The organism is Bradyrhizobium sp. MI1.10, from assembly GCF_055811035.1.
The window spans coordinates 157,289-210,917 of sequence record NZ_JBVVPN010000010.1 but is presented as its reverse complement, the minus strand read 5'-3'; the positions used below and the strand labels follow the sequence as shown (position 1 = coordinate 210,917).

36 protein-coding genes, 1 tRNA gene and 4 pseudogenes are annotated in these 53,629 nt (G+C 58.9%); 19 read left to right on the top strand and 22 right to left on the bottom strand.

Annotated features, from left to right (window positions below):
* Positions 1–688: 688 nt before the first annotated feature.
* Positions 689–765, top strand: a tRNA-Met gene (locus tag AC0L3K_RS13445).
* 264 nt (positions 766–1,029) lie between these two features.
* On the opposite strand, the gene AC0L3K_RS13440 is transcribed toward AC0L3K_RS13445, so the two are convergent.
* Complete coding sequence (locus AC0L3K_RS13440) at positions 1,030–5,436, bottom strand: NACHT domain-containing protein (protein ID WP_473366224.1); 4,407 nt, start codon at positions 5,434–5,436, stop codon at positions 1,030–1,032.
* Positions 5,437–5,569: 133 nt separating this feature from the next.
* On the opposite strand from AC0L3K_RS13440, the gene AC0L3K_RS13435 reads away from it, so the two are divergent.
* On the top strand, positions 5,570–6,310 hold the full coding sequence (locus AC0L3K_RS13435) for a hypothetical protein (RefSeq protein ID WP_473366223.1): 741 nt from the start codon (positions 5,570–5,572) through the stop codon (positions 6,308–6,310).
* Positions 6,311–6,366: 56 nt separating this feature from the next.
* Positions 6,367–7,689, top strand: coding sequence for a hypothetical protein (locus tag AC0L3K_RS13430; RefSeq protein WP_473366222.1), 1,323 nt, complete (start codon positions 6,367–6,369; stop codon positions 7,687–7,689).
* On the opposite strand, the gene AC0L3K_RS13425 is transcribed toward AC0L3K_RS13430, so the two are convergent.
* The 4 genes and pseudogenes from AC0L3K_RS13425 to AC0L3K_RS13410 all read right to left on the bottom strand — a co-directional run bounded on the left by AC0L3K_RS13425 (position 7,578) and on the right by AC0L3K_RS13410 (position 13,090).
* On the bottom strand, positions 7,578–8,249 hold the full coding sequence (locus AC0L3K_RS13425; RefSeq protein ID WP_473366221.1) for a hypothetical protein: 672 nt from the start codon (positions 8,247–8,249) through the stop codon (positions 7,578–7,580). The two genes, AC0L3K_RS13430 and AC0L3K_RS13425, sit on opposite strands and share 112 nt — an antisense overlap.
* A gap of 101 nt (positions 8,250–8,350) precedes the next feature.
* Positions 8,351–8,566: pseudogene (locus AC0L3K_RS13420) on the bottom strand (hypothetical protein); the annotation flags it as partial.
* Positions 8,567–8,744: 178 nt separating this feature from the next.
* On the bottom strand, positions 8,745–9,359 hold the full coding sequence (locus tag AC0L3K_RS13415) for a hypothetical protein (RefSeq protein WP_473366220.1): 615 nt from the start codon (positions 9,357–9,359) through the stop codon (positions 8,745–8,747).
* A 35-nt stretch (positions 9,360–9,394) separates the two neighbouring features.
* Positions 9,395–13,090 (bottom strand): SIR2 family NAD-dependent protein deacylase, encoded by a 3,696-nt coding sequence (locus AC0L3K_RS13410; RefSeq protein WP_473366219.1) that lies wholly within the window; start codon positions 13,088–13,090, stop codon positions 9,395–9,397.
* A 115-nt stretch (positions 13,091–13,205) separates the two neighbouring features.
* Between AC0L3K_RS13410 and AC0L3K_RS13405 the strand changes: the two are divergent.
* Positions 13,206–13,946, top strand: a pseudogene (locus AC0L3K_RS13405) (DUF4238 domain-containing protein); the annotation flags it as partial.
* Between the two features lie 115 nt (positions 13,947–14,061).
* Here the strand turns inward: AC0L3K_RS13405 and AC0L3K_RS13400 are convergent.
* Together AC0L3K_RS13400 and AC0L3K_RS13395 are read right to left on the bottom strand one after the other, a co-directional pair.
* Positions 14,062–14,595, bottom strand: coding sequence for a hypothetical protein (locus AC0L3K_RS13400; protein ID WP_473366218.1), 534 nt, complete (start codon positions 14,593–14,595; stop codon positions 14,062–14,064).
* A gap of 249 nt (positions 14,596–14,844) precedes the next feature.
* Positions 14,845–16,365, bottom strand: coding sequence for a DUF2235 domain-containing protein (locus AC0L3K_RS13395; protein ID WP_473366217.1), 1,521 nt, complete (start codon positions 16,363–16,365; stop codon positions 14,845–14,847).
* Between the two features lie 396 nt (positions 16,366–16,761).
* On the opposite strand from AC0L3K_RS13395, the gene AC0L3K_RS13390 reads away from it, so the two are divergent.
* Positions 16,762–17,010 carry a hypothetical protein gene (locus AC0L3K_RS13390; RefSeq protein ID WP_473366216.1) on the top strand — a complete coding sequence of 83 codons (249 nt, stop codon included), beginning with the start codon at positions 16,762–16,764 and terminating at the stop codon, positions 17,008–17,010.
* An 8-nt stretch (positions 17,011–17,018) separates the two neighbouring features.
* Positions 17,019–19,313, top strand: coding sequence for a hypothetical protein (locus AC0L3K_RS13385; RefSeq protein ID WP_473366215.1), 2,295 nt, complete (start codon positions 17,019–17,021; stop codon positions 19,311–19,313).
* Here AC0L3K_RS13385 and AC0L3K_RS13380 read toward each other — a convergent pair.
* Entirely contained in the window at positions 19,310–20,488 is a 1,179-nt protein-coding gene (locus AC0L3K_RS13380) for a CpXC domain-containing protein (RefSeq protein ID WP_473366214.1), read from the bottom strand. The genes AC0L3K_RS13385 and AC0L3K_RS13380 overlap by 4 nt on opposite strands.
* 1 nt (position 20,489) lies before the next feature.
* Positions 20,490–21,518: a hypothetical protein gene (locus tag AC0L3K_RS13375; RefSeq protein WP_473366213.1), complete on the bottom strand. Its 1,029-nt coding sequence runs from the start codon at positions 21,516–21,518 to the stop codon at positions 20,490–20,492.
* A gap of 465 nt (positions 21,519–21,983) precedes the next feature.
* Here AC0L3K_RS13375 and AC0L3K_RS13370 point away from each other — a divergent pair.
* Positions 21,984–22,319 (top strand): annotated as a pseudogene (locus AC0L3K_RS13370) (ParB/Srx family N-terminal domain-containing protein); the annotation flags it as partial.
* Positions 22,320–22,466: 147 nt separating this feature from the next.
* Here AC0L3K_RS13370 and AC0L3K_RS13365 read toward each other — a convergent pair.
* From AC0L3K_RS13365 to AC0L3K_RS13350, 4 genes and pseudogenes are all read right to left on the bottom strand, one after another.
* Positions 22,467–22,571 (bottom strand): annotated as a pseudogene (locus tag AC0L3K_RS13365) (sodium:solute symporter family transporter); the annotation flags it as partial.
* Between the two features lie 363 nt (positions 22,572–22,934).
* The gene (locus AC0L3K_RS13360) at positions 22,935–24,827 is read right to left on the bottom strand and encodes a hypothetical protein (protein ID WP_473366212.1); all 1,893 of its coding nucleotides are present in this window, start codon (positions 24,825–24,827) and stop codon (positions 22,935–22,937) included.
* Between the two features lie 708 nt (positions 24,828–25,535).
* The gene (locus AC0L3K_RS13355) at positions 25,536–26,912 is read right to left on the bottom strand and encodes a hypothetical protein (protein ID WP_473366211.1); all 1,377 of its coding nucleotides are present in this window, start codon (positions 26,910–26,912) and stop codon (positions 25,536–25,538) included.
* Between the two features lie 68 nt (positions 26,913–26,980).
* Positions 26,981–27,514, bottom strand: coding sequence for a molybdopterin-dependent oxidoreductase (locus AC0L3K_RS13350; protein ID WP_473366210.1), 534 nt, complete (start codon positions 27,512–27,514; stop codon positions 26,981–26,983).
* A 158-nt stretch (positions 27,515–27,672) separates the two neighbouring features.
* Here AC0L3K_RS13350 and AC0L3K_RS13345 point away from each other — a divergent pair, with 158 nt between their 5' ends.
* Positions 27,673–28,632: a Kelch repeat-containing protein gene (locus tag AC0L3K_RS13345; RefSeq protein ID WP_473366209.1), complete on the top strand. Its 960-nt coding sequence runs from the start codon at positions 27,673–27,675 to the stop codon at positions 28,630–28,632.
* Positions 28,633–28,884: 252 nt separating this feature from the next.
* Here the strand turns inward: AC0L3K_RS13345 and AC0L3K_RS13340 are convergent, their stop codons facing one another.
* Positions 28,885–29,100 (bottom strand): hypothetical protein, encoded by a 216-nt coding sequence (locus AC0L3K_RS13340; protein WP_473366208.1) that lies wholly within the window; start codon positions 29,098–29,100, stop codon positions 28,885–28,887.
* A 188-nt stretch (positions 29,101–29,288) separates the two neighbouring features.
* Here AC0L3K_RS13340 and AC0L3K_RS13335 point away from each other — a divergent pair, with 188 nt between their 5' ends.
* Positions 29,289–30,635 carry a hypothetical protein gene (locus tag AC0L3K_RS13335; RefSeq protein ID WP_473366207.1) on the top strand — a complete coding sequence of 449 codons (1,347 nt, stop codon included), beginning with the start codon at positions 29,289–29,291 and terminating at the stop codon, positions 30,633–30,635.
* Between the two features lie 398 nt (positions 30,636–31,033).
* Positions 31,034–31,837, top strand: a complete 804-nt coding sequence (locus tag AC0L3K_RS13330; RefSeq protein ID WP_473366206.1) for a hypothetical protein — start codon at positions 31,034–31,036, stop codon at positions 31,835–31,837.
* Between the two features lie 225 nt (positions 31,838–32,062).
* Here AC0L3K_RS13330 and AC0L3K_RS13325 read toward each other — a convergent pair whose 3' ends face one another.
* The 3 genes from AC0L3K_RS13325 to AC0L3K_RS13315 all read right to left on the bottom strand — a co-directional run bounded on the left by AC0L3K_RS13325 (position 32,063) and on the right by AC0L3K_RS13315 (position 38,195).
* Positions 32,063–33,448, bottom strand: coding sequence for a tyrosine-type recombinase/integrase (locus AC0L3K_RS13325; protein ID WP_473366205.1), 1,386 nt, complete (start codon positions 33,446–33,448; stop codon positions 32,063–32,065).
* Positions 33,449–33,913: 465 nt separating this feature from the next.
* A complete protein-coding gene (locus tag AC0L3K_RS13320) occupies positions 33,914–35,413 on the bottom strand; it encodes an argonaute/piwi family protein (protein ID WP_473366204.1) in 1,500 nt (499 codons plus the stop codon).
* Entirely contained in the window at positions 35,403–38,195 is a 2,793-nt protein-coding gene (locus AC0L3K_RS13315) for an SIR2 family protein (protein WP_473366203.1), read from the bottom strand. Before AC0L3K_RS13315 ends, AC0L3K_RS13320 begins: the two co-directional genes overlap by 11 nt.
* 316 nt (positions 38,196–38,511) lie before the next feature.
* Here AC0L3K_RS13315 and darT point away from each other — a divergent pair, with 316 nt between their 5' ends.
* The 8 genes from darT (at position 38,512) to AC0L3K_RS13275 (ending at position 49,786) form a co-directional block, all read left to right on the top strand.
* Positions 38,512–39,153 carry a type II toxin-antitoxin system toxin DNA ADP-ribosyl transferase DarT gene (gene darT, locus AC0L3K_RS13310; RefSeq protein ID WP_473366202.1) on the top strand — a complete coding sequence of 214 codons (642 nt, stop codon included), beginning with the start codon at positions 38,512–38,514 and terminating at the stop codon, positions 39,151–39,153.
* Complete coding sequence (darG, locus tag AC0L3K_RS13305; protein ID WP_473357594.1) at positions 39,141–40,220, top strand: type II toxin-antitoxin system antitoxin DNA ADP-ribosyl glycohydrolase DarG; 1,080 nt, start codon at positions 39,141–39,143, stop codon at positions 40,218–40,220. The genes darT and darG overlap by 13 nt, the downstream gene beginning before the upstream one ends.
* Before the next feature lie 809 nt (positions 40,221–41,029).
* Positions 41,030–44,482 (top strand): hypothetical protein, encoded by a 3,453-nt coding sequence (locus AC0L3K_RS13300; RefSeq protein WP_473357593.1) that lies wholly within the window; start codon positions 41,030–41,032, stop codon positions 44,480–44,482.
* Positions 44,483–44,664: 182 nt separating this feature from the next.
* A complete protein-coding gene (locus AC0L3K_RS13295) occupies positions 44,665–45,414 on the top strand; it encodes a 2OG-Fe dioxygenase family protein (protein ID WP_473357592.1) in 750 nt (249 codons plus the stop codon).
* A 261-nt stretch (positions 45,415–45,675) separates the two neighbouring features.
* Positions 45,676–47,094: a threonine synthase gene (gene thrC, locus AC0L3K_RS13290; protein WP_473366201.1), complete on the top strand. Its 1,419-nt coding sequence runs from the start codon at positions 45,676–45,678 to the stop codon at positions 47,092–47,094.
* On the top strand, positions 47,091–48,380 hold the full coding sequence (locus AC0L3K_RS13285; protein WP_007599446.1) for a M16 family metallopeptidase: 1,290 nt from the start codon (positions 47,091–47,093) through the stop codon (positions 48,378–48,380). The genes thrC and AC0L3K_RS13285 overlap by 4 nt, the downstream gene beginning before the upstream one ends.
* A gap of 40 nt (positions 48,381–48,420) precedes the next feature.
* Positions 48,421–49,008 carry a GNAT family N-acetyltransferase gene (locus tag AC0L3K_RS13280; RefSeq protein ID WP_007599447.1) on the top strand — a complete coding sequence of 196 codons (588 nt, stop codon included), beginning with the start codon at positions 48,421–48,423 and terminating at the stop codon, positions 49,006–49,008.
* 121 nt (positions 49,009–49,129) lie between these two features.
* Positions 49,130–49,786 (top strand): hypothetical protein, encoded by a 657-nt coding sequence (locus AC0L3K_RS13275; RefSeq protein WP_219684773.1) that lies wholly within the window; start codon positions 49,130–49,132, stop codon positions 49,784–49,786.
* Positions 49,787–50,001: 215 nt separating this feature from the next.
* Here the strand turns inward: AC0L3K_RS13275 and AC0L3K_RS13270 are convergent, their stop codons facing one another.
* The 5 genes from AC0L3K_RS13270 to AC0L3K_RS13250 form a co-directional block, all read right to left on the bottom strand.
* The gene (locus AC0L3K_RS13270; RefSeq protein WP_219684750.1) at positions 50,002–50,487 is read right to left on the bottom strand and encodes a F0F1 ATP synthase subunit B family protein; all 486 of its coding nucleotides are present in this window, start codon (positions 50,485–50,487) and stop codon (positions 50,002–50,004) included.
* Positions 50,488–50,492: 5 nt separating this feature from the next.
* Positions 50,493–51,059, bottom strand: a complete 567-nt coding sequence (locus tag AC0L3K_RS13265; protein WP_007599450.1) for a F0F1 ATP synthase subunit B family protein — start codon at positions 51,057–51,059, stop codon at positions 50,493–50,495.
* Between the two features lie 59 nt (positions 51,060–51,118).
* Complete coding sequence (locus tag AC0L3K_RS13260) at positions 51,119–51,349, bottom strand: F0F1 ATP synthase subunit C (RefSeq protein WP_007599451.1); 231 nt, start codon at positions 51,347–51,349, stop codon at positions 51,119–51,121.
* A gap of 53 nt (positions 51,350–51,402) precedes the next feature.
* The gene (locus AC0L3K_RS13255; protein WP_007599455.1) at positions 51,403–52,152 is read right to left on the bottom strand and encodes a F0F1 ATP synthase subunit A; all 750 of its coding nucleotides are present in this window, start codon (positions 52,150–52,152) and stop codon (positions 51,403–51,405) included.
* Positions 52,153–52,266: 114 nt separating this feature from the next.
* A complete protein-coding gene (locus AC0L3K_RS13250) occupies positions 52,267–52,641 on the bottom strand; it encodes an AtpZ/AtpI family protein (RefSeq protein WP_007599457.1) in 375 nt (124 codons plus the stop codon).
* 391 nt (positions 52,642–53,032) lie between these two features.
* On the opposite strand from AC0L3K_RS13250, the gene AC0L3K_RS13245 reads away from it, so the two are divergent.
* Positions 53,033–53,569: a hypothetical protein gene (locus tag AC0L3K_RS13245; protein ID WP_007599459.1), complete on the top strand. Its 537-nt coding sequence runs from the start codon at positions 53,033–53,035 to the stop codon at positions 53,567–53,569.
* The last annotated feature ends 60 nt before the right edge of the window (positions 53,570–53,629 follow it).

Here is a 53,629-nt window from a genome sequence, read left to right as displayed (position 1 = left end):
CCGCATGGCGGCCTAACCCCGGCAGAGGCTCCACTTATCGACGCGGAGATTCTGTTCAGACAACCGGGACCAGCTCTGTGTCCAAGCGGATAGCGTCGTAGAGACGGTCGTAGAGGCCCCAGCGGCGTCGGCCTTGCCGGGAGCTGTCATTAATATTCGTCTATCCCCGGCCAAATGAAGTGTCTCAGCTTCGTCTCTGGGAGTCACGAACGTCAAACGGCCCACACCGAAAATGACCGATCCGAAGAATTTCGTGGCGGCTGGCTTCGCGCGATTACAGCGCTTCTAGTTCCTCGCGCGTGGCTAAAGGCCCAAAGAGCTAAACTCTATCAACGCGAATGGTTTGAATTTCAAGCAATAGACAACAACTTATTGATTGTTATGAAAAGTTCAAACTGGACAGCGGTTGGCCCGCCGCCGTTTGAGCAGATTTAGGGCTGTTCCATTCTGTCAGGGGAATCGGCTATGGCCATTGAAACGTTGTGTGGCAACAGTGCCCAGCCGTGCTTACGCGCATCGCGAACCCTTCACAACTAACTCTCTCGTGCGATCAACTTCGCCCTGCAACCCCAGCGTCTCTGGAATTCAATCTGGCCATGTGAAGCCAGTAAAATGTATGCAGGTTACAATTATAAATTTCTATATTACAACTTTAGGATGTTGCGAGCATACCGGTGCCTCTTCAGGCCGCGGGATGGAGCAGCCTGGTAGCTCGCAAGGCTCATAACCTTGAGGTCGCTGGTTCAAATCCGGCTCCCGCAACCAACACGTCCGATAGCGTCGAAGCTCGTAACGACGCCGGATTTTGATTCCATCGAAAGCGGCCGCGCCTGCCGTTACCAGCTACTCCAAAACTTCCCGTATTTGTTGCACTTAGTACTACACGCTCCGGTAGATTCCGCGCGATGCGCTATCCCAAAAATTTCCTTTGTTTTCAAGCACTACAAAGCGGTCCCGGCGACTCCGCGCGACATGGGCGCGACATGGAACGGGACACGACGCTACCCTGCGTCGCGAGTCCTTTGGAGCCTACGTCGCCTCTGGCGGCCAAGGACGCTCGGACATGACATCTGGGTGCCGAGCATCGTTAGCCGCGATGCCGTGTTCATCTCGGAGCCTGTCGATCGCTTCCAGGCATTTCTTCGCGACGGCCACTATCATCCCCGGCCCGTTAAGCAGATCAAAAAGTGCCTTGCGCAAACGTCCGACCGGCGCCGGATAGATGCTGTAGGAATTGGAGCCTTCGGCGACCGGCACCTTGTCGACTGCCACGGCTTCGACGGCTTGCGCCATCTGACTATCATAGGCCTGATTGTTCGCCGCGTACTTCTCGACCATGGCAAGAAGGTCTTGTTCGCTTGCCACCTCACAAAAGAACTGTTCCAGCATCGATCGGCCTGGACCGCTGCCGACCGTCTCGTATCGCTTCCTCAGTTCGGATTTCAGTTCAGGAAGTTTCTGTGCGTGCTCGGCGAGCTGGCGGCCCACATACCACGCGTCGGCGCCGTGCGGATCAGTCCCTAAAATACGCTCGATAAACAGATCAACGTACAAGAGCACGGACTCGAGAGTGCCCCTGTTGAGAATTGCCTGCGTCCACGCATGCTCATCGGCAATATTCTTGTGCGCGCGAGCCAAGCTCTCCAACAGGCCGAGCCCCTCTGCCCCCGGCACGGCCGCGACCGCAGTCAGCACACGTTCCCACCGTTGTGCCCAATCGCGACCGTAGAATTCCCGGACCTTCGCCAAGCCATCGAGCACGGCTTCCGGACGTGTTGTGAACGGCAGCAACTCCAGCCAAGGCTCAATTTCCCAAGTGTTTTGCCGCTTGTGCCACGCAGTTGTTTCATTGGCCACTGCGGTGGTGAGCCATTCATCAATGGCCCGCATGACAAGATCGACGTCAATGACCTGTCCATCGAGCACCATAGCGGCGAGGAGCGTCTGTTTTGCCGTCAAGGGCTGTGGCAAGGCCAGGACACGAGCGATCATCTCATCGTGATCTTTGTGCGGCATGCTCAACGCGATGCGCGCCAAGCTGATTGCGAGCAACTCGTCCTCTTTCTCCGCCTCCGGCTTCGCCAATCGATCGATCGCCGCGAAGATCGGTGAGGCGAGCGCATTCGATGGTTCGGGCCGCGGTGATACCGCGCGGGCCTTGCGCGCCGCATCCACTTCATCGAACCATGGCCATCGATGTTGCCAGCCCGGCTCAGGCAGATTGAGCTGCCGGTCCGATATCGATTTCAATATGACGGCGGCCGAAAAACCAAAATCCCTGTCTTCGAGGTACTCGACGGCGACGTTGATGACCTGATCACCACCAATGCGAATGAAAGACGCTCTGTACTGATTGTCGTAGAGCATGCTTGCGTCTGACGACGCAACGATATCACCGCGCCGCAAAGCGTCGGCGCGACCTTGTCGAGCCCTCTTTAGGCGTAAGAGGTCTTCGTCAAGCAGCCGCTTTAGATCGGGTACGAGTTCCTGGAGACCCGACCGCCCGATCGCGTTCGACACCTCATTCAGATCATGCCTTCTTCCCGCTGGTGCCGCAATGACGGCATCGACCCAGCGCCGCAGATGCCCAATCCATGCGTCTTTCGTTGCCAGATCGATTGCCAGTGGCAACTTGCGATCTTCGTGATCGGCCCCATGACCGGCGACCAGCGACGCCAGAGACGAGATAATGTCGAGATCGACTGAATCTGCCTTCCGCAGGATGGCGGCAGCGAAAATAGAGGCACGCGTGCCACGAATTCTATCGCCGAGACGACGGTGCTCCTCACCCAGCGCGCGATCATTCCGTGCCGCGCGCAAAGCCTGCGCGCACGCAAGATATTTCTCGATCAGCGCGTCGACCGTCCTTGGACCTGCCATAACCGCCGCAGCATTGAGGTCGCGGTTCTCGCGGCTCACATCGAGAATGGAGTCTACGATCGGCCCTTCGTCCGTCACATCCAGATCCAGAAGGAGCTCGTTCGCGTGGTACGGCAGCTCAAGGCCTGTCTCCAGACGTTGATGGAGACCCTGCAAGACGGCCTGCGGCGCTCGCTGTTGCGCGACATATAGCGAGCCACTCTGCCGGTCGTTGACCCGAAACCGAGGGTCAGCAATGGCGGCGGCGATCGCCACGTCGCGGCCAGGTTCATCAGGGGATTGTTGAAGAAGGAGGCCGAGGCGCTCGGATGGCTCGGTTGCCCTCCCCAGGGCCTCCGCCCGAATGGTGCGTAGTCTCTCAGCGATCCCGGCAGTCTGGATGTCGTCCGCGTAGGCGCGCCTTGCGACCAGCTCCCAAGTCTCATCGTGCGCAACAGCCAGCAAGGCCACGACATGGCGCTCGGCCAGCCGAAATTGAAGATGCTGTACGACGTCTGCCTGAACCTTGGGGCTCGGATCTGTCTTCGCAAGTTCGACCGCCAGGTCCATTCCGTCCGGGCCACTCTCACCAGCGATTAGCCCGAGCAGGTCCTTCCGCGTTTCCTGGGGAAGCCCGGTGATCTTCGCCGCTAGATCCGGCCCGAGAACGGCCGGACGAAAGCGCGGCGCTACACGCAAGGTCGGGATCAGCACTTGCCGGTTACTGCTCGACGCGAGCGGCCAAATCTGCGGAGCAAATTCGGGCCGGCCGGTTACGATCATAAAACGTACCGCGCGATCCACCGTGCCCGGTCTGTGCCAGCGCTGTGCAAACGCCATCATATCAGCGCCCACAAGGTCCCACACGTCGGATGCCGCACGATAGATCATCTCGGCCGCCAGCATAGGATCGATAGGCAACGCGAGCCGCACAGCTTGCGCAACAACCCCGGCGCCACCCTTCTCGCGTGAAAGCCGCTCCGTTGCGAACAACACGGATTCTTCCCATCCGGGTTGGTCTAGAACAGTAGCGCGCAATTGCACCCGGGAGCCGGAGTCGCCGTTCGCTGCCGCTCGCATCAAGGCAGTGACTTTGTGGCTGGCATACCATTCCTGGAATTGCTGGTGCTGGAAGGCTATGCCGTCACCGGAGCGCATCAGGGTATGATGACTCGTCAGCGCTTCAAGAACTGCAACCGGCTCCAGTTGACCAGTAATCTGACCCAGCTCGCGCAGTCCCGCGGCTGTTGCCGTGATGATACGTCGCGCGTACGCTTCGGACATGGTGGTCGCGCCGATGATATTCAGATGACTCCCTAAGTCCGTCAAAATCTCAGCGTGGCATCCAAGCAACGCCGCATGCAAGGCTTCAGCATGTTCACCTGCCTTCTCGTGCTGCTCGACGAACAGGCGCAACACGCCTTCCTTGGTATCCGGCATGGCGCCTTGCGCGCCGCCGCTAAGAAGGGTGGACAGGTACAAAGGCGTCGCGATCAAGGCGCGAACGCCCGGTGTCCGCCAGGCATTGTCGACAATCTTCGCGCCAGCCGCGCCATAGAGTGCGTCCGCGATCGAAATCTGCTGATCCTCGGACAGAGGCTCGATTTCAACGCGTGGCCCTGATATCGGCACGTCAAGCGCCCGCTGGCGCGTCGTGACAACGATGCGTAGATCGGGCCAATCGCGGCGGATTTGCCCGATCTCGGCGCGCAATCGCTTGTGAGCATCCGGCGCAAGCTCGTTCCAACCATCGAGCAACAGCAGAAGCCGTGCGCGCTGGGCAAGCGCGCCGATCTCGTCGGCGCTTATCGACCGGAACGCGGCGCGTTGATGCAGGCTCGCAAGCAGCCCTGTTGATCCCGCAGACCAATCACCCAACCTGAAATACAGCGGTACGATCGAATGCCCGGTTAGCGCATGCCCGGCCAATTGCAGGAGCGTCGTGGTCTTGCCCGTACCTGGGGGCGCGACGATCGTGACATCCGGTGCGACTTCAATAGCCAACGGCAATTTGCCGATGCTGAACGATGGCGCCGCGCCGTCACCCGCTATCCTTAGGGTGAGCTCAACTGTGGCAGCCGACCAGATAGGCTCGCGCTTCTGCGTCGCGAGGTCCATGACGGCGGCGGCATGAACCTTCTCGAATACCGTGTCGAACGCCGCATCGGCGGGGCGATCGTCCGCCGCAATCGCAGCACCGACACGCGCAGCTTCTTCAGCACGGGCAGCATCTGGCGCGACAAGCTCGCGGAAAGCACGTGCTTGTGCGTCATGCTTCCATTTGGCCAATTGCTCGACGGTAAAGTTGTTGGGGTCGGCATCGACCAGCCTTCCGCAATTCTGGCAAAGCCACAGTCCATTTTCCTTGCTGCGCCGCACCTCCGGCGTTTGGGCAGCATTGTAGCGCGGGCCACCAGGGGAGGCGGCGCAGATGTGGGCGGCCACGCCTATGATGATCGTGCCATCTTGCGCCCCATTGGCGCCGACCGTCGGCCGCCGGCACTCGGGATTCGAGCAGCGGTAAGCAACCCCCTTGGCAATCTCCGTCACGGTTCGCTTGGTGAAATCGTCGCGCACGTATCGTCCACAAATGCCTAGTCGCTGCCCTAACGCGGCTGCCAAGTACTGGCGAATCTTCTATGAAACCAATAGCATACAATGGGTGCTGGCGCATGCCTGCAAGCTCGTCGCTGTTTAACAACCGGAAACAATGGCAAAAGTCCTTCCTAGTCAGATCGTAAGCGCCATTGACGGCATGTTCGGTCCGAACCGAACCGAGATCGATGGTGGCGCGGTTACCATTGCCTATCGCGCCGAGGTTCACGCGCTGCTCAATGTGATCGATGAAGTCCCGGGGGAACTCATCGATCTCGCATCGATGGACTATCTTGATTTTTCGCGTTGCCGCGCGGTGCTCACGACGTCGCTTGCGCTCTGGAACCTTGGCGATACGCGGCCAGCACGAGACGTTGGCGGCAAGGACGCGGTCGAGCGTATCCGGCGGCTCATGAAGCAATGTCATGATGAGCTGCCCCCACCAGAGCCCGAACTGCCCTTCATCGCGGATACCGACGTTCGGCTCGGCATTGAGGATCGCATTCGTGCCGCATGGACAGATTTCCACTCCCGCGAATGGATGGGGGCCACGGTCTTTGCGGGTGCGGTACTGGAGGCCCTTCTTCTCTGGGCATTGAAGCAGGTGACGCTCGCCAGCGCGCCCAAACGGCCGCTCGACCAGCTCCAGCTCACTGACCTCATCAGCCTTGCTGCATCAAACAAAGTGATCGACGCCGCTACAGAACAACAGGCAGGGCTGGCCAAAGACGCGCGGAACCTCGTTCATCCCGGTCGGGCATTGCGTTCGGGTGAAGCCTGCAACAAAGCCACGGCGCTGGCTGCGCTAGCTGCGGTTTGCCGTCTGATTGACCAGCTAAAGAAATTGGTGCCGTAAGGACTCTTGAACGGAAGCGCCCGCATGTCTCGAACCGCATAACTAAGTGTGCCGCTATGGCCATATTCACTCGCCGGCGCATTCAAGCCATGTTGAACGATCTGCGGCCCCTGCTCGACAGCAATAAGCGGGCCGATCTGGTCGCGCGATTAAACAATAAGCGCGTCGAGCAAGCGTTGCCGGCGGAGATGGAATTGGCCCTGGTTTGGGCGATGAAGGATTTCGATTGTTTGGAGATCGAACCGGAGTGGTGGGTGAACGGCAAGAAGCCGGATGCCTATGTCGAGGGCCTGTTGCCGGATAGACCTGCGATCGTTGAGATCGCATCGACCAACGACAATTCCATCTCCGGCGAACAGCTCATGGATCGATGTTCGCAGACCATCGTTAACCACGCCAATACGATCAAAAAAGGATTCGGTGACTATCTGTACTTCCAATTTGCCGAGACGACCGAGATTGAGCGCGGAGTCAGAGTGCGCGGAATCGCTGCGCCAAAACATTACGTGCCGTCCGTTACGGCGAAGGCGCTTATCAAGGAATGGGTGCTGTCGAACAATGAGCCACGTCAGCGTTTGAGGATTGAAGAGAGCGGCATATGTGTCGAAATCGAAAAAAGAACCTACAAGCAGATACGGTATCATAACTTCTGGACCACGCGGCCACCGCGGGTCTATTCCGAGAAGGACAATCCGATCTATAACGTCCTTAGCCAGAAGTTGTCTCAAATCGAAGCGGCTCCCGAAGGGACATATCGGATCATCTTTCTCTCAGAAATCGGATCAAGGACCCTCGATGAATTGGGCGCGCCATTCCCGAACGTTGTTGAGCGAAATGCCACAGCGCAAAAGATCATTCGCCGATTTCTCTCCGACAAGAAAGGGCGCGTAGATGCTGTCGTGGTCTTCGTACCCCAAAAGGACTATCGATCATTTTCTCAAGAGCCGAAGCGAGGCTGGAAAACCGTCGTCTTTTGGGATGATGAGACCCCGGGCCTTCTGGACAGCCTGCGCAAGATCGAAGCAGCCCTGCCGCTTCCGCGGTTCACTGGCTCTCAGGCGCGGTCCCTCTTCAGGCAGGGCTCCTTCGCTCCGGAGGGGCGAGGATGGTATGGGGGTGTAAGCATGACATCGACCGGGAGCGACATCACCTATCGTATGTCCAGTCGTGCCCTCCAGGATTTTCTGGCGGGCCGTATCACCGAGGAGCAGTTCCGTCATTTCGTTGGCGACGCTGACAATGGTCCGACCGTAGGCAAATTCTTGGATCAGGGCTTTATGATTAGCGAGATTTCGTTCGAGAAGGGAAACGTGGACGAGGATGATGACATGTTGGTTCTTCGCTTCTCAAAGGACCCGGCCGCACATTCTTTCGAATAGCGCTTCGAATGTCTGCTGTGGCTCAGCGAAAGATCGGTGTGAACGAGCCGGCTGACGTCTGCGGATTGAAATTCAGAACCACTGCCTCGACCGGTTGCGGTTCGCTTTCGGTCGAACTCCAATTGAGATGAACCGGGCTTTTCGTAGCGAAACGCAATCGTCGCGGATCCGCCAGGATCATATATGACGTTAGACCATTCTATGCTGATTGAACCGACGGGAACGGGCGGCAGGTGGTCCTCCAGATGGTCAGACATGAGGTCTATTTGCAGACAGATAGAACCGGCGCTGAAGATGAAGAGGATGTGCGGAACAACGTCGGCAGGATTTGTCCGACGGAGCAGCGCTCCTACGACAATCGGTGCGTTACCGACGGAAGCGAATGACATGCCCACACCAAGATTGGGAAAATCGACCTTGTCGTCGAGATCGAGCAGCCAGGCACGTAGCTTAGTGTAGTGATCCAGTTCCTCGTTCGGCAGCAACGCGAGCCCCATCTTTGCGAGAGCCTTGTACGACCGGCGTGGTCGAAAGGGCACCCCGGCGACCGGCATGGTCATGCGAAGCAGACCTTGCGCAGTTACGGAAACGTTCTGAGCAGGGTCTGCATTGGTTGAGTACACGTTTATTCCTTGTCCATCGGCTCCGCCACGCCGCGATATCACGGCATCGCCTTCCGAGCGTCCGTTTGTCGGACCTTATTGGACTTTCCTTTCACTCCACCCAACGTCAGGAATGGGCTAACAGCTTTCGCGATGGCGTCGTCATATTTCGAGAATGCCTGATTGCAGGCATCGCATTCATCTCGCGAGATAACCCATTTGTTGCCGAGAGCTTCGGGAAAGGTGTGGGCTACCATTCGGAAACGGTCAGGATTTGTTTCGCCGCACTAGCGACATCGCCCTGCTGCGCCAACAAATATCGTGCCTCCGCCGACCGATACTTTCACCTGAGCGAGCAACACATAGCGTCCGCCCAGGACTGCGTCGCCTATCCTTGGTCCCTTATCCATCATGTCCTGCAAATCGGCCTGATTCGTCTGTTGCCTGAGACTTCTATTTCCCGGGTCCGGATTTTCGAACTGCTTCGAAGAACGTGTCCAAGACTTGATCGGTGATCAAAAGATATTCATGTCCTGGCTTGTCATTCCACTTAGCAATCTCCTTTGTGTCAAAGAGATCCGGCCGCACTTTATGGAGGTCATCCGCCGATCTACCCCCACTGTGCTTCGCCACGTTCGCCGCCAGCCGTAGTGCCGTGAGGTTTGGCTCATCCGGCGTAAGCCCAATATTTTTGAGGAATGCAAAAGCATCTTGGTCATTATATTGGGGCTTTTTCATCGTCTTGAGCAACTCCCGCTCCCAGAAATGGTAGAGCGAAATTAGAAAAGCTTCGCGGTAGATGCGCTGGACGCCTTCGATTTCAGAGAAAGCTTCTCCCGCCTGCTCACCCCAGTCGATAACAACGTTTCCGTCTTCGTCCTCCTCTAAGAGTTGCGCAGTGCCTGCCTCGACACGGCTCTCGAGGTCTTTCCATTTCTTTTCCAATTCTTTGAGCTCAAGGTCCGAAGCCTCTCGCGCCCCTCGGTACGCGCGACGCAGTTCTCCGAGCCGGTATCTGAATAGCCAACCCCACACGCCAAATGTGCCCTGGTTAGAAGGAAGGTTCATCGGCGGCTCCGGAGAATATTTGCACCCTCGTGCGTCTATGTCTTCATCAACGCAAAGCGCACTTCAGGCAGGGGATCCGATTTTGCATCATCAATCCAACCTTGAAGGGTACCGTCGTCAGCGACGCGCCCGATCAGGGCGGAAGCGAGTTTCACACTTGCGGCCCGCACAAGCGATACCGTTACGGCCCTCATCGTGTCCAACTCGACATTCTGATAGCGAAACTCACTGCGAATAACCGCGAGCGTTTCCACAAGCCGCCTGAGATCTTCGTCGTGCAGGAATTCCTTCCCGAGCAACTTCCGCGCAGCATCCAGCAAGGCTGGAAGCCCGATATCTCCGCATGCTTCGATGGTTGCCATGAGCTGGTCGATAAGAGGGCGGGGTAGCGCTGCGATCGCCCCGCTGCGTACCAGCTTTGCCCAGGTGCTAATTGCCAGTGCGGCAGCGCCCACACGCTGGCCTTCCGAGCCTATCAAACCCCGCCGGACGACCGATGTGAGATCAGCTCTTGCTCCTTCGGCCGACGCCCAAAATAGCGGAACAGCTCCAAGACTTGTCCAAGAGCGTGTTCGTGCGATGAATGCCAAAAGATCACAAGCCCGTTGTTCCGTGCGCTCCTCAGCATTCAGTGCCGGCACGACCGCCGCGGTCAGCAAGTATCCGGAAGAACGCCGTATGTTGTCATTGAAACCCTTCACGAAGGACGTGGCGAAGGGATCGTGCCGATCGACCGTTTGCAATTCCCAGACGACGATCTCGTCAAACATTCGCAGCGCAACATCGGCCGGCAATACCAACCCCAGCATGACGGCGTGAGCGATTGCATCAAGATGGTTTACCCTTTGCCCGATCTCAATTGTGCCCAACGGCTTCTGCAGTTTCATCATCCCGGTCAGGTCGACATCGAACAGCCGCGCACGAAGGCGGGCCTTGACGTCGATATTATCGGGCGCCGGCAGTTCGAGCACGCCGCTTTTGTTCAACGATGTATTCTGCGGAAGCGCATTCTGGTTGGTATCGACATCCGACCAGAGGACGTTTCCAAAGGCCGTTGCCTCATCAGGCTTCAACACGTTCCGAAGGAAGAGGTAGGAAAGGCGCACGATTGCATGCGCTCTGTCTGGTTGCCCCTTCTGCGCAACCGCAAGAAGTTGTGCAATCCGGTGGTCCCAGCGCGTGTCGCCAGCACCTCGGTCGGGCCGCGCATCCCAGATATCAGTAATCAGGCGCGGCCAAGATGGCATGTCCGCGCCCTTCTCGGAAGGCAGCGGAAACTCGAGAAGCGAGAGAGCAAGGGAGCCCTGCTCACCCACTGGAACAGTCCCTGCCGCGTACTTCGCCAGTTCCCCCATCGCCTCGATCAACCAGAAATGCGAAAGCAGCGGCTCCTTTGCCATCTCGCACGCCCGACGCACCGTATCGGCCGCGTGTCCGGGCGACATCCACACTGTCAGTCGCGAGAGTGTTGCGAGCGATAGTCGCAAGGCATCAATGGCGCAGTGCAAATCTCCCTGTCGGTCATCGCCGCGTGCCTCCTTCACCCGCTGCGACCAGTATGAAACAGCCGCTTCGACCGCCTCTGTTAAGGCTAAATTGACGGCGGGGCTGAGCCGAGCGACAGCGACGCGGCTCAGATGGTACTCAAATGGCCTGTCCAAGTGACTATGGAGCGAGCGAAGCAGCCAGGCGTGCCATTCGACAGTAGGTTGCAGTGCCTCCTCGACGACAGCAGTGGCCGCATTCGCACAGATATTGACGTGATTGATGCGGATCGGGAGACCAACCTGTTCAATAAGCAAGTCGAATTCATACAGCAGGACGACACCTGAATTGCCAGAGCCGAGCCGGATCGTGGCCGAACCATCGCGATAATGGCCGGCCTCGAAAGCTGGACGCACTGCCACCTCGTCCTTTCTGCGTTTCTTGTCAATTTCGGCGGCGCGGGTCTCGAAATGCTCGATCTCGCCCTCCGGATCGATGTCGAGTTCCCTGAAATCGCGCAAGCGCGGCAAATCGCTCCACCGCGTGGACAGCATATCTGTCGCCCTGCTGATCCAGGCAGCCCAGGCGAGTTGGGATTTTATCGGGAGCGAATTTCGATCAAGCCTATATCGTCGTTCGAGATCGGCCGTCGCCTCCTTGATGAGTTTTGTGGCCGCCGCGTATTCGCCAATCTCGGTATGCAGCGCGGCACGGCGCAATTTCCAGATCGGCTCTTCCGATGTGATACTGGCCAGCCGGCTCTGAAGGATCGACAGCTCCATTCGATCACGTGCCCGAAGAGCCCACTGATAGGCGACTTCCAGTCGCATGGCCGCGCTTGCCGCAGGCTCTGCTTCGATGACATCGGACCACCGTTTCATGGCATCTGCGTCGCAGGACAGCCGGGCATCACGCAAGAGTGCCAACGCCAGCTCCAGACATATTCCGGGCTCTACTTCCGGTGGCTTCGCCTCTACGAATTCAGCTAGCGCGGCCGCAAGCGCCTGATCTATTGGCGACAGGCCTATCGTGCGCCGCCAGACGATCTCAAACAGAGCTTGACCCCGAATCTTTGGCTTCAAGAGATCCAGCACCGGCTTGCGCAGAAGCCAATGCGCATCGCCAGCATGCAGGAGTGACTGCCGATGCCGGTTCGGACAAACGAACCAGCCGGGATAGCTCTCCCGGTCGGCCTTGAAGAGCGGAATAGTTTTCTCGAGGAGCTCAGCCGCGAAGGGATGATCCTTATGAACGCGCTCGTAAGCATCGCCACCAGCACGAAAAAGCGGAAACTGTTCGTTTGGCGTTAGTTTCCATTCATGCTGCGGCGTAGGTTTGGCCTTGCGCAACTCATCGAGAAAAATTCGAGTTGCCTCTGCGTGCTGGCGATCCCGTGGCAAATCCTTGACAAGCGGCGCGAAATCGATTGGCGCAATGTTGTGCGCCTCCAGATATCGTCGCGTTGCTCGCTCCAGCCGCAAATTGCCGACCAGATAAATGCGGCGAGCACTGCCGCCAAGATGATCGCGGACCCAGCCGGCCCACTGCAAAAAGTTGGGATCGTCGCCTGAGAAGCCAACTAGACAGAGTTCGTTCTCGATAAACACCTGGCGAGCAAAATTGACGAACGCGGCGTACTTCGTCGGGTAGGTGCGATAATCCTCCTCGGCAAAGATGAGCGGACCTGGGTCTCCGAGAGTGCCATGCAACTTCACGATCCGTGGAGATTTTGCGTGGGTAAGATCGGCCTCTGTTCGCACAACCTCGTAGGCATAGTCAGCCGAATTCTCGGCTGCACGCTCCAGCAGCGTGTCCCAGTTGGTCGTCAGGATATCGGTCCATGGCAGCTCCAGGAGATCCGCATGCAATTGGCCCGGCATCCAGGACTTATCAGGAAAGTTACTCCTTATGAATTCATCAAGGCCGGCTTGACCAAAGTAGGTCCGATATTCCTCGGCGATACGTAGGGCATTCGTTGGCGCCAACTTCGGATCGTGTGGATAGAGACGTTCGACCATCCGGTCGAGCAACTCGTACCATAAGGGCGGTGCCAGCGATTCCTCGGAAGGACGCTTTGCGTTCTTGCTCAGCCCGGCCCCGACCAGAACCGACGCGCCGCGAACGGAGCCGTTGCGCCATAGGGCACGTGCGAATTGTTGCAGAGCAGCGTAATCGGGGAGACTCTTAATATCGTATTCCAAATTGACCATGCCGGATGAGAGAAAGACTTTGGCGTCCAATGCCATTACGAACTGACGTTAGGAGATATGTACCGATCGTCAACCTTGAAGTGCATCTTTATATGTCCATCTAAGGTAGGCCCTCAATCCAGGTGCACGACCGAATTCGTGGACGGTTGACGGCCAAATCTATTGCTTGAGAGACGGGGCCATATTTGCCACCGGCACGAACAGCGTTGCCGTCGATCGCGACTTCTACAAGCTGCATAAGCTGACTGACGACGACTTCGCCTTGATCAAGATGCTGGCAATTGATCCGGGGCATCCTCTGGCGAAACGTCATCACGAGGACCTGCTCGTAAATCTTGCGGGCCCCGCTCGCTTTCTGGAGGAAAACAGGCATCGGCTGAACAACGTCGAAAAGATCGAGGAAGTGCTCGATATCCACCAGACCAATGCCCTGGAGGACTATCACGCGGGCGTCGAAAATCGGTTTTTGCCGCTCCTCGACATGATACTGGCGGGGGACCTCTCGTTCTACGAAAGGGACGCTCAATGCATTACGTTTCTTCACTTTATCTCCATGCAGACTATGCGGACGAAGGGCGTGAAGGAGAGAACGATCGACCGCGTCAAGCTTCACGATGGAAAAGATCTAACGCGGATATGGGACATTATGAGTGCCATGTTCGCGTTCAATATCGGCATGAGTCTCTTCCTTGAAAGCAAGCAACGGAAGCTGATCCTGCTCGACAACAATACGGACGTGCCCTTTATCACCGGCGATCAACCCATCATTAATCTGCACGGCGACGGATACGGCCTCCGACCGAACTCTGCTTTTACTATCCGGTTTCTCCCCGTTCGGCCCTCCTGCTGCCGGAAGCCAACGAGCAGCCTGCCTTCTCGTCCGCGAGCCTGACCGCGTCACAGGTTGGCGAGTTGAATCAGGAAATGCGTCGAGCCAGTCACAGCCAGCTCTTTGGGCAGATCAGGGATTCGTTGCTTCTGTTGAAGGTCTAACGTATCGAGGGCTTTTAAGGCGCTACGGCCTTTTGGCCTGAACTTTCACCAAGGTCTTTCACGATCTCTTCGAGCGACTGAACAATCTTGTCCATGTTGTGCTTTCCGATATGGACCGCAGCAACTTTCGGCCTGAGAATCTCCCAGGGTTTTCGTTCTGGCTTGTCTGGCTCCTTAAATCGTTTGTAGGCCTCATAGGCCAGGATATCCGCCGCCTGCAGTGGCATCTGCTCACGCTTGCCGCCAAACAGCAGTCTCATCGGCACCTTGTTCGGGTTCGCTTCCTTGCTGATGAATTCGAACGACGCTTTGGCCTCTTTCTCATAGCTGTTCTTTTCGTGCACAAATTTGATGGTCTCTTTCTTGTTTGGCCTCAGGAGTTCGAGCAAGGACTGCACCAGCCAGTGAAAACAGCTCGTGTATGGATTGCCAAGAGCCTTCAAAAGTTCTTCCTTGCCCTCGGTCACCTTGCGAAACTCCTTCTTGTTGAGAGCAATCACCACTCCGGCAATTTTATTGCCCATGATGACCGGTAGAAGCTTCTTCACGACTTCGTCGCGCTTCTCGCGCGACCAGCCTTCGAATTCGCCCTCGCGGTTTGCTGCATCAACAGCGTGAAAAACCTTGATGGGACGTTTCGCATTCCCGCGACCACTCCCGCCAGGCTTTCGGTCGACCGGCGTAGGCGGCGACTGTTACGACATCCGCATCATCGTGGGTTCCGGACTCGTCGACATAGACCTTGATCATGGCGGTGCCCCCTGACTTGTCGAATTGAACGGACGAGTACACCACGCTCAAAGGCGGCCCACGTAACCGCTATTCGTCCACTTCATTTCAATATCGTCGGCGACGCATTGCGGCAGTTGTGGTGTGCTCTGGTCGAAGTAGTGCCTGAAATCGACATGTGCCCGCATGTTGTCCGGCCGATAGGGGGACATGTGATCATAGAGCAGAACCGGGCCAGCCTCAAAACGCCGATAGACTGATTTGTGCATCGGTGAAGTCGAAAGGCCCGTGTTCGGGTCAAAGGGAATCTCACGGAGGCCAAGTTTCAGAAAACCGCCCGCCTGCTCATCATGCTGTGGCCCGGCGGGGTCTGGCGACAGGCGCAACACGCCGCCGTCATGCTTAAGCCCGTCCGGAACGAGCGAGGCACCCGCCACCATCCAGTTGAGCGCCACGTCCGACAGTCGCGCCTCATTTTCGAGATAGCCGCCGCCTATGTCGGCATGGACGCCCGGAAACCAGACCTGCTCGAAGAAGATGTTGCCATGATCATCGCGCGTGTAGGTCCGCGAGCTATCGAGTGGATTCCACTTTACGCGCGCGAAATCCGCACGGTTCTCATCGATCGAGATCGCATGCTTGGCGTAAGGAACGTTTGGATTCAGCGTCGTGTCGTAGAATTTGTGCTTGGGTGGTGCGAAATGCAGCGTGGCCAGCCGTTTAAAAAAGCAGTAACCGGCCAGCGGCGGCGCAATCTTCAGGTAGTTCCTGAGGAACAAGGCGGCGGCCGTGACGATACCAAGATAGCTTAGGTCACGCGTCAGATGTCCTGCCCACGGATACGTCGGCTCGAGCCAGCTCCCAAGATAGTGAAGGCCGATCACTATCGCGGCGCCCAGGGCAAACAGCGCCGGACCAAGATACTTGTGGCCAAGTGCGGCGACGGTGTCGAAGACGCCGATGAAATAGGGAACGACGTTCGCCTGCTCGACATCGTCGACTGTCTTCGAACACCCGTGCTGTTGCCGGAACTGGGCGGCGATCGCAGCGCGGGTCTCCATCAGAAACTTCCAGTATCCGTGAGCATCCTTTCGGCTATAGGAAGGGCAGAATTGATATACGTCCTTGACCGCGTGCTCGGCCAGATCATGGATGCTTTTCGGATCGCGGCGCAGCGCGGAGCCGTCGGGCATTTGGCGGGGGATGCCACACTGTGAGAGGACACCCGCGACGGACCGGACCGTATAGGCGCCGCGGCTGAAGCCGATCAGGAAGATGCGATCGTCCTTCTCGTAAAGGCTGATGATCGCGGCATAGCAATCGACGATGTTGCGCGTGATGCCAAGGCCGGACGCCATGCTGGCCAGATTGTAGAGCCAGCGCATCCAGCCGATCTTGAAATGCCCACCATCAGACGCCGATCCGAGGCCCGGATCATAGAATACCACCTGCTCCGACGGCTCGATCTTCGTGTCTGGTCCTACGCGACAGGCGCGGTAGAGCTTGTAAACATTGGTCCGCGCTTCATCGAAATTGATTCCCCCGGCCTGTCCCGTGCCGTCGGAAAAGATCACAATATTCTTCGGCATCGCACACTATTCCCCAAACGTGCGCTGAATGGCGGTCTATATCACAGATTGCGCGACCGCGGCTTCTGTTGTCGGGCATGCTTGCGTTTAGAAAGCTTGCTCTTCTCAAGGTTTGACTTGATTGTTTGTTCCTTTTTTGTTCTCACGCATCTTTCCAGGTTTGAGAGGCGGGACATGCCGGACTGTCATCCGGGGTGAAATTGAGCGCATGCGCGGGCAGGTCGGACGACAGCGCCGGGAAATCCTTCTGCTTCAGCGGGCGGGCATAGCAACGGCGTCGGCCGAGGCTCTGCTCGGGCGGATGCAGGCCAAGATCGAAGGGTTGTGCGCTCAGCGGGATGATCTGAAGCGAGCCCAGCCGAGACCCGTCAAGGGCAAGGTGCTTGGTGGCCGGAGATGGTGATGCGTGAACTTGAGTATTTCACGGACAGCCCGGATCAGCCGCGGTTCCTCAAGGCGCTCGCGGAAGTGCGGCGCATCGGCGTGCACGAAGGGTGGTGTTATCACCATGTCCAGGCGATCATCGTAGCGATCGATCAATATGCCGAAGCCGCTACTGGCAATCGCGAATTCTTCTGGAACAGGCGCAATCCATCGGCGGAAATCGCAAGAGCGGCGATATTCCCTGAGATCGCTTGTTGCTAAGGTAGCGCATGAGCAAACGAAATCGGCGACACAAAGCAGGCAAAGGCAAAGACCAGCAATCGAAAATCAGGTTCGATACTTTTTCCATCAGCGAGGAATATCATCCGAAATACAAGGTCGCTATGACGGAGGCGGCTCTCGCCGCGGTGGCCGCGTTTCCCAAAACACTCGAACTCGTCAAAGACCAGCTTCGTCATCATGACCCGGTCGGAATCCTGGCCTGCTATGCCGGATACGGGCTCCTGTCGTTCGGATCTGATGACGGCAAGCCTGTCGGGGATGTCCTGCAACATCATGCCGAGCTGCTTCAGGCGATCGTCCTGTCCATTCCGCCGGACCAGTGGGGTCCGGCCCCCGTGCAGCCGCACATCATGCAGACCGTCTTCGACAACATGCCGAAGCTGTCGGACGCGTTCTTTTTGCAGAGATCGCTCGACGGCCTGAAAGTATCCGATCCGCAAGAGCTCGCTGTCCTCGAATTGCAGGAGCGCATTCGCCTTCACACGATGGCTGTCCGCAATTGGGCGCACTTCTTGTCCGTCGTCCAGATTTCGAAAGAGCTCTATGGGCCGCTCGATGATTCTTTTGTGGCGCATCACGGATTCAGTTGCACGGACCTGATCGAGGTCATGCATTGCGTCGTGCGCGAGTACGAGCGGCGGCAAACGGTACATTGGAGTAGGTTTCGGCGAGTTCTTCATGGACGCAATCCCCGGCAGATTTTCCGGCTCTATTTTCAGAATGTGCCAGGTCTGGTCGGAGACGCGGATAAAATGCTTGCGGCCATGCCGGGCATTGACCTCGACAGCGCCAAAGCGTTCGTGATGTCGCATTACGATCTGCGGATCGCCGAATTCGGCACATTCACGCCGGACGAACTCGCTCAATTGTCCGGCCGGTCCGCGCAAGTGGTCGAAAACATCTTCCGGACCATTTCGCTCAAGCCCGGTGCGCTTTCGGAAGCGAAGACCGAGCATCTCTTCCTTGGCAATCCTGTCTGGGAAACCCCGGCTATCGATCTCGAAGATCGCTTCTTCCTTCCGATTCCCGTCGCCGTCTTCAGCCATATCCACCGCATCATGGAGCGGCTTGCACGCGCTGCCGGGCTTAAGGAGGCTGTAGAAAAAACGCGCTCCACTTATCTGCAACATAAGCTCGAGACGACGTTGCAGGCCGCGCTTCCGGGCGCGAAGATTACGCCCGGCGCTAAGTGGAGGCTAGGCGATCAGGGGTTTGAGACAGACGCCCTGATTGTTATCGATCGGACGGTGATTGCCGTAGAGGCAAAGGCGAACCGGCTAACACCTGAAGGCCTGCGCGGAGCACCCGCCCGTGTCAAACGCCACATCCAGGACATGGTTCTCGATCCTTCGATACAGTCGGAGCGGCTCGCCAAAGTGATTGCCAGGGCGCAAGCGGGGGAAGAAGAGTCAGTCAACATTACAGCAGGATTGGGGATTGATGCGGCGTCGATCGATCGAGTCATCCGGCTATCGGTGACGCTCGATGACCTTTCGGTGCTTAGTTCCGCCGAAGCCGAATTCAAAAAGGTCGGCTGGGTGCCGCAGGATCACGAGTTGGCACCGACGCTGCTGATCGCCGATCTTCTCTGCATCACCGACATACTCGATAAGCCGCTCCTGCTGCTGCATTACCTGAGCGAGCGCAATTATTTCCAGAAGGCCCATCATCTGCTGGGTGACGAGCTGGACTATCTCGGCCTCTACCTTGATAACGGTTTCAACTTCGTTCTTCCGGACAAGGATCTGCTCTTCAACGTCGCCGGTCTGTCCGGCCCCATTGACCGCTACTACAACGCCCTGAATGCCGGGATCACCGTACCGAAACCAAAGGCAATCCTGAGCCCTCTCTTCACGCAGATCATCGACCGGCTGAATGAAAAGCGGCCTGCGGGCTGGACAACCGTCGGCATTCACCTGCTCGGGTCGTCAAGCCCTTCGGAGCAGCGACGCATAGAGCATTCACTCGAAAAATTGCGCAAGCTGGTCCGGAAGAACTATCGCGATCCGGAACATGTCAGCTCGATGCAGATCCAGCCCTCACAAAAGCACAAGGCGCGTGTCGGGTTTTACCTTTTTCCTGAGCAGCTCCGGCCTCAGCTCAAGCGGTCCCTGGAGCAACTTGCAAATCAAGCCCTCGATGCAAGTGAAGGCCAGCCCGTTGTGCTTTTCGCGCGAAGTACGGAAAGGTGGGACCTCCCTTACGAGGCGGTTCTTGTTGCCAACAGGAGCAAACCCTTGCTGTCGAAGCAGACGTCCAACGATCCAGAAGAGGTGACCTAGTTGCCCCGACTGATCTCGCGGACGAGATCGAGAAGCGCGGAAAACCCCCAGTCCGAAGGCAGGCCCTGTTGGAGAATCATGAGCTGCTTATTGAAATCTCCGGACCAGTGGATGCTTGGACGCCCAATTCTCACGATGACATGTTCCGTCACCAGCCGCTCGCGCAGTCTCGCAGACTCGTCCTCAATCAACTTCGCATCGTCATGCCGGCCCAAACTCTTGAGGCAGCCCGATAGCATTTCAAGCCTGTTGACGCCGCCTTGATTCAGCAAAAACGCTTTGGCGAAACCTCCTGCCGCTGCCTTCCAGTCTTTCCGCTGGGTCGCGGACTTTCCATCGAAGTAGGCCTGCATATCCGCCAGATCGTAGTGTTCTACATACAAATTGACTGGCTCACTAACAGTAGAAACGAACTGATCCTTGTCGCGGACGACAGTCACGGCACCGACAAAATTCTCGACATAGAGCGCCACTGGCATACCCAGAACGATGCCGAACTCCGTCTTGCCTCCTTTGAAGGCGGGCGGCAGTTCCTCGATATATTCAAGCGATCTTTCAGCCCACGGCTCCGCGTCCGCATCATCACGCGGCCAATAGGCGATGAATTCCTCGCGTCCAGGATTACAATAAAAGAAGGGCATGGCTTCGAAAGCCTCGTCACACATGACGCATCTGGGCCCCTCGCAGAGAGCGCCGCTCATGGCGAGTTCTTCGAGGTCCGGCCGTAGAGTGGTATTGACGAAATGCCAGAACCTGTGCGGGCCGACATAGCCGCAGGAATTGCAGGTCAGATTCTTGACGTTAAATTTGCAGTGGCTTGGCTCTGGAGGTTCTTCCATGCGATCGGCCATCACAGCAAGGGACATCTTAAAAAGGCTTGCCAGGTCACGAAGGCCTGCCTGCTGAAGCTGCTCGGCAGCCTTCGCGATGACGTCGCGCTCCTGATCGACCGCTGCGGTGCCTTCAAGGAACGGGCGGACATCAGCTTTTGTTATGAGCTGACAAGCCTTCTTCACAGAATCAAGATGACCCGCGGGATGCGTGTCGCGTTCGAGAGTGGCGAGCGGACCCCTATAGACCCAGAAGGCGGATACCACCTCGTTCGTTTCATAGGATGAAGTGATCGCGGTTTCAAAGAGCGCGCGCACTCTGTCACGGGCTTCCTTTGCGTCCACATCACACTCCAGCGAAGGTCAGGCAGAGTTCAGGCGTCTTGATGACAGTACGCTGATTGCTTCGAAGATTTGTTTCGTTCGCGACGAGTCTGACAAAGTAATCGTAACCGGGATCGCCGCTCACCGTCACCGAGAAGAGGTCGCTTCCACCACGGGCGGTAAGACGAAATTCCCGGTGACCGCTCCCCATCGGGATAAGCTGGGAAGTCGGGCTGCTTGCGGTCAGGTGCGCAACGAAACTGTAGCGCGTCCCCGGGTGTCCCGGCGTAACGATACGATGCAGATCGATTTTGCGTGCCTCTTGCACTTCGATGCGCAAACGATTGATCAGCACTTCATCCGGGGTCGGATTGTGCGCGTGAAAGTCAATTTCGTACGACTGCTTATAGTTAGGCGGCTCGATGACCTCATTGATAAAAAGGCGGGTGTTGGGTTGGTCCGAGGCGTTTCGATAGTCTTCAAGCTGCCGCCATTCGGCAGCTCTTACAAAGACGCCAAGACACATCTGTTTGTCGGTTTGGCAGACATCGTTGAGACGCGCCGCCAAGTCCCGAAGGTGGGGCAGAACATCTGAATCCGATAGCCGAAAGAAGGGCTGCATGTCGGCGCCTTTGTCGGCAGCGTTCCACCATTCCGTGACGGCATCCAGCCACTCGTCCCGCGTGGGTAACCGGCCATCCGTCATACGTTGGGATATCAGTTTGCGCGCGGGACCGGCGCTGATGTCGCGCAGGCGCAGAACTGCGTCTGGCTCGATATCGAAGCCCGGGGGTAGCGATTCGACCCAGCTTTTGATCGTTGATTTCAGCCGAGATGATAGCTCGCTTGGCGTCAACGACTTCAGGACACCCTCGAGTCCCTTCTTCGCACCCCATTCCAAAACCGTTTCGAGGAGACCGAATGTCATCGCGCCAACCGGAAAACGTTTGTCGGCGAAAGTGTAACAAGGCAGCCTGACAGTCGCCAGTTGAATCTTCCTGTTTTGCCGACCGCGTCCGCTTTGCGGACCGGGCTCTATGAGCCAGCTCACCGAGTCATCCTGTCTCGGCCCTGCGGGTAACGATCCCTCGCGGAAGGCACAAGGTGCTCCTCGCCGGGGGCACTCGGAAAAGGGGCTCGCCTGCGGCGACCGCTGTCACTGCCCCATTCCCGGGTGCCGCAAGGGACCGGTCTCGTCGCTACACTCGTCCCGCGTGCCGGCTTCGCCGTCGCTATGCTCACGCGGCCCGGGTGACATGTCTCCCGGACGATGCGCATGCGCGCACGCCGTTTGCGTCATTCGCCGCTGCTGCGGCCTGAGACCTTAGGGCTCTGCCCTCGGCGCGCTTCGGGGTGACCTTCCGCCCAGCTTCAGTCCTCCCGCCTCCGCGGGAGTCCTTGCAGCCGGTTCCCCGCGAGGCACCCACTCCGCTTGCACACCCGCTGCTCGCCGCGAGGCAGGGGTTATGGCGGCCTTTTGCCGCGCACAACCCCTGCCCAACAAAGGAGAGCAGTAATGAGCAACAGAACCAAGACATCAGCCGAAACCTATAACATCGTCATGGTGCCGCTCGGCAAACTCAAGAAGTCGCCGAAGAATGTACGCAAGGTGCCGCACACGAAAGCCGAGATCGAAGCGCTGGCCGCCAGCATCGCTTCCCTCGGCATGCTGCAATTCCCTGTCGTCGAGCCCGAACTTGGACCGAAGGGCAAGCCGACCGGCTATTATCTGGTCAATGCAGGCGAGGGACGCCGTCTCGCGCAATTGCTTCGTGTGAAGTGCAAGGAGATCAAGAAGGACGAGCCGATCCCCTGCATCTGCGACGTCAAGCACAATGCCACCGAGATCAGCCTCGCCGAAAACGCGATCCGCTCCAACATGCATCCCGCCGATGAATATGAAGCGTTCGCAGAGCTTCACACCAAGGAGGGCATGACCATCGAGGATACGGCTTCAAACGTATTGGCCCGTGCGATCCGCGCATTTCGGCGCTCTTCCGGCGCCGCGCGTGGTCATGCCGCGCCAAAAGATCGCCATCGTGAGGACCGGAAAGTTGCAGCTTGCGGCGACGGACAATGCAAGACCCGCCATGAACGCAACTTTCCGGTGGCGGCGGACATTGCATCCGAGCTCGGCCTTTCAGGGCGAGCACAACGAGGAGATCCTCAAGGAGCTTCGCCTGCCTGAAGACCGCATTCGCGACATGCAGCAGCGAGACGTTCTTTTGAGCCGACGCTAGCGCAGAAGCGGAGCGCGAAGGTTAGCGTTTTTGACGGATCGCCCCTCGCGCCGCTGTCTCAAATAGCAATTTGAGATGGTTGCATGTCCCCTCAACCAAACAACGCCGTCAGGTCAATGACTTGGCGGCGTCTCAATTTGCAACGATGCCGACGAGTGCGCCGGAATCGGCGGCACGCTCTGCAAGGGTTGCGTGCAAGATGGGTGCTCAATGAGAAGGTCCTGCGCTTACTTGTCCATCCGCGACTGGAGCCCCTCAAGTAATCTGATGGAACCCTTACCTTCATCGTCCGCCGACTCCGGTGACGGCACTCGTCCGCGCGCGAGAATGACGCTGAAATCTCCCCCTACCGACTGCCCCTGAGGGCCATGGCATCCAACACATCCGCCCGTATTCAACTTGCGCCATGCTTGGCCCGCCGGCGCGCCCGGTCGCAGATAGGTATTGATCACAGGCTCCCCGACAACTCGCTCCGTCCGTATCGGCGCGTCCTTTTTGTATTGACCGGCAATTGGATACAAACCGAAATCATAGTTGCCGGCGTGCTCAAAGTGATGATCCCCTTCGCTATCGCCCGGACTCAATGTGCCGCTGAACTGCTGCAGCGGGACGTTGGTTTCGACGACCTCGTTGGCCATGAAGAAGCTCGCCTTGTCATCGAGGCTAAGGTTGTCAGCAACCGAGCGATCTACAAAGCTCGGCAGCGTTGCGGCCTGAACATTGACCAGCTTGTAGTATTGCCAGACCGCGCTCTTGTCGTAGGCGCGGATGGCATCGTGCGCCGCCCTGTTGGCTGCCCGAACCTCGCTCGAGATTTCATAAAGGCGGCGCTGCACGGCGACCGGAACGGTGACGCCATGCTTGAACATCCCGATGTTCTGGAAAAACAGCTGCTTCGATCCGGCGGCAATCCCGGGACTACCCGCCACAACGAAGACCTCCTGGCCATGCGTCTTGTCCGACTTATTGATCCGGAGTTCCGGCGCGAATGGCGGAATATTCCGATATTCCGATTTTACCAGTCCGTCCGGCTCTTCGATGACGGTGCCGTCGACGGCCCGGATGTTGTCGATCTGACTGAATGACGTGTAGATGAACACAGGGGAAGATTCGGTCTTGTGGATGATATGCAGCGCGACCAGCCCCCACTCCTCCTCGCGGTATCTTTTCTGCGGCATGCCATCGACGATTTCAGTTACATAGAATCGCACACGGTTGGTATAAAATCGCGAGCGATCCTCATTCGCGTCCAGTTTACGCCAGGCTGATTTCGCCTCGATCGTTCCGAGGGCTTTTTTTGCGGGATTGCTTGAAGGAAGCACCAGATATGGAAGCATGAATTTCTTTTCGTCGCTCTGGTGCAAATTGAACGCCGCATTTGCCCTCATCTCGCCGGGAACGGTGGCATCTTCCTCGAACAAACGATGCTGCGCGCTGTATTTGTATAGTACTCTGTTGGCTTTGGCCTGATACAATATGCGCGTTCCAGAAATCCCGGCGCTCATATCGCACAGGAGTATCTCATTGACCTCATCCAGGTTGTCGAACGGTGCATTGCTGGCCTGTTGATTGCTGGCGGGCAGTATCGGTCCGTCGTGATAAACATAGGCCGGCAAGGCGTCGTAACCATAATCCTTGCTTGGATCGTTGACATATCCGTTTGGATCGCCTTTACCGGGAAACAGCTCGACCTTGTGGCGGAAGGTCTCCCATACGACCTGTCCGGTTGGACCCTTCTGACCGTAGCGAAGCGCGACATCAGGCTGATCGCGTGAATTCAGCGCTCCGTTCTGGGCCTTCGCCGGCCAAGTATGTGCAATGAATTGCTGCCAGGCAAAGACTGCCGCCTCGGTTAACGTATGTTGCTTTCGATCATGTAGCGGAGGAAGATCAGTCGGCTTTTCCGGCGAGATTTTTATCTTTACCGCTGCGATCTTGTCGGCATCGACAAGTTGTGCGGCGACGGGCGCCGACCAGAGGCCCAATCCGATTAACGCAATTGCTGTCCAGCGCAAATCCTGTCCGCACCACTGCATATTGTTCTCCGTCCGCTCGACCTTGAATGCTTTCTCACTTTTGCGCAGGAGACTCGAACTCTCGCATGAATTCGGGATCAGCATCGGGAGCTCCGTCGGCAATCCAGTGCATGATAAAATCCCAGTCCGTATCCGAAATGTAAGGCCCTCCCGCTGGCATTCGTGAGAATCCGTCCGCCGGTCCATGGAGGATCTTTACAAGGAATGATTGATCAGGATGGCCGGGAACGATTGGCACTTTCCCGTAGATCGGCCCCGCAACAAATTGGTCGCGGGACAAATTCCAAAAGCGTCCCTTTCCGGAGTGTCGAGGCGCTCCTCCGTTTTGATCCACCAAGTGGTTCAGAATAGCCCGGACCTGTACAATTCTCGATTCCATGACGTGGGCCTCATGATAATTTTAGGCACAAGAGCCGACTATGCGTGACGCAAGTTTTAAAACGATCATCCGCTATGCTGCTGACGGTTCGAAATGGCCGCCGGAGAACTTCAGCGTTCGCGTTATACAGGAGTAAGTTCACAAATACAATCACAGCGTAATGTAGAAAGAGTTCCACTCATTGTGGGATAGCCGGTCGCATACCGCAATTCTAGTTCCGGTGACTTTGTGGACGGGCGGCTCGCGACGTTGGTGTTGCTCGAAGGGCTTGCGTCCATTTGATCAATTGAAAGCAATCTGCTGGCGGCTGCTAACGCAAGATGTCGTTATGGCGACGCCAACCACGCCGGCTGACGAGTGGAGCATCGCCGCCGAGTTGAAGCGATCAATAGCAAGATGGCATGCGCGCTGATTTAGTCTTCACCTCGTATGAACTGCTCATTCCCGCCTGCGCGTGGTGTGCGTTCTGAATCGCGCTGCGCCGTCACGTTCGGCACCGGTGGCATCGGACCGTCCGACTTAAATTTGTAGGGCGGCACGTCCGTCGTGTTGGCAGCTTCCTCGGGAAACGTCATGGCGACCCAGGCGCGGAAGTTGGCGACGCCGCCTGCAACCTGCAGAGAGAAGTCGAGCGGCTGTGTACTGGCGACGAAGGGAGTGTTCGGCTTCAAATTACGAAAATAGTTTCGAACTCCCGCTTCGTCATAAGGACTTGGGGCGAGTGGGAGTAGTTGATTGGCCTCGTCGTTCGCAGGCGTTCCGCGCAGCACGCCCCTGCCCCAGTCGAGCGCCCGACCGTGACACCCAAGACAGGCGGCCTTTGAATTGTCCACCGGCCCATTTACGCGGCCGTGGAGGCCAAGGTTGTGACGTGGCAGGGAGTAAAACTTTTGTGCCACCGCGGGATTGAACCATGCCTCCTTCGGCACTCCGCCGTGCTCCTCGTATTCGATCGAGGTCAAGTTGGGGTCGTTACCCCACATCAATCCGACGGGGACGAGCTTTTCCCACGCCGTCTCGCCGGGCGCATAGGCGTCGTAAATGAAGGTGCCGAACAGCCAACCGGAATAGTTGTCGGCGTTGGTATCGCGCACTGCGACATCGACCTGCAGCAGTCTCATCACCGCGGCCGTATTGTCGGAATTGATTGCTGCGTTCCATTGTTTCGATCCGGTGAGGTAGGGCACCTCGCGCACCGACGCCGTGGTATAGAGCAACTTGATTGAATAGGCCCCGTCGGGGAACGAGAAGTCTTTTGTCTTGGGGAACGACTTGTCCGTCCATATCTTTCCGAGCGCGAAGCAGCCAATGTCGTTGTAGAAGCCGATCGCCCAGTTGCGGGCCGGAGTTAGTTGCCCTTCATGCAACTCCTTCACGCGTGACCCGCGTTCCAATGTCATGCCATGAAGGCGCTCCCGCTGATTATGAAACCAGGGCGCGTGGCACCAGCGGCTCCGAGTATTGTCCTCAATGCGCCAGTCGATCGCCGCGTCGCTATTATCCTTGATCCCGTAGGCCAGCAACGCGCGAAGATACGCTTCCGGCTGTTGCTGAAAATTAATTGCTTTCCAAGGCAGATTGGCGGCGGACGGCTGATTGGCGGGGAAATCTAGTTGGATTCGGAATTGCCGCTCTTCTGCTGAGCCGGACAATTCGCGGCCACTTGAGCAATTGAACTGCGCGAGGGCGGCCGCTGCGTAACCGGGGCCGCTCGGATCGGGGCATTTTGCGAAAGCCGCGGAACCGGTTATGGCGAGCGCGAGCGCCGCCACGAAAAGTGCTTCGATCAAACATACGGCGCGAAAACAACTGCGCAAAACCACAGTGGGATTCCTCCTGCCGGCGTGCTGACTGGCGTTTATTTCTCGGTTTTCTTGATACGAAGGAGCGTGAGGTGCTTGACCCACCGACTGTGGCGCGATTCGTTGGGGGAGATGATCTGCAAAGGTCCGTTGGCTGCGTTCAGTGGTGCGCCGTTGAGAGTGTCGGCCACTAGAAAAGCTTGTTGATCGAATTCAGGAAGCGAAAATACGGCGGCGAAGCCGTCGCTGCCTTCCGAATGCAGGTATTTGGCGACATCCGCGCCCTTGAGGTCAGCGCGTAGCGGCACCCCGACGCGGAGAAGGAGCGCTGCGAGATCGACACCTTCATAGATTTCGTCGCGACCTTTGTCGTCCTTTACCGTCAGGGACGTGCGAGCAAGGGCTTTGAAGTCCGCCTCGGACAGGCTGAGCGGTGTCGTCACGTCGCCGTCGACGATCAGGTATGCTGCGATCGCTGCCCGTGGCTGGGTCAGAAACAGGACCGAGCTGACGAGTGCGGCCGCAAGCCAAAACCCCCATGACCTACGGACCTGACCGACGTTGCGTAGCCGTAGACCAGCCCCAGCCATTTCTTACTCCCCAAGTTGAGGAGCACAAACGGTAGTAGCAAAATACGGAAACTGCAACTATTGTCTCTGGTAGCGCAGGACGAATTCTGGGGGCAAGACGGCTGGCGGTTTTCTTAAGGCGGCCGGAAAACGTCTTCGATTGGCCATAGGAAAGTTACATGCTGCCTGACCTACTGCACCCAGTCACTAACAACGCTGTCACCGCAGCCGATATCCGAAGCGAAGTATTTGTCTTTTCGCTCATGGGTTTGGGGCCGCGAAAGACATTCGACGCTATCACGAACTCGGGTTATGTCGTTTCTCCCGGCCAAAAGGCTTGGGCTAGGATTCCGGATGTGCCCGGATTGGGCCGTATCGCAGCGACAGCCCAGGCCGTCGGTACCAAGATCTATCTTTTTGGCGGGTACACGGTAAGCGCATCGGCTGCAGAGCACACGGCGCCAAATCTGGATATTTATGACATTGTCGCCGGCACGTGGTCTCGCGGAGCTAATGTACCTGTGCCGGTCGACGACGCCGTATCTGCCATTTATCGGGACCGATTTGTGTATCTGGTGAGCGGCTGGTCCGAGAGAGCGAATGTGGCCAACGTCCAAGTTTACGACACCATGTTGGATCGTTGGGAGCAGGCAACACCGATCCTTGGCGCAGCGGTTTTTGGGCATTTCGGGACGATTGTCGGCAATGCGCTTTTTTATTTCGACGGCGTCAGCGATGCTGGCGGACGCTTCACGAGCTCGACCAGTTGTTGGACAGGGGATATCGATGCGTCCGACGTGACGAAGATCACTTGGAGAGAGCTGCCGGCACATCCGGGGCATTCGCGGTATCGTGCCGGGGCGGCATCGGCGCCCCGATCAGGCCATCTCGTAATCGTGGGAGGCACGGACAACCCGTACAACTACGACGGTATCGGCTATGATGGTCGGCCGTCGAATCCTGTAGATGACGTTGTGGGCTGGAATTTGCGGTCCGCACGATGGGAGTTAATCGGGAGTTCGCAGGCCAACATGGATTTGCGCGGAGTAATATCGCTTGAGGGCGAGCAGCTGACCATAGGCGGCATGGAGCGTATGCAGGTCGTTAGCCGGACCGTCCGATCCATCGGTCGTGCTTGATATCGAGCCGTCGTCCGTCGTCGGTGCCGCACAAAACGGGTAGTCTTCAATGAAGGCTTAGGGAAATCACGAGTGGGACGAGTCTGTGGGGCGTCCGTTGCGGGTCCGGGATTTGAACCTGCTTAGCGAGCATTTTTGCATCGACAGATATCTTTGCGGTCGGACGCTAGAAAGCGCGCATCATCGTTTCCTTGACGTAGGCTCCGCTCGAGAACTAGTGACGGGTCCTTCTCGATGAACGCCTTGCTTTGCCTATTTGTGAAGTTCGGGGAGATCTTCTTCAATGACTGTCGCAAAAAATTGCTTTGTGTCGACAAAGCCGCCGCGCTGATACCCCCACTCCAGAACCCTGCAAATTACAAAATCCCGGCCCTGTCGGATAGGGATCTTCGCGTGCGCGGCCTTTACGGCTTCGTCCAAGCTAACACCAAGTCCGGCGTAGGTCTGATAGTCTGTTGGGTTGGCCATTTACTTCTCCCAAAATTGCTCTCGTGAAATTTCGGTGGTTAAGATCTCAGCTTGCAACGCCTTCCTCACTCTATTGACAAAGCTTGATTATTGAAAGAGCATTGCACGCTTAAGTAGCACCTTTTCTATCACTCTGGATGAATTTTTAGCGGAAGTAGTTTCGGCAAACCGCCTTTGCGGGGGCTCATATGAGATTGCTCGGGGTGATGCGTGCCTGTGCGGTCGCGCTGGTTCTCATTTGTTCATGCCAATTGAAAGCGGTAGCGCAGACGGAATACAAATACCCGCGAGACGACATCGTTGTCGCGATGGGCGGCGGCTTATTTAACTTCATCGATAATCTAAGTGGCACCGGCTACGATGGGTATTATCACAACAACGGGACTATTTGCACGACGCCCCAGGTTACGGGAGCACTGTCGCAGTTCGGTGATCACCGGAAATCACACTATAATTTGCTGACGGGAACAGTGCAGACGACGGTCGCGCTCTCCGTTTTCGCGGAGGTGCGCGCAGCACAATGTACTACTCATACAGTCGTCGTCGGTGCCGGTTGTCTCTCTGGGGACCTGCCGCTTGTTGGGCCTCCCAAAGATGACTTCTTCACCATCCTGTTGTGCGCGTTGAACGTGGACAATTTTTTCCAGATTGCCTTGCCTGTGCCGGTGAGGGTCCCTTATCCGATCACGCTGCCAAAGCAGTACATTGTGAACCTGCCGAACATTCCGACGAGTCCGAACCTCTCTGTTCAACTTTCGTTTGCAAGATGGGACGGATCGAATTGGGTTCCACAGTCAAAGCCCGCCGATAGGCAGAAAATCTGGCCCATCTCGGGCGATCTCGCATTTCCAGACTATCTGGTCACTGATACGTCGAACCCTGGCGACATCCTGTTCCAACAAGGGCGTTACATCGTGGGTAAGGGAAGTGCCACCCACCCCCGCGTCGTCAATACGACGACAAATCTGAGAGAAGCCCTTAGCAAGAGCGTAGGTCTGACCTCGTACTTTCCCAACAATCCTTATGGCATCGCGACGATCGTCATCCGCGACAGCCTTTTGGCGCCTCAAACCATAAACTCTCCTTCAGACGAGCGCTTCGGCCTTGTTGGCGGCCTCTTTCCGATGATCGTGTCCGCTACGTATCAACCGACCGGATCTCCAAACAAATACGGCATTAGCTTCGTAATCGCCGGCGTCACCGTCCAGCTCGGTGCGAACGGGGGGACGCCGACGACCGATGCCGGTATCGTCGTTGAAGACCTGAAGGCGTCGGACAGCGCAACTGGGCAAGACGTGCCAGCGCGGCTTGTAGGGAAGCCGTCAATTTCGATCGCACCTCCATCGGTGAAGGCAAACGGATCGGTTGGCGTGGAGTTTTCCGCGTTGGATACCTCCGTGGAGATTAGCGCGGGTGCCAAGCACACCGTCGACTTCGGCTCGCTTCTGAAGCAGGCCTTGAACCAGGCAACATACCAAAAATCGCATCGATCGAGCCGTCGATCACGATCGGATTGCCCCAGTGCGTCAGCATGAACAATAACCGTTTTGAGGCGCTCAGTCCATGCGCGGACTATGGCGGCGCCAAAGTCGGATTCCTCTCCAAGGGCGGAGGACCGGCACCCGTCACCCTTTCGATCGATTTCTCCAAGACGCAGATCGTTGGGTCCACCGGACAGGTCGAAATAGATCTTGAGCGCGTTTGTGTTTCGGGACCACACACGCAGTGCTGAGGGGTGACCATGCGCCGCTTGTTCGAGATCTGCGCAATCGCTCTGCTGATTGCTACCTACGCGACTTGCGCCTCGTCTACTCCGTTGTCGGACGCACTTGCTTTCTGGGAGCCGCCGCAAGCGCTCTTATGCACTATGACCGGAGCACCGTACCCTTCTAAATATTCACCTGGAGACCCGACTCACTGCGACGATGGCGACATGACCCTGTTCAACGGCCTGCTTTGCGCCGCGGGTGATAGCAGGGGATGTGACGGCGTTCGGCTGTCGCAGGGAGGCGACGGGCGCTGGTGGCGATCGCCGCGCCGGATCGGCTGGACGTATCCTGATCATGACGTGTCGTTCTCCCCCGATCAGGCGCTCGGTGTCATGCTGTATGCTGTGGCAAGCAGGAACGTGGGTGTTTTTGACCGATGGCTTCAATGGATAGCCGACAATCGTCCCTGTCTCGTCAAAGTCGGTGGGAACTGCCTTAAACAAGGTTGGTTGCGGTACTGTACTGACGATATTCCCGACAAGCGTTGTACATTTCGGCCTGGCGACTGCACATACTTGAAAGCCACGGCGATCTACCTCGGTTCGGCGATGGCCAACATGTGTGAAGATGTTCTCGATGATCTTGGACCGGGCGTCGCGCCCTTCCCAAAGAACTTGATCCTGTCCGTTCCTGCGCAGGCTTTGGCCTCTGCCACCGCGAATACGCCGGGCTTCCCGCTGCACTTGGCCGCCGTCGGAGTTTTCCTGGCTCGAACTATGGGCCTTAAAGATCCCGACCTTGATGACGCCGCCAAGGCATTGATCGCCAGGCAGGGCGACAACCCCTTCTTCCAATATCTGTCGCTAGGTAGCGTCCAGAGTGTAACCGACCAGCTATTGGCTCTGTGTCCCTCCGCTGCGAATCCGTCCGGTAATCGCAGCCAATGGGCATGGGAGCGGGATCAGGCGGAGCAAGCCTGGAAAGACAGCATGTACTGGGACTGTATTTTTCTAGGCAGAATGCAGTGAGATTAGCGCCACCGTCGTCATCTTTGACGCGGGAGTTCGGCCTTATCCTCGCGCAGGTCATACATACTTCGTCGTATTTGAACGCGATGAAATTGCGGAATGGGCACACAGCGAGAGCAATGAACGAGAAGGTCATTGCGATTTTTTGACTCTTCGACGAGGGCGTAAACTCGGACCTGACCAGCCGATCGTGGTCGGGACAATGCGCAGCACGATCTAGAGCAGCTACGCGCGTTTTCCCATCGGCACCACGTTTTCACCAGTCCGCGGCACCAGGGACACGACTGCCGCCCTTGCGAGGTCCTCCAATGCGGTCGCAATGTATTTCGCGTAGTGCCGCTCGATCATTTTGACTGAGGTGTTGTGCAGTTTGGCGACCTGTTGGATGGGCAAGCCCTTTCGCAGACCGCGCACGATATTGGAGTGCCGCAAAGCATAGGGAATCACCTCCGGCATACCGGCGCGCTCGCGAATGGCCTTCCAGGGACGTGCAAGCTCGGCTCTTTTCCACGGACCGCGTGCGGACTTCTTCCACGCGATACCCCTCGGCTCCTGTTCATGGATCCATCGCTCGAAAAGAGATGCATCGCTTGGCCGCCCGGCGATTGCTGGCAAGAGCACCTCAATCACATCGTCGCCCACTGGGACCGGGTCTGAGCCGCCATTGCCGCCGCGCCCCTTGTAGGAGCCCGGCACCATCAGACGCCGTGCAGAAACCTGGACGTCGCCCACGCGCATTCGCCTGACCTGGGCATACCGCGCGCCGGTCGCGGCCAGACATACGACGATCCGATATAGATCGCCGTCAAATCCTTGCTCCTGATCGACTTCACACGCAGCTTGAAGGATGGCGCCAACCTCCTCATCCGTGAGAATCTGGTTATCCCGAGCAACCGACGCATCATCATCATCATCGATCCGCTCGGCTTTGAAGCCGGCCTTCACAATGGCGAGGAACGCCGGGTTTAGTTTCTTCCGATCTGCGGAAAGCCGCGGCCACGCGGCATTTAGTGCGGCCTTGAGGTCATTCACGAACCGCTGCTTGGTCGTGACCTTTAAGTCCTCCGGCAAACCCTCACGCCACGTTATCAAGTCGTCTTCTTTCAAGGCATGCAGATGCACCGATGCAAGAGGAGCAGCTTCCGCAGCTTCCTGATTGCCGCGCTTTTCTTGGCCAAGAACGTAGCGCCGCAGCTTGGTACCGGCGTCCGATCGGACGTCACGACCTGTTCGGCGTCTTTCTCGAGCGTCGCGTTCCTTGACGTAGGATTCCACGGCCGATCGCACGGTAGGAGCCGGGCCCGCCGCCTGCGACGCGGCTTCTGTTCTGGCTCGAGCTACGGCCTCCCGTGCCGTTCTCACGGCCTGTTCGAAGGTCAGAATCCCGTCTGCGGGCTTGTCATTGATGTCGTTGGCGACGCCGACTTGCGCCTGTTTGTAGTTGCCGCCTTCGTGGTGATTACGCCAGCGGACAAACCAAACGCCGCTCTGTTTTCCTTTGCGATAGCCCAGATGCGCTTCCGCATCGAGGCGACGCCAATGCAGGCCAAGCTCGAGCCTGGAGCGCGCTTTAGCCGTCGTAACTTGAGCCTCGGTGAGTGTCTTCGACATAGCGTTCGCCGGTTTTACGTCGAATATCCGTTGAATATAAGTCCATGTACGTCGGCGAACAATACCGGATTTGTGGCATTCAACCTATTGAAATCATTGTACGTCAGCGAACGATGGCGAACGGAGAAGGACCCATTATTTGGCCCTCTCAAGGCCGAAACAGGGTTCGATTCCCCTGGCCGATAATTGCCTAGAGCCATAACCATTTGAATTTGAAGTCACTTTTATCGTCGATTGCTGCCGATACCAGCACAAATACCAGCAGGATGACGCGCGGTATTCGCCGACAAAAATAAAACAGCAGGCTTCCGGCAGCGGGGATGCCTATGCCGTTCTGGATTCCACAATTTGCCCCGACCGGAATCGAACCCGGCTCTGACTCGAAATCCCGTCGGATCGACGTAATTATGATATCGCGAGGCCAAGGGATTATCTTGTCGTGCGTACTTGTTCGAAAACCATCCGCTACACGAAATAGCGAAACGACGTCTCGACAAGGTCATCATCGCCGTACTCATCCAGGATTCCACCCACCCGTCGCGCGAACGACAATGACACCGGCCATTTGCCGCGGATGTCCGCGGTATTCCAGTTCATACGCGTCAGATTGAGAACATCCTGCGCGGCCGCGATCGACGCCTCAGGTCCAAGGCACCGCACCTCAAAAGGTTGTGGAACGTGCGGGCCCGGATAAGTGCCGAGCTCTGGCATAAAGCCGGACGTAAAAAGAAAGCTTCGCGCGGCATTGATCGTACAGATCGTGCCGACCTTTGGCGGATAGGCGCCGTAACGCAGCAAACGGAACAGACTGGGCACCAGCGTCACCATCGAGACGATGGGAATGTCCTTCAATGCTTCCGCAAAACCGGAGCGCTCGGCGGCATCGAAGTACGAGGTCTTGTGCAAGACCACCCTGAGCGGCGCTCCACCTGTGCGGAGCTCATATTCAGCAAGAACATCGCGGGCAAGCTCGAAAGCCTGGTCTTCAGAAAGATGAACATTGCGGCCCTGATCGGGCTCGACCGGTACCCCTTGCCCCCTGATCGCGAAACCTTCGCCATCGCTTGAAAAAGCCTGCGCCAGGCTGGAGCGTACGATGGCGCGCTGCGTCGTGCGGAAATGATGGAAGCTGATCCCGACGAAGCAGGTGTCGGGGCCGGTTGGTGGCAGCCGCCACGGCACGCCACCCGCCTTGTAGTAAAGACCTACAGAAAAATTCCACGCCCGCGTTGCGGGATCCTGGTTGCGCGCGGAGTCGTCAAGCAGGGCATCCGTCACCAGCTGAATTGGTAGGCGATTTCTGAGCGCCCGCGCCTTCAGCGCATGGCGCAGATCGCGTTTGAGAAAATCCTCCGATGTCTGCTCGACCTCGTCAAGGGTATCGAACAGATCGAGCTGGCTGCTTGCCCTGGCCCGCCCAATTGCCTTGGCGCGCTTGCGCTCATCGTCGCTCGTCTTTCGTTCGACGGCGCCGACCTTGTCGAAAACATCCTCCGGAATGCACATCAAGACGATATCGGGCCTGTTGAGGTCCCGCGCGGCGAGGCGCGCGTGCGCATCGGCGTAGAGATCGACGACACGTTGAAAGGCACTGTAGGCGTCGCCTTGCAACGCATGTGCAAGATCGTCATTTGTTCCAGAAGATAGCGCGATCGATGATTGATCCGGCGCGATCAGCGTCTTGTGAAACGCATCGGAGAAGCCCGGAAAGGGACGCCGGAGGAGGCTTGTCTCGCCCAACACTGGAATTTCGCTGCCGCATCGATCAAGCCACCTTCGCGCCGCGGCCACCTGCTCGGCAGGGCCAATGATGCCGACATGCACGTGATCCTTTCGCGCCGAGCCGAACCGCAAATCAAAAGGTCCTGCCGCAACCAAGCCGGCCTTGGGATCGCTATGCGCGCTGGCACCGCCAAATTGCAATCGGGGAGGGTGTAGCTCGACGATCGACAGATCAATTGCCATCGGCTTCCTCGTCGGTCTGCTCGGTCTCGTCCGACTCGTCCGCCTCGTTTTCGTCCGGTTCCAATGCGAGCTCTTCGAGCTCTGCATCCAGCCTCAACAGGTCCTCGTCGATCTCCTGATCACGTTGCGCCATCTCGTCGAAAGCCGACACGTTGAATGAGATCGTCGGCGGACGCGGCAAGAGCAGAACCGTTGGCGCAAAGCGGGCCAGATCGTTGTCCGGCCGATGCTCGAGCGCAAACAGCCCGTCGGATTCTCCCGACAATACCGCAAGCCAGAACGAGACGTCCTGCAGGACGCTTGGATTGAAGTCGCGCGCAGCCCGGCGTGTCGACAGAATGTTGGTGCGCTCCCGGCTGATCGGCTTGCGCAGCCCGTCGCGCGTAAACGCATAGCCCGGCGAGATCACCAGCGCCCAGTCCTCCGCAAACCGCATGACAGAGAAACTGAACGCTTTGTGCTCGAAGTACACAATATCGTCGGAGTCGCGCTTGGTCCGCGCCTTCACGACCGTGCGCGTGGCCTTGCGCAGCCGCCCCTGATAGCTCACCTTCAGCTCGGGCTCGTCACCGCGCCCGAAATAAGCACGGCGTCGATCAAATTCGATCTGGAGTCCCTTGGCTTTCAAGTGCTCGAACACCAGCTCGTGAAGCAGCTTCAGGGCAACCGCTTCGCCTCCCGGCAACGCAACAAGCTCGGAAAAGCTGATTGTCTCGATATCGCCGGGATCGAATGGTGAAACCAACGCATCGGCGAGCTCGTCGAGATTGTACAGCGAGTAGAAGCGTCCATCACTGACATGCCCAGGCGGGACCGCCACGCCCTGAGCGCTCCGATAGAAGCTTGCGTTCGATTTTGCGCTGGTGCCCGAATGCCAGACCTTCTCGGGCATGGATGCGATCGAGATCAAGTTCGTCGAAAAACGGACCGTCTCCTCCGCCACCGGCAGTGCCGTGTTGGTAATCTCATCGACGGCTTCCGGCCGCGCTTCGATGGTCACGATGAATTGGCGGTTATCCGCCGAGGGGCCAAAGGCGACCGCGCCATTGTTGTTCACGGTCGCTAGAACCATATCCGACAAACCGGACCCGCGGCGGTCCATCTGTCCGCCGCCATAGAACAGATCGGAGATGGCGGGGTTTCGATAGCCTTTGATCGGGCTCGTTCGTCCGGCAATCGTCTCCTGAAATGACAGATCACCCATCTGGGCTGCGATCTCTGCAATCAACCCGCCAGGGCTGATCACGGTGATCGACTTCGGCTGGACCTCGACCTGAATGGGCTCATTCACATCATAGTCGCGGTGGACAATCGCATTGACGATCATCTCCTTGATGGCGATCGCGTTATAGGCGCTCACGGTCCGGGACACTTCCGCCTTGAGGCGAAACTGGAAGTTCACCAGTGCCAGCAGGTCGATCAGCGTATCGAGTTGGCTCCAGAGATTGCCGGTAATGGTGCGACGAACGATAAAGTCGCCCTCCTGGCCGCTCGCCTCAAGCTCGGCATCGTCCCCGAACCGGCTTCGGAGCCAGTTTCCAGGACCTGCCGCACGAAACTCGACACGAGCCTGCTTGAAGTCATTGGATGGATTGCGCGCGAACAGCATCCAGCCGGCAAGGGTTGGAGCCTTGTGCGCTCCGATCGGCCGCACCAGATCCAGCCGGTCGGTCATCTCCTCGATCCAGGCGGCATCAATCTGCCCGGGCCGCCACAGGTCGGTCTTCTCGGCATATTGAGAAAGCCGTGCCTGGAGCAGAGACTGCTCGAACCCGGCAATGTCGAAGCCATCGAGCGGGCGCATATCCGCGGGCATGCCGCCGACACTGTGGCCGGACCGCCGGCGGGTCGGGCGTGCGCCAGCCGCGATCATGCTGGTGAGCACCTCCCTCTCCAGCAGATCGTCGAAGCCTTTGATTGGCACGAGTTGAAAATTCGAACCTATCTGGCTCGCGAGTTGGGTTACATGCGACGCGAACGGGCCACCAACATCGCTCTCCAGGACGCACCAATAAATCCCGTGCAGAAACCCGCCCGAATTGGCCTGCGCCAGGAACAGATCGTTCATCACGGAAGCTTCCGCGCCGCGGTAGCCAACCACGATAACAGGGTGATCGCGCAGCAGCGGCTTCAATCGATCGACCAGGTGCGCGTCGAGAGACTGCACTTCACCGGTGAGATTCCTGTCGGTGTAGTGTTTGACAGACCCGTGCAGAAAGACCAGTTGCGGATCCTGAGGCGCCGAACTGAACATGATGTAGTCGGCCGGCGTGCTGATGCTGACCAGCCGATGTGGGCGATTGTGCTGGATAGCCGCCCGCTCCAGGCACTGATCGAAATTCGTGGTCAGAACGGTTGAGATCCAGCCCTGATGCAGGATTTGCGTCAGCGCAACATAGCCGCGGGAGGGAGGGATTTCGGAAGGATTGATGAGTTGCTCGAAGAATTCCCGCCGGTCGCTCTTCACGCCGAGCAGATTATCGATGGCATCAGGATAGAGGTCGGCCGCGGCAACGTTCGCCTTGTACCAGGGTTGTGCGGTCAGCCACGGCCAATAGTCAGACCGCCTGATCGACATGTCGCTCGGATGCCGGCCGTTCTCCTTGCACCATGCCCATCTCGCGACCCGCTCGACCGTCTTGTCCGCGGGCGGAATACCGGAGTTGATCGACGCCCCGGCGCCGAGCAACAACACCGGCTCTGAGCCATCCATCAAGAGAGAGCGCAGGCGGCCCGCCGACGAGATGCGCAGCCCGGTCGAGGCCGCGCCGGCCACGCTCACCGCTGGTTGATTCATCCCATCCCCTTACAGGCGCACCAGCCTAGCGTGTCGGGTGTCGCGTCCGCGCCCCATCTCCAATGGTCCTCGGTCTGCCGGAAAGAATCACAAATACCATATTTCCCGGCATCAGAGCCAAGTGATGGGGCGAGGTCAGCGGGATAGCAACAGTTTGCAGCGGTTGGTCGACACCCTGGATGCGACGAACCGTTCCGCGATCACTTGTCTTGACGACGTTCCCTTTTCGTTCTATAGGACGAAGTTGCACGGCGAAGGACTTTGCATACGGTGTGGCGGTGCAAACGCCTGAGTCGCCACCGTGTCAAAGGATCTGACGCCAGAGAAGGCCCTTATCTTCCGGATCATTCACCGGGACAATGTTCCGTGGATTCTGGACAACGGCCTGCATTGCAAGAGCTCGAACGTACTAGATCCCAATTTCGTGGAGATCGGGAATCGAGATCTGATCAGCAAGCGGGACAAGCACCCTGTCGTGCCACTGCCATCCGGAACGCTGAGTGACTACGTGCCGTTCTATTTCACGCCGTTTTCGCCGATGCTGTACAACATCAAGACCGGGTGGGGCGGTATTCGACAGCGCAACAATGACGAGATCGTCATCATGGTTTCGTCGCTACGGACCCTGCAAGCCAAGCAGATTCCGTTCCTGTTCACGGACCGGCACGCCTATCTTGTTGCCGCGCAATTCTACTCCGATCTTGCCCGCCTGGATCAGATCGATTGGGACATGCTGCAACGACGGGATTTCCGCAATGACCCGGACGATCCGTCGAAAAAAGAACGCTACCAGGCCGAAGCTCTTGTCCACAAGCATCTCCCCGTCGACGCCCTGTCGGGGCTCGTCTGCTACAACGACGATGTGCTCAAGTCACTGAATGCGGCATTGGCGCAGCGCAACCGGACCATGACCGTGGTCAAGAAGCCCGATTGGTACTTCTGATGATAGAATTTACGCGTGGCAATCTGCTCGACTCCAAGGCCGAAGCGTTGGTCAACACCGTGAACACGGTCGGCGTGATGGGGAAGGGCGTCGCCTTGATGTTTAAGGAAGCTTATCCTGAGAACTTCAAAGCGTACGAGGTGGCCTGCAAGAAGAAGGAAGTCAGGGTCGGCCACATGTTCGTTACCGAACGCCAGGCATTGATCGGTCCGAAATGGATCATCAATTTCCCGACTAAGCAGCATTGGCGCGGCGACTCCAAGATGGAGTGGATTGAGAGTGGTCTGAAGGATCTGAAGCGCGTAATCGCGGAGAAGAAGATTCGCTCGATTGCTATTCCGCCGCTCGGGAGCGGGAACGGCGGTCTCAAGTGGCCGGACGTGCGTCCCAAGATTGAAGCTGCGCTTGGAGCACTGAACGACGTCAGCGTGATCGTCTATGAGCCTACGGACCAATACCAGAATGTGTCAAAGCGCGCGGGCGTCGAGAAGCTGACGCCGGCGCGTGCGCTCGTCGCTGAGCTGGTCCGCAGGTATTGGATACTCGGAATCGAATGCTCCTTGCTCGAAATCCAAAAGCTGGCGTACTTCCTGGAGCGGAGCATCGAGAAGCTGGAATTAGAGAACCCGCTCGATCTGCGTTTTCAGGCCGATAAATATGGTCCATACGCTCCTCGATTGACCCATCTGCTCAATGGCCTCGACGGCAGTTATTTGCATTGTGGAAAGCGCATCGGCGATGCCGGTCCATTCGATGTGATCTGGTTCGAGGACGCCAAACGAGACAAGATCGCAGCCTATTTGGGGTCGGGTGATGCAAAGGCATTCCTGCCTGCACTCGAAGCGACTGCGACGCTGATCGACGGCTTCGAGTCTCCATTGGGTATGGAGCTTCTGGCAACTATCGACTGGCTCATTCAAAATGACGGCGTTGCCGCGGATCGGGAATCGATCAAGACAGCGCTCAAGACATGGACGGGCGGCGAGGACTCCGCAGCACGAAAGCTGAAGTTATTCGAGGATCGCCTTGTCGATCTTGCCGTTGAACGGCTTGCGGCCTTCAACTGATTCGAGCACGCCACCTCGAGTTTCTTACGCTGTTTCCGGATGAGATGGACGAAGGTCTTGGCGATCGCGCCATCGTTCTTGCCGGCCATCTGCTCAATTCCCCTCGTTCGGAAATCGCGAAATTCGCCGTCAACGTTTGACCCCTAGATACCAGCAAAAATACCAGCAAAACTATCGGCTGCAGCGGGCGCTTCCGCGAACTTTTACTAACGTTTTCAAACGCGCCGCACAAACTCTCCTGAAAAATCAGGAATCGAACCAGCGATGTAAGTTGTTGTTATTGCTATTGTTTTTTACGTGGTGCCCCTGGCCGACAGTCACCTATTCCCATAACTATCTGAATTTAAGGCGATTTTATCCGTCAGTTGCAGCCGATACCAGCAGAAATACCAGCAAGATAATGCGCTGTGTTCGCAGGCAAAAATAATCAGCGGACTCCCCTTGAGCAGGCGCGTCCCATGCCGTTCCCGTCTCCGCAATTGTGCCGGAATCGAACCCGGCTCTAACTCGAAATCCGGCGGGACGACTGGGGGACTCGCTTGCACTTGGCGCGAGACAAACATCGAAAGCTCCGATCGCTTGACGCTGGTACGCGACCTGCGTTGCCCAGCCCGACTCGGACGAAACGGTCGCCGATCGCTAACGACCAGCTTGATCCCACGGCCTGCCGAATATCGTGGAATACGAGGTGGGGATATCCCGGGTTCAGCGCAAAAACGGTGCGGTTCGGCTTGAACCCGGTCTGAACTCGCGCAAAAGTACGCCAAACAAACTAATGGCAAGTAATGATTGTCGGCTTGGAGGGGTAAATGGCTTCTCGCCAATTTTCGGCCGGCGCTACGGTCAAGCATTTGAAGATTATCCAAATCGACCAGGAATTCCTTAAATCAGAGGAAGTCGAGCGCAGAAGGAAAGTGCCACGTTTGGATCGCTGGAAGGGCGGTCCCGCGGAGACGCCATACAAGAGAGTAAGGCTACTGGCAGCCGCGATTGGCCGCGTTCAACCCCGCCAGAAACGCGATGCGATCTGCAGGCGGCTTTGGCTGCGGATGAAGACGAACAACACTTTGCCCGATAGGTTCGCCGGCAAGGATGCAAGCCCCAATAATCCGAAACCGTGGGATCCGGATACCTTCGAAGGCTACCTGCGAGGCTTAAAGACGAACCCGAAGGAGCACGAGGAGCAACTTATTCTCGCCGAGCTGAAAGCGTTGCTGACCTCGAGATTCGAGGAAGTCGGCCGCGTTGGCGATTCGATCGACATAATCTTCTCGTCGACCTATCCTCTTCCTTCGGATTATCTTTTGGCATTGCTTGGATCGGCTGCTGAAGAGCCCGATCATGTATTCGCTCCCGGACCGGAGTACGTCTCGGTGCGCGGCAAAGGATTCGAGTCCGAGCCTGTCGCCGCGTGGCCCCACCCACTGGAAATGACCGCCACGGAGATAGTGGAGGCGATCAAGCGAGCAGATGGAGCGGGTCTTGCTCTGGTCAGTGGTCCGCACATGTCAGGGAAGAAGACTTGCCTCAAGTTTCTTTGCCGAGCGATCGACGACGGTCTGCGTTTGGATAGCGGAGAAAGAGTGCCGTACCTCGCCTTGGCTCTCGATGAACTCGAGCCCGGCGAATTTCTTGACACCGTTCTGGCCTTCTACAGGCGGGGAGATCCGGCGCCCTCCTCGCTAAATCGCGATACCGGTCTGAGCAGCGCGGCTAAGATCAAGGAGATCTTCAGGATCGCCGAGACTTGTCCCGCGTGCCTCATACTCGCAGACCTGGACCCCGTAGAAAGCGACGCTGTCCTGCGGAGCTTGCATCAAGATCACGTCTCGCAGGTCTTGCTTGGGCTTTTCAGCGGGCATGCCGCGACTCGCCTGGTTCTGACGGGGCGCGCGACCGGCGGCCTCGCAGCTCTCGTCAGGGAAGCGAGACGGCGAGGAATTCGCAGCAAGACATTCGAGCTTACAGATCGGCTTCGTGTCGACCTCGACACGTTCGCCGTAGTTACCGACGGCGAAAATGGACGGGACGTAGGCGCTTTCACCTATCAAGTTGCGATGATCGCCGAACGGCTCGCCGCCGACCGTAAACTCAGGCAGGGGCGTAGCATCCACCGATCGTTGGAAAGGGACGACCGCGCGACCATCCTGCAGACTCTTTGGGAAAAGATTCTCCGACCGTACGAGCGGTTCCTTCTCGGTGCAGTCGCCTGCACGCCGGAAGGACTTCGCGCGAGCGTTCTGGCTCGCATGGCACTTTCGATGCTTAGTTCGGACGGAGCGGACTGGCTACATAGGCTGACAAATCCGGACCAAGTCGAAGCGATCGCAAGAGATCTTGCGGATATCGTGCAGGTTCGGAATACCGTACCCGATCTTGGGCAAAGGGGCTTCCGCGAAGTCGCTTCCGAGCCGCTCCTGTTCCTCGATCAAGGCTGGCGCCGGCAGCTGCAGCGCATGTGGTTCGATACTGAGCCCGACTTGGCGCGCCATTGCAGCTGGCTCATTGCCCGCGAGGCGGCGCAGCAGGCGAGAGTGCTCAAGATGCGAGGCGGCATCGCGAATTCCCGCTCGGCTTTCGCGCGCGATATCCAAGCGTTCGTCGCATTGATTACGTCGGTGGACGTCCAGAAGGTTCGGGAGAAGACGGCCGAAGATCGATTTTGGCCGTTGGAGTCCGCTGTTCTGCCCGAACTCGATGAACATGCGACGTATCCGGATGAACGGACAGTGCTCCGATATGCCTTCCTGCGACTTTATCGCGACTATCTGGAGGGATCGGGTTATCGGCTGCTTCAGCAGATGGCCGATCCGGACCTGCGATTGAGGGTCCTGCTTCCGTTCTTCGACCCCACTTCGCCCTGGCTCGCCGCGCACGAACGAGATCTCGGCGAAAATCTCGACGAATACGAATTCCTATCCAGAAGCTTCTCGCCCCGGGAGTTTCTTGAACTTTTGACGGCGGTCGCTTTGGCGGCCTTGACGCTGCAAAGGTACGGTCTCCTGCGCTCCGCCGTGAGGTTGGGTGAACAGATACTTTCGCGCGAGAAGGATCCAGTACTTTATCCGAGGTCGGTCCGGCTATTGCGGACTGAAATCGACGCCGGGATCTACGCAGGGGGCAATCCTGGCCTTCTTCTCCCCGAGCGCCCCGGCGAGCAGTCGGTGCGTAGCAGACAGTCCGGAAGCGAGGACGATGGACGGCTCCGTCGCAAGCGCGCGGGTCGCTCCGCCGTCACCGCGGAGACCGATTACACCTATTCTTACGTCTTGAACCTGATCCAAAAAGCACGAGCGCTCTTCCCCAATGACGATCCTTCGGTGGATGCGGCTTTCGCGCGGGGCAAGATCCTGGCTCGGCTTGGAGAGGCCTATTTCATGGCTGGACTTGTGAGCCGGTCCGAGCTCGCGCTCCGCCGGGCGCTTTATGCCGAAAAGAGAATCGCGAATATTGAAGGTACGGAAACCGGTTCCGGATCGGTTCTCGGGGGGAGAGGGGCCCGCGCCTTCATCGCCGTCTTGATCGAGACCGCAAAGCGTAAGACTTGGATCAAGGACAAGAATGAGATCGCCTTAAAGAGTGGCCTCCGCTTGCCGCTGCCGCCCGTTGTCAACGAACTCGATGGTCGTCTGGCGCTGGCCCGCGCGATGCTGGCGCTGAACATTCGTCGAGTGGACGCGCTCGGCACCGCTGACCGGCTTGGCCTCCGTATCGATCAGGCCCTGCTTGCCGCCGCGCAGGGCGACTATCTTTCGGCGACCGATATGCTGGAGCAGATCGAGGAAGCGCCTTTGCACCGCGGCACCAACGCGGAGCTCGCCATGGAGATGACGTCTCAGCGTGCCCGAATATATATGGAAGCGGCAACCTTGATGATGCACCATCAGGTTGGACAAGCGAAATGGCCCGTCTCATTTTGGATGGGAGAACTCAGAAAAAAGCTTAAGGAAGAATCCAAAGCCGATCGCTTTGATCCCATTCGCGAATTGATCCTAAGAGCGGAAAGCTCGCTTTCAGCATTGCGTGAACTCGTGAAGAGCGCCGACGCTCATACGTTGCCGATTGGAAGCGTGTTCAGATACCTCACCGTCGGGCTAGACATTCTTAAGACCCGCGAATTGGAGGGTGCAGATGCTCGAACGGCGCTAAAGTCGACGCATTGGTCCTTGGAACGGGTTCTGGGCCATTTCGACGAGGCCCAGTTCTTGCGGTACGAACCCGAAGCGAAATGGATTCACGGGCAATTAGCAGCATTCACTTGATGCTAAGCGCGGACCGAGTCCGGGCGTGCGATGCGCCGATCTTCTAATCCTTTGAAAATTTATTCTGAACCCGCGCTGGACTCGTTTTTCAAGTCGCTTCGATTGGCCGAATATCTGCGACTCTGACGCCGCGTCAGACAACTCGCACCGCGCTTGCGGGCGGTCACAACAAGGAGGAGCGGATGAGCAGTCGAATTACAGGTTCGGGTCCGATTTCGCAACAGGATTTGGCGGTATTCGGGCCTCTCGCCACGAGTCAGGGTTACCTTTTTGTCGAGGGAGCCCGTTACTGCACGGCCGGCGACGTCGCCGACCTGAAGACAATCCAGGAAAGCTGCTTTCGCCTTCCGGCGGACACCAACGGCGGTCAACGCTTCCGTGCGTACCGCTCGTTCGAACTCACCGAGCTCGGGCTCGCGGAGTCGAATACGCAAGGGTATCTGCAGAGCGAGCAATATAATTACCTGGATGGCGGCAAGGTCCGGACGTTCCAGCCGATCGAACCGTCGATCCGGAAACTGCCCCTCTTGCGGAAGGTGATCGAGACCGACGCCGCGATCGTGAAGGCCACGGGCATCGTGCCGTTCGACGAGACCGTCAAGGTCGGTGTTCACCAGGTTCGCTACCAACCCGAGAACGGGGTGCCTTCTTACAGCAGCCCGCCCTGGCTCCATAAGGACGACGAGCCGGCCGTTTTCGTGCATCTCCTCAATCTGAGCGCCAACTCGACGGGTGGGGACAGCGTCTTGGCCTCCGGCAACCGCGACTTCCATCGCGTGCTCAAACTGGTGAACCCGTTCGATACCCTCTTCCTCACGCAAAACCTCTTCCACGCGGTGACTCCGGTCGGCATCGAGGAAGGTACAGTCGGGTTTCGGGATATCCTCATCGTGACGTTCGAGCCGCTCGCTAAATGCAAATTGGCAGCTTAAATCGATAGTCGCCGGCGTACCACCAACGCGGAAAACGGGTCTGCACACATCAACGACAGACCTTCCAAGAGAGGGCTGCGGCATTGCCGCAGCCCTTTTCGTTGGTAGCGTTTTTCCTTGGATGGCCCCCGGCGCGAAGCGGTTTCCTGATGCCGCAAAACACTTTATGGTGGCCCAAAGCCTCTGGCTGTTAACAAGTAGTTTCGTAAAATCAAAGGCTTGCGGATCGAGCCCAGGCTCGGCCGGCCTTTGGAGGGCAGTTTGACTCGTTATATCTCGACCCGGGGCGAGGCCCCCGAACTCGGCTTCTGCGACGTGATGCTGACCGGGCTCGCTCGCGACGGCGGCCTGTATGTGCCGGCCACCTGGCCGCAACTCTCGCCTGACGCCATCGCCGGCTTCTTCGGTCGTCCCTATTGGGAGGTCGCGGTCGAGGTGATCCGCCCCTTCGTCGCCGGCGAGATCTCGGACGCCGAGCTCGGCCGCATGGCGAACGAGGCCTACGCCACCTTCCGCCATCCGGCGGTGGTGCCGCTGCGCCAGATGGCGCCGCACCAGTTCGTGCTGGAGCTATTCCACGGTCCGACGCTCGCCTTCAAGGACGTGGCGATGCAGCTGATCTCGCGGCTGATGGACCACGTGCTCGCCAAGCGCGGCCAGCGCACCACCATCGTGGTCGCGACCTCGGGCGACACCGGCGGTGCTGCGGTCGACGCGTTCGCAGGGCTCGAAAATGTCGATCTCATCGTGCTGTTCCCGCATGGCCGCATCTCCGAGGTGCAGCGGCGGATGATGACGACGACGGGCGCGGCCAACGTCCATGCGCTCGCCGTCGAGGGCAATTTCGACGATTGCCAGGCCCTCGTGAAGGCGATGTTCAACAACCATCGCTTCCGAGATGCGACCTCGCTGTCCGGCGTCAATTCCATCAATTGGGCGCGCATCGTCGCCCAAGTGGTCTACTATTTCACCTCCGCCGTTGCCGTCGGCGCACCCGCGCGCGCGGTGGACTTCGTCGTGCCGACCGGCAATTTCGGCGACATCTTTGCCGGCTATGTCGCCAAGCGCATGGGTCTTCCGGTGCGGACCCTGGGCATCGCCGCCAACGTCAACGACATCCTGGCGCGCACGCTGAAGACCGGGATCTACGAGGTGCGCGAGGTCCACGCGACGGCGTCGCCGTCGATGGACATCCAGATCTCCTCGAATTTCGAGCGGCTGCTGTTCGAAGCTGGCGGGCGCGATGCCGCCGGCGTGCGCCGTCTGATGGATTCGCTGAAGCAATCCGGCCGCTTCGTGCTGCCCGATGCGACGCTGGCCGCGATCCGCGAGGGATTCGACGCAGGCCGCGCCGACGAGACCGAGACCGCGGCCGCGATCCGCGCCGCCTGGCGCGAGGCGGGCGAGCTGGTTGATCCCCACACCGCGGTCGCGCTTGCGGTCGCCGACCGCGACACCACGGACAGGACGGTTCCCAGCATCGTAATGTCCACCGCGCATCCGGCCAAATTCCCCGATGCGGTCGAAGCGGCCTGCGGCCAGCGGCCGCAACTGCCGGCCTGGCTCGATGGTCTGATGACCAAATCCGAACACATGAAGGTGATGAAGAACGACCAGGCCGAGGTCGAGCGGTTCGTGCTGTCGGTCAGCCGCGCCGCGAAACAGGGAGTTGCCGGATGAGCGTCGAGATTTCCAAGCTTGCGTCCGGCCTGACCGTCGTCACCGACAAGATGCCCCATCTCGAGACCGCGGCGCTTGGCGTCTGGGCCGGCGTCGGCGGGCGCGACGAGAAGCCCAACGAGCACGGCATCTCGCATCTCCTGGAACATATGGCGTTCAAAGGCACGACGAAGCGCTCGTCGCGCGAGATCGTCGAGGAGATCGAGGCGGTCGGCGGCGACCTCAACGCCGGCACCTCGACCGAGACCACGTCCTATTATGCGCGGGTGCTGAAGGCTGACGTGCCGCTCGCGCTCGACGTGCTCGCTGACATCCTGGCCAATCCGGCCTTCGAGCCCGACGAGCTCGAGCGCGAGAAGAACGTCATCGTGCAGGAGATCGGCGCGGCGCAGGACACGCCTGACGACGTCGTGTTCGAGCACCTCAACGAGCTCTGCTATCCCGACCAGCCGATGGGCCGCTCGCTGCTCGGCACCGCGAAGACCTTGCGTGCCTTCAGCCGCGACTCGCTGCGCGACTATTTGTCGACGCATTACCGCGGGCCGGACATGGTGGTGGCGGCCGCCGGGGCGGTCGATCACAAGCAGGTGGTCGCCGAGGTCGAGCAGCGCTTTGCCAGTTTTGAGGGGACAGCGGGTCCAAAGCCGCAACCCGCGCAGTTCGGCAAGGGCGGCACCAAGGTGGTGCATCGCGAGCTCGAACAGGCGCATCTGACGCTGGCGCTGGAGGGCGTGCCGCAGACCGATCTGTCGCTGTTCTCGCTCCAGGTCTTCACCAACATCCTCGGCGGCGGGATGTCATCGCGGCTGTTCCAGGAGGTGCGCGAGAAGCGCGGCCTCTGTTACTCGATCTACTCGTTCCACGCCCCCTATACCGATACCGGCTTCTTCGGCCTCTACACCGGCACCGATCCGGCCGACGCGCCCGAGATGATGGAGGTCGTGGTCGACATCATGAACGATTCGGTCGAGACCCTGACCGAGGTCGAGATCGCGCGGGCGAAGGCGCAGATGAAGGCGGGGCTGCTGATGGCGCTGGAGAGCTGCTCGTCCCGTGCCGAGCAGCTCGCCCGGCATGTGCTGGCCTATGGCCGGCCCCAGACCGCCGAGGAGCTGGTGGCCCGGATCGACGCCGTCAGCGTCGAATCGACCCGGGATGCGGCGCGTGCACTGCTTTCGCGCAGCCGCCCTGCGGTTGTCGCATTAGGCAGTGGCAGGGGTCTGGACACGGCGGTGTCTTTTGCGGAAGGATTGACCCGGGCACGCGCCAAGGCGCGGCTGCATTAGGAGCCGCGCACGGGTTGATCCGCCCCCGGGAAGCATCACCATGGCCCTCTTTCGCCTGCCATCCAGTGGACCCGCCGCTCTCGCGCCGCGCGGCAACGGCCTGTTGCTACGCGCGCCGCAGATGTCGGACTTCCTGCAGTGGGCCCATCTGCGCGAGTCCAGCCGCGATTACCTGACGCCCTGGGAGCCGATCTGGCCGTCGGACGATCTCACGCGCTCCGGTTTCCGCCGTCGCCTGCGCCGCTATTCCGAGGACATCGCCGCGGACCGGTCCTATCCCTTTCTGATCTTCCGGGAGCTCGACGGCGCCATGGTCGGCGGCATCACGCTCGCCAATGTCCGCCGCGGCATCGTCCAGGCCGGCACCATCGGCTATTGGGTCGGGAAGCCCCACGCTCAGCGCGGCTACATGACGGCCGCGCTGCGTGTGCTGCTGCCGACGCTGTTCGGCGAGCTCAATCTGCACCGGGTCGAGGCGGCCTGCATCCCGACCAATGCGCCCTCGATCCGGGTGCTGGAGAAGTGCGGTTTCTCGCGCGAGGGGCTGGCGCGCCGCTATCTCTGCATCAACGGGGTCTGGCAGGACCATTTGCTGTTCGGCCTGCTGCACGAGGATTTCCGCGGCTGAGCCGTTCGTTGATGTGACCAAAGTCTCCTGTGTGCCTGCCTTGGGTTCGCCGGTTTTGACGATATAACGGCGCAACCCGGCCGGTGATCGGCCGTGATGTTGTCATGGAGAATGGGCGTTGATGGTGCAGGAGCTTCGGTCATCGCGGAATGCGTTGCGGCGGGGGGCAGCGGTCGCGCTGGCGTTGTCGGTTGCGCTCGTCTCCGTCTCGCCGGTTGCGGCGCAGTCGCTGACCGATCGATTCAAGGGCCTGTTCGGCGGCAAGTCGGACGAGCCGGCTCAACCCAAGCCGGCACCTGCGCCAGGCCAGCCGGCGGCCGATGACGATCTTGATTGCCCGCAGGTCACGGTGCGTGCCGGAGCCTCCACCTATGCGGTCGGTGCCACCGGCAAGCCGGCCGTCGGCAACGAGATCCGCTTTCAGGCCACCATCACCAAGATGGCGCGCGAATGCGCCCGCAATGGCGGCGATATCACGGCCCGGATCGGCATCCAGGGCCGCGTCATTGCCGGTCCCGCCGGCGCGCCTGCGACCGTCGAGGTGCCGCTGCGCGTCGCCGTGGTGCAGGGCGGCGTCGGCGAGAAGGTGATCGCTTCCAAGGCCTACCGGACCACGGTCGGAATGTCGGAGGGCGGCAGCGTGCCGTTCACCTTCGTGGCCGAGGATCTGGTCTATCCGATGCCTTCGGCCAAGGACGCCGATAGCTATATCTTCTATGTCGGCTTCGATCCGCAGGCGCTGTCGCCCGAGCCGAAGGCGCGGGTGAAGAAGAAGTAGGGCGGTCTCGTGCCCCGGACGCGGCGCAGGCGCGCAGCGGTGCGACGCAGAGCCGGGGCCCATGTTGCGGTCAGCGTTATCGTGTGAGGCATGGGTCCCGGCTCTGCGGAGCAGCGTTACACGCTGCGCCGCGTCCGGGACACGGGAAGAAGCCATACCAACAAAAAAGCCGGCGCTCATCGCGCCGGCTTTTTGATGGGTGAAGGCGAAGCCCCTCAGTTCAGCTTCTGCCTGACTTCGGTGATGCCCTTGGCGAGCAGATCGTCGGCGACCTGGCCCCTGACCGACTGCGACAGGATGGTGGAGGCGGCCTGGACGGCGGCTTCGGCGGCTGCGGCGCGGACATCGGCCACCGCCTGGGCCTCGGCGAGCGCGATCTTGCCCTCCGCGGTCTTGGTGCGGCGAGCGACGAAATCTTCCACCTTGGCCCTGGCCTCGGTGGCGATGCGCTCGGCTTCGCTCTTCGCGTTGGCGATGATGTCGGCGGCCTCGCGTTCGGCCGAGGCGGTGCGCGCCTTGTAGTCGGCGAGTACCTTGGCGGCTTCCTGCTTGAGGCGCGTCGCGTCGTCGAGCTCGGCCTTGATGCGATCGGCGCGATGGTCGAGCGCAGTCATGGCCTTCTTGAAGACACCGAGATAGCCGAACCCGACCATCAGGATCACGAAGGCGATGGCGACCCAGGTTTCAGGATCGAAGAACATATCGATTAACCCTTCAAGGACGCATCAACGGCGGCATTGACCAATGCCGCGTCCGGAACCACGCCGGTGAGCTGCTGCACGATGGTGCCTGCCGCATCGGCCGCGATGCCGCGGACGTTGCTCATGGCGGTCGCACGGGTCGAGGCGATGGTCTTCTCCGCCTCGGCGAGCTTGGCCGCCAATTGCTCTTCCAGCGCCTTGCGCTCGGCGTCCGCCTGCGCATTCGCCTTGTCGCGGGATTCGTTGCCGATGGCCTGCGCGCGCGAGCGTGCCGAAGCAAGCTCGCTATCATAGGCCTTCAGCGCCGCTTCGGACTGGTCCTTCAGCTTCTGCGCTTCGGCGAGGTCGCCCTCGATCTTGTTCTGACGCGCCTCGATCGCACCGCCGACGCGCGGCAGAGCGAGCTTGGACACGATCACGTAAAGCGCGACGAAGAAGATCGCGAGCGACACCAGCTGCGAAGCATAGGTGCTGCTCTCGAACGGCGGAAAACCGCCACCGTGGTGACCACCGTCAGCCTCGGTGTGAGCGCCCGCCGCCGGACCTTTTGCGCCGCCATGACTTTCAGCCATGGAGTACTCCTGTTGCTGTCATGCGCGTCGCTTCGGCTGAAGCGGCGCGAAAATCGTCCTCAGAGCGGAACGAACAGCAGCAGCAGCGCGATCAGCAGCGAGAAAATGCCGAGCGCTTCGGTCACGGCGAAGCCGAAGATCAGATTGCCGAACTGGCCCTGAGCGGCCGAGGGGTTGCGAACGGCTGCGGCGAGGTAGTTGCCGAAGATCACGCCGACGCCGACGCCCGCGCCGCCCATGCCGATGCATGCGATGCCCGCGCCGATAAGTTTTGCTGCTGCCGGATCCATTTTAGACTCCTTGGAAGAAAGATTGGGTTTTGGGTGGAAATTCCCCGGACCGCTCAGTGTCCCGGATGAATGGCGTCGTTGAGGTAGATGCAGGTCAGGATCGCAAACACATAGGCTTGCAGGAATGCGACCAGAATCTCGAGAGCGTAAAGCGCGACCGTGAGCGCCAGCGGCAGCACGCCGCCGACCCAGCCGAGGGCGCCGAGCGAGAAGCCGAGCATGGCGACGAAGCCCGCGAACACCTTCAGCGCGATGTGGCCGGCCAGCATGTTGGCAAACAGACGGACGCTGTGGGAGACCGGCCGCAGGAAGAACGACAGGATCTCGATGAACATCACCAGCGGCAGGATGTAGCCGGGGACGCCGTGGGGCACGAAGATCGAGAAGAATTTCAGGCCGTTTTTGGCAATGCCGTAGATCAGCACCGTGAAGAAGACCAGCAGCGCGAGGGCCGCGGTGACGATCAGATGGCTCGAGATCGTGAAGGTGTAGGGAATGATGCCGACCAGGTTCGAAACGCAGATGAACATGAACAGCGAGAAGATCAGCGGGAAGAACTTCATGCCTTCCGAGCCGGCCGTCGAGCGGATGGTCGAGGCCACGAACTCGTAGGAGATCTCGGCGACCGACTGCAGGCGCCCGGGAACCAGCTGCGTGCCGCTGGCGAGCATCAGGATCGAGATGATCGCGACCGCCACCAGCATGTAGAGCGACGAATTGGTGAAGGCGATCGTGTGGTTGCCGATATGGCCCAGGGTGAAGAGAGGCTCGATGTTGAACTGGTGGATCGGATCGATTTTCATCAGCGCGGCATCTCTTGGTCTGCCGGGCGATGCCGGCGGGTCTCGGTCTGCCGGTCGGGCCCGGCCCGTACCGGCTCAAGCCGGCACGATCATTCCTCTCCTGGAGTGGATCGCTTAAGAACCACCGCGCCTGTTTTGACCCGCGCCTGCCGTTCTCACCACATTCACCACGCCGGCGACGAAGCCCAGCAGCAGGAACACGATGAATCCGAAAGGCGACGTCGACAGCAAGCGGTCGAAACCCCAGCCAATCCCCGCTCCGACAACGACCCCGGCGACCAACTCGGAGGATAACCGGAAACCAAGCGCCATCGCCGAGGCTCTGGCCGCTCTGTCTTCACCGTCACCTGCGGGTTGCTCGGTCTTGACGTGGCGGCCGCGAAATTCGGACAACCGCTGATCAAGATTTCCGAGCCGATCGGAAAGCGCAGCTTCCTCGGGCGATCTATCGCGATCTCCATTCTCGCCGTGTCCCGTGCCCTGTGTCATGCAACGAAGACCCGAAACGCCGCGGCTGAATGGAAATTGCGCCCGCCACCCTCAAAAGCCGCGCGGACCATACTGATGGCCCATAATCAAGTCAAGCCAAGTCACGATTGTGTCCATTCCCGTTATGTATATGATTTCTTTGGAAATATCGGCGCGGCCGGCAGCGCTGCACACAGCGTGACGCCGCACCGCAGCAGGTCTCCGCTGGATCGGCGAACGCAGTCGCCATTTCGCCCGGCTGCCGGGATCAAAGGGGGCCTCGCGATCGTTCATGTCAAAGGCGCGTTTTGGGCGGCGGATCGCCTCGCCGGGGTGTAGCATTTGCGAGACGTGCCACCTTTATGAGCGCCATCTTTGGACGTGCGACCGGCGCGTCGTGGCGGAGAACGCGATGAGACCAGCGAATTCATCCCCAGCATCATGGCTTGCGGCGGCGGCGTTCGCCGCGGCGATGGCCATCAGCGTCGGCTGCCTTGCCGCGCAATCCGCGCCCGACAGCGAAAACGGCCGCTACAGCATGACCCCCATCCCCGAGGGCGTGCTGCGGCTCGACAGCCGCACCGGCACCGTGTCGACCTGCACCCGGAGCGGCGCCGGCTGGGCCTGCTACGCCGTACCCGATGAACGTACCGCGCTCGACGCCGAGATCGGCAGGCTCCAGGCCGAAGTCGAGATGCTGAAGGAACGGCTTGCGGCGGGGCCGACCGTGTCAGGCAAGATCGACGAGGCGCTGCCGAAAACCGATCCGCTCAAGAAGGCGGAGCCGCAAGCACGAGAACCAAGGGCCGCCGAGGGCGAGCGCAGGATCGAGATCCCGCTGCCGAGCGACCAGGACGTCGATCGCGTGATGTCGTTCCTGGAAAAAGCCTGGCGTCGCCTGATCGACATGGCCAACCGCGTGCAGAAGGACGTCTCGGGGAAGATTTAGCGCGTGGTGAGATGCCGTAGGGTGGGCAAAGGCGCGAAGCGCCGTGCCCACCATTTGCGT

What these genes read in the sequence shown, in the direction of transcription:
- AC0L3K_RS13435 (WP_473366223.1), top strand. Translation starts at nt 5,570, where the DNA reads ATGGCAAAAGTCCTTCCTAGTCAGATCGTAAGCGCCATTGACGGCATG.
- AC0L3K_RS13430 (WP_473366222.1), top strand. Translation starts at nt 6,367, where the DNA reads ATGGCCATATTCACTCGCCGGCGCATTCAAGCCATGTTGAACGATCTG.
- AC0L3K_RS13425 (WP_473366221.1), bottom strand. Translation starts at nt 8,249, where the DNA reads ATGACCATGCCGGTCGCCGGGGTGCCCTTTCGACCACGCCGGTCGTAC.
- AC0L3K_RS13415 (WP_473366220.1), bottom strand. Translation starts at nt 9,359, where the DNA reads ATGAACCTTCCTTCTAACCAGGGCACATTTGGCGTGTGGGGTTGGCTA.
- AC0L3K_RS13410 (WP_473366219.1), bottom strand. Translation starts at nt 13,090, where the DNA reads ATGGCATTGGACGCCAAAGTCTTTCTCTCATCCGGCATGGTCAATTTG.
- AC0L3K_RS13395 (WP_473366217.1), bottom strand. Translation starts at nt 16,365, where the DNA reads ATGCCGAAGAATATTGTGATCTTTTCCGACGGCACGGGACAGGCCGGG.
- AC0L3K_RS13390 (WP_473366216.1), top strand. Translation starts at nt 16,762, where the DNA reads ATGGTGATGCGTGAACTTGAGTATTTCACGGACAGCCCGGATCAGCCG.
- AC0L3K_RS13385 (WP_473366215.1), top strand. Translation starts at nt 17,019, where the DNA reads ATGAGCAAACGAAATCGGCGACACAAAGCAGGCAAAGGCAAAGACCAG.
- AC0L3K_RS13360 (WP_473366212.1), bottom strand. Translation starts at nt 24,827, where the DNA reads ATGCTGATCCCGAATTCATGCGAGAGTTCGAGTCTCCTGCGCAAAAGT.
- AC0L3K_RS13350 (WP_473366210.1), bottom strand. Translation starts at nt 27,514, where the DNA reads ATGGCTGGGGCTGGTCTACGGCTACGCAACGTCGGTCAGGTCCGTAGG.
- AC0L3K_RS13345 (WP_473366209.1), top strand. Translation starts at nt 27,673, where the DNA reads ATGCTGCCTGACCTACTGCACCCAGTCACTAACAACGCTGTCACCGCA.
- AC0L3K_RS13340 (WP_473366208.1), bottom strand. Translation starts at nt 29,100, where the DNA reads ATGGCCAACCCAACAGACTATCAGACCTACGCCGGACTTGGTGTTAGC.
- AC0L3K_RS13335 (WP_473366207.1), top strand. Translation starts at nt 29,289, where the DNA reads ATGAGATTGCTCGGGGTGATGCGTGCCTGTGCGGTCGCGCTGGTTCTC.
- AC0L3K_RS13330 (WP_473366206.1), top strand. Translation starts at nt 31,034, where the DNA reads ATGACCCTGTTCAACGGCCTGCTTTGCGCCGCGGGTGATAGCAGGGGA.
- AC0L3K_RS13325 (WP_473366205.1), bottom strand. Translation starts at nt 33,448, where the DNA reads ATGTCGAAGACACTCACCGAGGCTCAAGTTACGACGGCTAAAGCGCGC.
- AC0L3K_RS13320 (WP_473366204.1), bottom strand. Translation starts at nt 35,413, where the DNA reads ATGGCAATTGATCTGTCGATCGTCGAGCTACACCCTCCCCGATTGCAA.
- AC0L3K_RS13300 (WP_473357593.1), top strand. Translation starts at nt 41,030, where the DNA reads ATGGCTTCTCGCCAATTTTCGGCCGGCGCTACGGTCAAGCATTTGAAG.
- AC0L3K_RS13295 (WP_473357592.1), top strand. Translation starts at nt 44,665, where the DNA reads ATGAGCAGTCGAATTACAGGTTCGGGTCCGATTTCGCAACAGGATTTG.
- AC0L3K_RS13285 (WP_007599446.1), top strand. Translation starts at nt 47,091, where the DNA reads ATGAGCGTCGAGATTTCCAAGCTTGCGTCCGGCCTGACCGTCGTCACC.
- AC0L3K_RS13280 (WP_007599447.1), top strand. Translation starts at nt 48,421, where the DNA reads ATGGCCCTCTTTCGCCTGCCATCCAGTGGACCCGCCGCTCTCGCGCCG.
- AC0L3K_RS13275 (WP_219684773.1), top strand. Translation starts at nt 49,130, where the DNA reads ATGGTGCAGGAGCTTCGGTCATCGCGGAATGCGTTGCGGCGGGGGGCA.
- AC0L3K_RS13270 (WP_219684750.1), bottom strand. Translation starts at nt 50,487, where the DNA reads ATGTTCTTCGATCCTGAAACCTGGGTCGCCATCGCCTTCGTGATCCTG.
- AC0L3K_RS13265 (WP_007599450.1), bottom strand. Translation starts at nt 51,059, where the DNA reads ATGGCTGAAAGTCATGGCGGCGCAAAAGGTCCGGCGGCGGGCGCTCAC.
- AC0L3K_RS13260 (WP_007599451.1), bottom strand. Translation starts at nt 51,349, where the DNA reads ATGGATCCGGCAGCAGCAAAACTTATCGGCGCGGGCATCGCATGCATC.
- AC0L3K_RS13255 (WP_007599455.1), bottom strand. Translation starts at nt 52,152, where the DNA reads ATGAAAATCGATCCGATCCACCAGTTCAACATCGAGCCTCTCTTCACC.
- AC0L3K_RS13250 (WP_007599457.1), bottom strand. Translation starts at nt 52,641, where the DNA reads ATGACACAGGGCACGGGACACGGCGAGAATGGAGATCGCGATAGATCG.
- AC0L3K_RS13245 (WP_007599459.1), top strand. Translation starts at nt 53,033, where the DNA reads ATGAGACCAGCGAATTCATCCCCAGCATCATGGCTTGCGGCGGCGGCG.